The sequence below is a fragment of the Streptomyces sp. NPDC090741 genome (assembly GCF_044769045.1).
In the GTDB taxonomy this organism is placed as follows: Bacteria; Actinomycetota; Actinomycetes; order Streptomycetales; family Streptomycetaceae; genus Streptomyces.
Genome location: NZ_JBIVXF010000009.1, coordinates 112,914 through 169,754 on the forward strand (window position 1 = coordinate 112,914; position 56,841 = coordinate 169,754).

At 71.7% G+C, this 56,841-nt stretch carries 49 protein-coding genes and 2 pseudogenes (2 of these 51 running past the window's edge); 37 read left to right on the top strand and 14 right to left on the bottom strand.

Annotated elements, in window-relative coordinates:
• From ACIQU4_RS24195 to ACIQU4_RS24260, 14 genes and pseudogenes are all read left to right on the top strand, one after another.
• Window positions 1-1,592, top strand: a pseudogene (locus ACIQU4_RS24195) (peptidoglycan D,D-transpeptidase FtsI family protein) (its annotated part extends 343 nt beyond the left edge of the window); the annotation flags it as partial.
• 111 nt (window positions 1,593-1,703) lie between these two features.
• A complete protein-coding gene (locus tag ACIQU4_RS24200; protein ID WP_403734325.1) occupies window positions 1,704-3,437 on the top strand; it encodes a UDP-N-acetylmuramoyl-L-alanyl-D-glutamate--2,6-diaminopimelate ligase in 1,734 nt (577 codons plus the stop codon).
• The gene (murF, locus tag ACIQU4_RS24205; RefSeq protein WP_403734328.1) at window positions 3,434-4,858 is read left to right on the top strand and encodes a UDP-N-acetylmuramoyl-tripeptide--D-alanyl-D-alanine ligase; all 1,425 of its coding nucleotides are present in this window, start codon (window positions 3,434-3,436) and stop codon (window positions 4,856-4,858) included. Before ACIQU4_RS24200 ends, murF begins: the two co-directional genes overlap by 4 nt.
• Window positions 4,855-5,925, top strand: coding sequence for a phospho-N-acetylmuramoyl-pentapeptide-transferase (mraY, locus tag ACIQU4_RS24210; protein ID WP_030156005.1), 1,071 nt, complete (start codon window positions 4,855-4,857; stop codon window positions 5,923-5,925). Before murF ends, mraY begins: the two co-directional genes overlap by 4 nt.
• Window positions 5,907-7,490, top strand: a complete 1,584-nt coding sequence (gene murD, locus ACIQU4_RS24215) for a UDP-N-acetylmuramoyl-L-alanine--D-glutamate ligase (RefSeq protein WP_403734330.1) — start codon at window positions 5,907-5,909, stop codon at window positions 7,488-7,490. Before mraY ends, murD begins: the two co-directional genes overlap by 19 nt.
• A gap of 79 nt (window positions 7,491-7,569) precedes the next feature.
• On the top strand, window positions 7,570-8,976 hold the full coding sequence (gene ftsW, locus ACIQU4_RS24220; protein ID WP_403734334.1) for a putative lipid II flippase FtsW: 1,407 nt from the start codon (window positions 7,570-7,572) through the stop codon (window positions 8,974-8,976).
• A 6-nt stretch (window positions 8,977-8,982) separates the two neighbouring features.
• Window positions 8,983-10,077: an undecaprenyldiphospho-muramoylpentapeptide beta-N-acetylglucosaminyltransferase gene (gene murG / locus ACIQU4_RS24225; protein WP_403734336.1), complete on the top strand. Its 1,095-nt coding sequence runs from the start codon at window positions 8,983-8,985 to the stop codon at window positions 10,075-10,077.
• A 16-nt stretch (window positions 10,078-10,093) separates the two neighbouring features.
• Window positions 10,094-10,963, top strand: a complete 870-nt coding sequence (locus tag ACIQU4_RS24230) for a cell division protein FtsQ/DivIB (RefSeq protein WP_403734337.1) — start codon at window positions 10,094-10,096, stop codon at window positions 10,961-10,963.
• A gap of 280 nt (window positions 10,964-11,243) precedes the next feature.
• Window positions 11,244-12,449 (top strand): cell division protein FtsZ, encoded by a 1,206-nt coding sequence (ftsZ, locus tag ACIQU4_RS24235; RefSeq protein WP_403734340.1) that lies wholly within the window; start codon window positions 11,244-11,246, stop codon window positions 12,447-12,449.
• On the top strand, window positions 12,446-13,225 hold the full coding sequence (gene pgeF / locus ACIQU4_RS24240) for a peptidoglycan editing factor PgeF (protein WP_403734343.1): 780 nt from the start codon (window positions 12,446-12,448) through the stop codon (window positions 13,223-13,225). Before ftsZ ends, pgeF begins: the two co-directional genes overlap by 4 nt.
• Window positions 13,225-13,944: a YggS family pyridoxal phosphate-dependent enzyme gene (locus tag ACIQU4_RS24245; protein ID WP_403734345.1), complete on the top strand. Its 720-nt coding sequence runs from the start codon at window positions 13,225-13,227 to the stop codon at window positions 13,942-13,944. Before pgeF ends, ACIQU4_RS24245 begins: the two co-directional genes overlap by 1 nt.
• 151 nt (window positions 13,945-14,095) lie before the next feature.
• On the top strand, window positions 14,096-14,704 hold the full coding sequence (locus tag ACIQU4_RS24250; RefSeq protein ID WP_048480482.1) for a cell division protein SepF: 609 nt from the start codon (window positions 14,096-14,098) through the stop codon (window positions 14,702-14,704).
• Between the two features lie 60 nt (window positions 14,705-14,764).
• Complete coding sequence (locus ACIQU4_RS24255) at window positions 14,765-15,061, top strand: YggT family protein (protein ID WP_053689581.1); 297 nt, start codon at window positions 14,765-14,767, stop codon at window positions 15,059-15,061.
• An 82-nt stretch (window positions 15,062-15,143) separates the two neighbouring features.
• Entirely contained in the window at window positions 15,144-16,406 is a 1,263-nt protein-coding gene (locus ACIQU4_RS24260; RefSeq protein WP_403734349.1) for a DivIVA domain-containing protein, read from the top strand.
• Window positions 16,407-16,693: 287 nt separating this feature from the next.
• On the opposite strand, the gene ileS is transcribed toward ACIQU4_RS24260, so the two are convergent.
• A complete protein-coding gene (gene ileS, locus ACIQU4_RS24265) occupies window positions 16,694-19,840 on the bottom strand; it encodes an isoleucine--tRNA ligase (RefSeq protein WP_403734352.1) in 3,147 nt (1,048 codons plus the stop codon).
• A gap of 594 nt (window positions 19,841-20,434) precedes the next feature.
• On the opposite strand from ileS, the gene ACIQU4_RS24270 reads away from it, so the two are divergent.
• The 5 genes from ACIQU4_RS24270 (at window position 20,435) to ACIQU4_RS24290 (ending at window position 25,184) form a co-directional block, all read left to right on the top strand.
• Window positions 20,435-21,349 (top strand): TraR/DksA family transcriptional regulator, encoded by a 915-nt coding sequence (locus tag ACIQU4_RS24270; protein WP_403734354.1) that lies wholly within the window; start codon window positions 20,435-20,437, stop codon window positions 21,347-21,349.
• 130 nt (window positions 21,350-21,479) lie between these two features.
• Complete coding sequence (lspA, locus tag ACIQU4_RS24275) at window positions 21,480-22,040, top strand: signal peptidase II (RefSeq protein ID WP_403734356.1); 561 nt, start codon at window positions 21,480-21,482, stop codon at window positions 22,038-22,040.
• Between the two features lie 41 nt (window positions 22,041-22,081).
• Window positions 22,082-23,023 (top strand): RluA family pseudouridine synthase, encoded by a 942-nt coding sequence (locus ACIQU4_RS24280; protein WP_403734357.1) that lies wholly within the window; start codon window positions 22,082-22,084, stop codon window positions 23,021-23,023.
• Window positions 23,020-23,487 carry a GNAT family N-acetyltransferase gene (locus ACIQU4_RS24285; protein WP_403734360.1) on the top strand — a complete coding sequence of 156 codons (468 nt, stop codon included), beginning with the start codon at window positions 23,020-23,022 and terminating at the stop codon, window positions 23,485-23,487. The genes ACIQU4_RS24280 and ACIQU4_RS24285 overlap by 4 nt, the downstream gene beginning before the upstream one ends.
• 104 nt (window positions 23,488-23,591) lie before the next feature.
• Window positions 23,592-25,184, top strand: coding sequence for a Na+/H+ antiporter (locus ACIQU4_RS24290; RefSeq protein WP_403734362.1), 1,593 nt, complete (start codon window positions 23,592-23,594; stop codon window positions 25,182-25,184).
• 30 nt (window positions 25,185-25,214) lie between these two features.
• Here ACIQU4_RS24290 and ACIQU4_RS24295 read toward each other — a convergent pair whose 3' ends face one another.
• Both ACIQU4_RS24295 and ACIQU4_RS24300 read right to left on the bottom strand, forming a co-directional pair.
• Complete coding sequence (locus ACIQU4_RS24295; RefSeq protein WP_403734365.1) at window positions 25,215-26,231, bottom strand: GDP-mannose 4,6-dehydratase; 1,017 nt, start codon at window positions 26,229-26,231, stop codon at window positions 25,215-25,217.
• The gene (locus ACIQU4_RS24300) at window positions 26,228-27,412 is read right to left on the bottom strand and encodes a UDP-N-acetylglucosamine--N-acetylmuramyl-(pentapeptide) pyrophosphoryl-undecaprenol N-acetylglucosamine transferase (protein ID WP_403734368.1); all 1,185 of its coding nucleotides are present in this window, start codon (window positions 27,410-27,412) and stop codon (window positions 26,228-26,230) included. The genes ACIQU4_RS24295 and ACIQU4_RS24300 overlap by 4 nt, the downstream gene beginning before the upstream one ends.
• Before the next feature lie 73 nt (window positions 27,413-27,485).
• On the opposite strand from ACIQU4_RS24300, the gene ACIQU4_RS24305 reads away from it, so the two are divergent.
• Window positions 27,486-28,217, top strand: coding sequence for a response regulator transcription factor (locus ACIQU4_RS24305; RefSeq protein ID WP_403734371.1), 732 nt, complete (start codon window positions 27,486-27,488; stop codon window positions 28,215-28,217).
• The gene (locus ACIQU4_RS24310; protein ID WP_403734373.1) at window positions 28,214-29,614 is read left to right on the top strand and encodes a sensor histidine kinase; all 1,401 of its coding nucleotides are present in this window, start codon (window positions 28,214-28,216) and stop codon (window positions 29,612-29,614) included. Before ACIQU4_RS24305 ends, ACIQU4_RS24310 begins: the two co-directional genes overlap by 4 nt.
• Window positions 29,615-29,629: 15 nt before the next feature.
• On the opposite strand, the gene ACIQU4_RS24315 is transcribed toward ACIQU4_RS24310, so the two are convergent.
• On the bottom strand, window positions 29,630-30,682 hold the full coding sequence (locus ACIQU4_RS24315) for a mechanosensitive ion channel family protein (RefSeq protein WP_403734375.1): 1,053 nt from the start codon (window positions 30,680-30,682) through the stop codon (window positions 29,630-29,632).
• Between the two features lie 56 nt (window positions 30,683-30,738).
• On the opposite strand from ACIQU4_RS24315, the pseudogene ACIQU4_RS24320 reads away from it, so the two are divergent.
• Window positions 30,739-31,316, top strand: a pseudogene (locus ACIQU4_RS24320) (dienelactone hydrolase family protein).
• 81 nt (window positions 31,317-31,397) lie between these two features.
• Here the strand turns inward: ACIQU4_RS24320 and ACIQU4_RS24325 are convergent.
• The 5 genes from ACIQU4_RS24325 to ACIQU4_RS24345 all read right to left on the bottom strand — a co-directional run bounded on the left by ACIQU4_RS24325 (window position 31,398) and on the right by ACIQU4_RS24345 (window position 37,347).
• A complete protein-coding gene (locus ACIQU4_RS24325; RefSeq protein WP_403734941.1) occupies window positions 31,398-32,348 on the bottom strand; it encodes a zinc metalloprotease in 951 nt (316 codons plus the stop codon).
• A gap of 233 nt (window positions 32,349-32,581) precedes the next feature.
• Complete coding sequence (locus ACIQU4_RS24330; RefSeq protein ID WP_403734378.1) at window positions 32,582-34,246, bottom strand: alkaline phosphatase D family protein; 1,665 nt, start codon at window positions 34,244-34,246, stop codon at window positions 32,582-32,584.
• Between the two features lie 132 nt (window positions 34,247-34,378).
• Window positions 34,379-35,173 carry a DsbA family protein gene (locus tag ACIQU4_RS24335; RefSeq protein WP_403734380.1) on the bottom strand — a complete coding sequence of 265 codons (795 nt, stop codon included), beginning with the start codon at window positions 35,171-35,173 and terminating at the stop codon, window positions 34,379-34,381.
• A 56-nt stretch (window positions 35,174-35,229) separates the two neighbouring features.
• Window positions 35,230-35,919 carry a hypothetical protein gene (locus tag ACIQU4_RS24340; protein WP_403734383.1) on the bottom strand — a complete coding sequence of 230 codons (690 nt, stop codon included), beginning with the start codon at window positions 35,917-35,919 and terminating at the stop codon, window positions 35,230-35,232.
• A 102-nt stretch (window positions 35,920-36,021) separates the two neighbouring features.
• On the bottom strand, window positions 36,022-37,347 hold the full coding sequence (locus tag ACIQU4_RS24345) for a DUF2252 domain-containing protein (protein WP_403734386.1): 1,326 nt from the start codon (window positions 37,345-37,347) through the stop codon (window positions 36,022-36,024).
• Window positions 37,348-37,517: 170 nt separating this feature from the next.
• Here ACIQU4_RS24345 and dnaE point away from each other — a divergent pair, with 170 nt between their 5' ends.
• Window positions 37,518-41,060: a DNA polymerase III subunit alpha gene (gene dnaE / locus ACIQU4_RS24350; RefSeq protein ID WP_403734388.1), complete on the top strand. Its 3,543-nt coding sequence runs from the start codon at window positions 37,518-37,520 to the stop codon at window positions 41,058-41,060.
• A 106-nt stretch (window positions 41,061-41,166) separates the two neighbouring features.
• On the opposite strand, the gene ACIQU4_RS24355 is transcribed toward dnaE, so the two are convergent.
• Window positions 41,167-41,334 carry a hypothetical protein gene (locus ACIQU4_RS24355; RefSeq protein ID WP_385584298.1) on the bottom strand — a complete coding sequence of 56 codons (168 nt, stop codon included), beginning with the start codon at window positions 41,332-41,334 and terminating at the stop codon, window positions 41,167-41,169.
• A gap of 232 nt (window positions 41,335-41,566) precedes the next feature.
• Here ACIQU4_RS24355 and ACIQU4_RS24360 point away from each other — a divergent pair, with 232 nt between their 5' ends.
• The 4 genes from ACIQU4_RS24360 (at window position 41,567) to ACIQU4_RS24375 (ending at window position 45,541) form a co-directional block, all read left to right on the top strand.
• On the top strand, window positions 41,567-42,859 hold the full coding sequence (locus ACIQU4_RS24360) for an NYN domain-containing protein (RefSeq protein ID WP_403734391.1): 1,293 nt from the start codon (window positions 41,567-41,569) through the stop codon (window positions 42,857-42,859).
• 142 nt (window positions 42,860-43,001) lie between these two features.
• Window positions 43,002-44,003: an ABC transporter ATP-binding protein gene (locus tag ACIQU4_RS24365; protein WP_403734944.1), complete on the top strand. Its 1,002-nt coding sequence runs from the start codon at window positions 43,002-43,004 to the stop codon at window positions 44,001-44,003.
• Window positions 44,000-44,812, top strand: coding sequence for an ABC transporter permease (locus ACIQU4_RS24370; RefSeq protein ID WP_403734394.1), 813 nt, complete (start codon window positions 44,000-44,002; stop codon window positions 44,810-44,812). The genes ACIQU4_RS24365 and ACIQU4_RS24370 overlap by 4 nt, the downstream gene beginning before the upstream one ends.
• 66 nt (window positions 44,813-44,878) lie before the next feature.
• Window positions 44,879-45,541, top strand: a complete 663-nt coding sequence (locus ACIQU4_RS24375; RefSeq protein WP_403734397.1) for a hypothetical protein — start codon at window positions 44,879-44,881, stop codon at window positions 45,539-45,541.
• Window positions 45,542-45,555: 14 nt separating this feature from the next.
• Here the strand turns inward: ACIQU4_RS24375 and ybaK are convergent, their stop codons facing one another.
• The 3 genes from ybaK to ACIQU4_RS24390 all read right to left on the bottom strand — a co-directional run bounded on the left by ybaK (window position 45,556) and on the right by ACIQU4_RS24390 (window position 48,465).
• Window positions 45,556-46,047 (bottom strand): Cys-tRNA(Pro) deacylase, encoded by a 492-nt coding sequence (gene ybaK, locus ACIQU4_RS24380; protein WP_403734400.1) that lies wholly within the window; start codon window positions 46,045-46,047, stop codon window positions 45,556-45,558.
• A gap of 13 nt (window positions 46,048-46,060) precedes the next feature.
• Complete coding sequence (locus ACIQU4_RS24385; protein WP_403734403.1) at window positions 46,061-46,801, bottom strand: LON peptidase substrate-binding domain-containing protein; 741 nt, start codon at window positions 46,799-46,801, stop codon at window positions 46,061-46,063.
• Window positions 46,802-46,863: 62 nt separating this feature from the next.
• Window positions 46,864-48,465: an oxidoreductase gene (locus ACIQU4_RS24390; protein WP_403734405.1), complete on the bottom strand. Its 1,602-nt coding sequence runs from the start codon at window positions 48,463-48,465 to the stop codon at window positions 46,864-46,866.
• A gap of 124 nt (window positions 48,466-48,589) precedes the next feature.
• On the opposite strand from ACIQU4_RS24390, the gene hisD reads away from it, so the two are divergent.
• The 8 genes from hisD to hisF are packed head-to-tail and all read left to right on the top strand — an operon-like array spanning window position 48,590 to window position 54,300.
• Entirely contained in the window at window positions 48,590-49,912 is a 1,323-nt protein-coding gene (gene hisD / locus ACIQU4_RS24395) for a histidinol dehydrogenase (RefSeq protein ID WP_403734408.1), read from the top strand.
• Window positions 49,909-51,015, top strand: a complete 1,107-nt coding sequence (locus ACIQU4_RS24400) for a histidinol-phosphate transaminase (RefSeq protein ID WP_403734411.1) — start codon at window positions 49,909-49,911, stop codon at window positions 51,013-51,015. Before hisD ends, ACIQU4_RS24400 begins: the two co-directional genes overlap by 4 nt.
• On the top strand, window positions 51,012-51,605 hold the full coding sequence (hisB, locus tag ACIQU4_RS24405) for an imidazoleglycerol-phosphate dehydratase HisB (RefSeq protein ID WP_030155936.1): 594 nt from the start codon (window positions 51,012-51,014) through the stop codon (window positions 51,603-51,605). Before ACIQU4_RS24400 ends, hisB begins: the two co-directional genes overlap by 4 nt.
• Before the next feature lie 2 nt (window positions 51,606-51,607).
• The gene (locus ACIQU4_RS24410; protein WP_030155934.1) at window positions 51,608-51,775 is read left to right on the top strand and encodes a hypothetical protein; all 168 of its coding nucleotides are present in this window, start codon (window positions 51,608-51,610) and stop codon (window positions 51,773-51,775) included.
• Complete coding sequence (hisH, locus tag ACIQU4_RS24415) at window positions 51,772-52,422, top strand: imidazole glycerol phosphate synthase subunit HisH (RefSeq protein ID WP_403734413.1); 651 nt, start codon at window positions 51,772-51,774, stop codon at window positions 52,420-52,422. Before ACIQU4_RS24410 ends, hisH begins: the two co-directional genes overlap by 4 nt.
• Entirely contained in the window at window positions 52,422-53,153 is a 732-nt protein-coding gene (gene priA / locus ACIQU4_RS24420) for a bifunctional 1-(5-phosphoribosyl)-5-((5-phosphoribosylamino)methylideneamino)imidazole-4-carboxamide isomerase/phosphoribosylanthranilate isomerase PriA (RefSeq protein WP_134075042.1), read from the top strand. Before hisH ends, priA begins: the two co-directional genes overlap by 1 nt.
• Window positions 53,150-53,548, top strand: coding sequence for a RidA family protein (locus tag ACIQU4_RS24425; RefSeq protein ID WP_403734417.1), 399 nt, complete (start codon window positions 53,150-53,152; stop codon window positions 53,546-53,548). The genes priA and ACIQU4_RS24425 overlap by 4 nt, the downstream gene beginning before the upstream one ends.
• Window positions 53,545-54,300 (top strand): imidazole glycerol phosphate synthase subunit HisF, encoded by a 756-nt coding sequence (hisF, locus tag ACIQU4_RS24430; protein ID WP_403734419.1) that lies wholly within the window; start codon window positions 53,545-53,547, stop codon window positions 54,298-54,300. Before ACIQU4_RS24425 ends, hisF begins: the two co-directional genes overlap by 4 nt.
• A gap of 4 nt (window positions 54,301-54,304) precedes the next feature.
• Here hisF and ACIQU4_RS24435 read toward each other — a convergent pair whose 3' ends face one another.
• The gene (locus ACIQU4_RS24435; protein WP_403734422.1) at window positions 54,305-54,937 is read right to left on the bottom strand and encodes a TIGR03085 family metal-binding protein; all 633 of its coding nucleotides are present in this window, start codon (window positions 54,935-54,937) and stop codon (window positions 54,305-54,307) included.
• 84 nt (window positions 54,938-55,021) lie between these two features.
• On the opposite strand from ACIQU4_RS24435, the gene hisI reads away from it, so the two are divergent.
• Window positions 55,022-55,384 carry a phosphoribosyl-AMP cyclohydrolase gene (hisI, locus tag ACIQU4_RS24440; RefSeq protein ID WP_403734425.1) on the top strand — a complete coding sequence of 121 codons (363 nt, stop codon included), beginning with the start codon at window positions 55,022-55,024 and terminating at the stop codon, window positions 55,382-55,384.
• A 19-nt stretch (window positions 55,385-55,403) separates the two neighbouring features.
• Window positions 55,404-56,841, top strand: partial view of an anthranilate synthase component I gene (locus tag ACIQU4_RS24445; RefSeq protein WP_403734427.1) — the 5' portion only. Its footprint extends 68 nt past the window's final position; only the first 1,438 of its 1,506 coding nucleotides appear in the window; its start codon is at window positions 55,404-55,406; its stop codon lies off the right edge, out of view.

The window sequence follows — 56,841 nt, forward strand, 5'->3', positions numbered from 1 at the left end:
CCGACCCGAAGATGTTCACCCCGCAGGACAGCAAGGCCCCCGACGCCCCCGAGCAGGCCGCCGCCCTCCTCGCGCCGATCCTCGGCAAGGACGCCAAGGAGCTCACCGCCCGCCTCAAGACCAAGAACACCCGCTACGTCGTCCTGGCCCGCCGCCAGACCCCCCAGGTCTGGAACCAGATCAAGGACCTCAAGCGGGTCTTCGCCGACAAGGCGGCCGCCGACAAGAAGAACAACGGCCCCGGGGCCAACGTCCTCGCCGGCGTGTTCAACGAGGACAGCAGCAAGCGCGTGTACCCCAACGGGGACCTGGCCGCCGGGATACTGGGCTACGTCAACGCCGAGGGCAAGGGCGCCGGCGGCCTGGAGTCCTCCCTCGACAAGAAGCTGGCCGGCAAGGACGGCGCGATCACGTACGCCCAGTCCGGCGGCCGCCGCGTGCCCACCGCCGGGTCCAGCGAGAAGCCCGCCGTACCCGGCGAGGACGTCGAGCTGACCATCGACCGCGACATCCAGTGGGCGGCGCAGAGCGCCATCAGCGAGCAGGTCGCCAAGTCCGAGGCCGACCGCGGCTACGTCGTCGTCCAGGACACCCGCACCGGCGAGGTGCTGGCCATGGCCAACGCCCCCGGCTTCGACCCCAACGACCTGTCGAAGGCCAGCTCCGCCGCCATGGGCAACGCGGCCCTCCAGGACGTGTACGAGCCCGGCTCCACCGCCAAGGTGATGTCGATGGCCGCCGTGCTGGAGGAGAAGAAGGCCACCCCCGAGACCCACGTCGAGGTCCCCAACCGGCTGCACCGCGGCGACCGGCTGTTCAAGGACGACATCGACCACCCGACCTGGTACCTGACCCTCAACGGGGTCCTCGCCAAGTCCTCCAACATCGGCACCATCCTGGCCACCGGCCAGCTCGGCGCCACCCAGCCCGAGGCCAACCGGGTCCTCTTCTCCTACCTGAACAAGTTCGGCATCGGCCGGCCCACCGGCCTGAACTACCCCGGCGAGTCCCGCGGCATCCTCGCCCGGCCCGAGGCCTGGTCCACCTCCCAGCAGTACACGATCCCTTTCGGCCAGGGCCTGTCCCTCAACGCCATGCAGGCGGCCTCCGTGTACTCGACGATCGCCAACGGCGGGGTACGGATCGCACCCACCCTGGTCCGTGGCACCAAGGGCCCCGACGGCCGCTTCACCCCGGCCCCGGCGCCCGAGCAGACCCGCGTCATCAGCCAGGACACCGCCAAGTCCCTGTCCCAGATGCTGGAGTCGGTCGTCGACGACCAGGAGGGCACCGGCACCAAGGCCCGCATCCCCGGCTACCGGGTCGGCGGCAAGACCGGCACGTCCAACCGGGTGGATCCGGCCACCGGCCGCTACAAGGGCTACACCGCCTCCTTCGCCGGATTCGCGCCCGCCGACAGCCCGCGGATCACCGTGTACTGCGCCATCCAGAACCCCACCAAGGGCAGCTACTTCGGCGGCCAGATCTGCGGCCCGATCTACAAGAAGGTCATGGAGTTCGCCCTCAAGACCCTCCAGGTCGCCCCGACCGGAACCGCCCCCGCCGGGCTCCCGGTCACCTTCGACGCCGGCCCCGCACCCGCCCCCCAGCCCTCCGCAGCGCCCTCCGCACAGCCCAGCCGGCAGCCCGGCCAGTGACCCGGCGGGCCGGCCGGCCCGCCAGAAATCCGTGAGGCACCATCAGTGACAACGATCACCCCGAAACCCGGGAACCCGTCGGCCGCCGCCCACGCGGCCGGGCCCTCACTTCGCGAGCGGCCCGCCGCGCCCGGTACGCTCACCGCCGTGTCCCACGCTGATCAGCCCAGAACCGCCCAGAAAGACGCCCCGGCAACGCCGCCGGGAGCGCCCCGGCCCCAGGCCGCCCGCCCGACACCCCTGGGCGAGCTGGCCACCCTGCTGGGCATCGAAGCCCCCGGCGCGGCCGCCGCGGCGCAGCCCCCGCAGATCACCGGGATCACGCACGACTCCCGTGCCGTGCGCCCCGGCGACCTGTACGCGGCCCTGCCCGGCGCCAAGCTGCACGGCGCCGACTTCGCCGCCCAGGCGGCCGCCCTCGGCGCCGCGGCCGTGCTGACCGACCCGTCGGGCGCCGAGCGCGCGGCCGCGACCGGCCTGCCGGTCCTGGCCGTCGCCGATCCGCGCGGCCGGATGGGCGAGCTCGCCGCCACGATCTACGGCCGTCCCGGCGAGGGCCTGCTCCAGATCGGCATCACCGGCACCTCCGGCAAGACCACCACGGCGTACCTCGTCGAGGGCGGTCTGCGCGGGGCCGGACGCTCCACCGGGCTGGTCGGCACCGTCGAGATGCGCATCGGCGACGAGCGCATCAAGTCGGAGCGCACCACCCCCGAGGCCACCGACCTCCAGGCCCTCTTCGCGGTCATGCGCGAACGCGGGGTCGAGGCCGTCGCCATGGAGGTCTCCAGCCACGCCCTGGTGCTCGGCCGGGTCGACGGATGCGTCTTCGACGTCGCCGTCTTCAACAACCTGAGCCCGGAGCACATGGAGTTCCACTCGGACATGGAGGACTACTTCCAGGCCAAGGCGCAGCTCTTCACCGAGCGCCGCGCCCGCCTCGGGGTGGTCAACGTCGACGACGAGTACGGCCGCCGCCTCGCCAAGGAGGCCGCCATCCCGGTGGTCACCTTCTCCGCCGAGGGCGATGCGGCCGCCGACTGGCGCGCCGAGGACGTCGTGTTCGGGCACATGGACTCCACGCTGACCGTGGTCGGCCCGGAAGGGCAGCGCGTACGGGCCACGGCCCCGCTGCCCGGCCCGTTCAACGTCGCCAACACCGTCGCCGCGATCGTCACGCTCGCCGCCGCGGGCCTCGACCCGCAGACCGCCGCCGACGGCGTCGCCGCGGTCCCCGGGGTCCCCGGCCGGCTGGAGCGGGTGGACGCGGGCCAGCCGTACCTCGCCGTCGTCGACTACGCGCACAAGACGGACGCCGTCGAATCGGTGCTCCGCGCGCTGCGCGAAGTCACCACCGGCAAGCTGCACATCGTGCTCGGCTGCGGCGGCGACCGCGACACCACCAAGCGCGCCCCGATGGGCGCCGCGGCCGCCCGGTTCGCCGACACCGCCGTGCTGACCTCCGACAATCCGCGCTCCGAGGACCCCCTCGTGATCCTCGCCGCGATGTTCGAGGGCGCCGTCTCCGTACCCGCCGAAGAGCGCGGCACGGTCCTCGTCGACGCCGACCGGGCCGCGGCCATCGCCGCCGCCGTCGCGCGCGCCGAGGCCGGGGACACCGTGCTGGTGGCGGGCAAGGGCCACGAGCAGGGCCAGGACACGGCAGGCGTCGTACGGCCCTTCGATGACCGCGCGGTGCTCCGGGCCGCGATCGAACTCCGGCAGAACCAGCAGCACCTGCAAGGCAATGACGTCCGACAGGCCGAGGTGAACCAGTGATCGCCCTTTCCCTCGCCGAGATCGCCGACATCACCGGCGGGCGGCCCCACGACATACCGGATCCGTCCGTGCGGATCACCGGGCCCGTGGTCATCGACTCCCGCCAGGTGGAGGCCGGCAGCCTGTTCGCCGCGTTCGCCGGTGAACACGTCGACGGCCACGACTACGCCGAGCGCGCGGTCGCCTCCGGAGCCGCGGCCGTCCTCGCCGCCCGGCCCGTCGGCGTACCCGCGATCGTCGTCGCCGACGTCGAGAAGGCCCTCGGCGCCCTCGCCCGAGCCGTCGTCGAGCGCCTCGGCACCGACGTGGTGGCCCTGACCGGCTCCGCCGGCAAGACCTCCACCAAGGACCTCATCGCCCAGGTGCTCCAGGCCCACGCGCCCACCGTGTGGACCCCGGGCTCCCTCAACAACGAGATCGGCCTGCCGCTCACCGCGTTGCGCGCCACGGAGGAAACCCGGCACCTGGTGCTGGAGATGGGCGCCCGCGGCATCGGGCACATCGACTACCTCACCGGCCTGACCCCGCCGCGCATCGGACTCGTCCTCAACGTCGGGACCGCCCACATCGGCGAGTTCGGCGGCCGCGAGCAGATCGCCCAGGCCAAGGGCGAGCTCGTCGAGGCCCTGCCGGCCGAAGCCGAGGGCGGAGTCGCGGTCCTCAACGCCGACGATCCGCTGGTGCGCGCGATGTCCGCCCGGACGAAGGCCCGTACGGTGCTGTTCGGCGAGGCCGACGATGCCGACGTACGGGCCTCGGAAGTCCGTATGACACCGGCAGGACAGCCCTCCTTCACACTCCACACACCCACCGGGTGCGGCGAAGTGACCTTGCGCCTGTACGGTGAGCACCACGTGTCGAACGCGCTCGCCGCGGCCGCCGTCGCCCATGTACTGGGCATGTCCGTCGAGGAGATCGCCACCGCGCTCTCCGGGGCGGGCACCTTGTCCCGGTGGCGGATGGAGGTCACCGAGCGGGCGGACGGCGTGACGATCGTCAACGACGCCTACAACGCGAATCCCGAGTCCATGCGGGCCGCTCTGCGCGCGCTTGCCGCGATGGGCGGCGCGGCCAGGGCCGACGGGGGACGTACGTGGGCGGTGCTCGGTCCCATGGCCGAGCTCGGGGACGCATCGTTGGCCGAGCACGACGCGGTGGGACGGCTTGCCGTCCGGCTCAACGTGAGCAAGCTCGTCGCAGTCGGGGGCAGGGAAGCGTCCTGGCTGCAACTGGGCGCATATAACGAGGGTTCGTGGGGTGAGGAGTCGGTGGTCGTGTCCGACGCGCAGGCGGCGATCGACCTGTTGCGCAGTGAACTGCGCCCGGGTGACGTCGTGCTGGTGAAGGCTTCCAGGTCGGTCGGCCTGGAGCGGGTCGCTCTGGCTCTGCTGGCCGGCGAGGGCGAGGTCGCCGACCGATGAGGCAGATCCTCTTCGCCGGTGTCATCGGCATGTTCCTGACCGTGGTCGGCACCCCGCTGCTGATCAAGCTGCTGGCCCGCAAGGGTTACGGCCAGTTCATCCGCGACGACGGCCCGCGCGGCCACGCCGGGAAGAAGGGCACGCCCACCATGGGCGGCATCTCCTTCATCCTGGCGACGATCATCGCGTACGCCCTGACGAAGGTGATCACGGGCAGCCCGGCCACGTTCTCCGGCGTGCTGGTGCTCTTCCTGATGTCCGGCATGGGCCTGGTGGGCTACCTCGACGACTACATCAAGATCGTCAAGCGCCGCTCGCTCGGTCTGCGGGCCAAGGCCAAGATGGCCGGCCAGCTGATCGTCGGCATCGCCTTCGCCGTGCTCGCACTGCAGTTCAAGGACGCCCGCGGCAACGCCCCGGCCTCCACCAAGCTGTCGTTCGTCACGGACTTCGGCTGGTCGATCGGCCCGGTGCTGTTCGTGGTCTGGGCGCTGTTCATGATCCTGGCGATGTCCAACGGCGTGAACCTGACGGACGGTCTGGACGGCCTGGCCACCGGCGCCGCGGTGATGGTCTTCGGCGCGTACACCTTCATCGGCGTCTGGCAGTTCCAGGAGTCGTGCGCCAACGCGCAGACCCTGACGAACCCCAACGCCTGCTTCGAGGTACGAGATCCGCTGGACCTCGCGATCGTCGCCTCCGCGCTGATGGGCGCCTGCTTCGGCTTCCTGTGGTGGAACACCTCGCCCGCCAAGATCTTCATGGGTGACACCGGCTCGCTGGCCCTCGGCGGCGCCCTCGCCGGTCTCGCGATCTGCTCCCGCACGGAGTTCCTGATCGCCCTCCTCGGCGGCCTCTTCGTCCTCATCACCATGTCGGTCGTCATCCAGGTCGGCTCCTTCAAGCTCACCGGGAAGCGCGTCTTCCGGATGGCCCCGCTCCAGCACCACTTCGAACTGAAGGGGTGGTCCGAGGTCCTGGTGGTGGTCCGGTTCTGGATCATCCAGGGCATGTGCGTGATCGTGGGTCTCGGACTCTTCTACGCGGGATGGGCAGCCGACAAGTGAGCACCACCGACCTGGCCGGCCTGCTCGGCCCCGATGTCCTGGGCCGGTACGGTCTGCCGGGCCGGATCACCGTGGCCGGCCTCGGCATCAGCGGCATCAGCGCCGCCCGGGCGCTGGCCGGACTCGGTGCGAAGGTGACCGTCGTCGACAACGGCGACGGCGACGCGCACCGTGCGAAGGCCGCCGAACTCGCCGAGCTGGGCATCGAGGTCCGCCTGGGGCACCTGCCCGGCGGGGTCCGGGCCGGGGAAGCCCTGCCCGAGGGCACCGAACTGGTCGTCACCTCGCCCGGCTGGCAGCCCGAGAGCCCGCTCTTCCGGGCCGCCGCCGAGGCGGGCGTCGACGTCGTCGGCGACGTCGAGATCGCCTGGCGGCTGCGCGGGGCCGGCGTGGAACTGCGCGCCGCCCGCCGGGCCGCCGCGGCGGACGCAGACGGGGACACCCGCGAGGCCGCCGACGCCGAGGGGGCCCCGGCCGGGCCCGCCGAGTGGCTGGCGATCACCGGCACCAACGGCAAGACCACCACCACCCAGATGCTCGCGTCGATCCTGAAGGCCGCGGGCCTGAAGACCGCGGCCGTCGGCAACATCGGCACCCCGATCATCGACGTGGTCCTCGGCGAGGAGGCGTACGACGTCCTCGCCGTCGAGCTCTCCAGCTACCAGCTCCACTGGGCGCCCTCGCTGCGCGCCCACTCGGCGGCCGTGCTCAACCTGGCCCCCGACCACCTCGACTGGCACGGCTCCATGGAGGCGTACGCCGCCGACAAGGGCCGGATCTACGAGGGCAACACGGTCGCCTGCGTCTACAACGCCGCCGACCCGGCCACCGAGGCCCTGGTTGTCGAAGCCGACGTCGAGGAGGGCTGCCGGGCGATCGGCTTCACCCTCGGCGCCCCCGGCCCCTCCATGCTCGGCGTCGTCGACGGCATCCTCGTGGACCGCGCCTTCGTCGAGAACCGGCAGAAGAACGCCCAGGAGCTCGCCGAGGTCAAGGACGTCAACCCGCCGGCCCCGCACAACATCGCCAACGCGCTCGCCGCGGCGGCCCTGGCCCGCGCCTTCGGCGTCGCGCCGCGCGCGGTCCGCGACGGGCTGCGCGACTTCCGCCCCGACGCGCACCGCGTCGCGTACGTGGACGAGGTCGCGGGGGTCACGTACATCGACGACTCCAAGGCCACCAACACGCACGCCGCCGAGGCCTCCCTGGCGGCCTTCGAGCCCGTCGTGTGGATCGCCGGCGGCCTCGCCAAGGGCGCGACCTTCGACGAGCTCGTCCAGAAGTCGCGGAAGCGGCTGCGCGCCGTGGTGCTGATCGGCGCCGACCGGGCGCTGATCGCCGAGGCGCTGGCGCGACACGCCCCCGAGGTCCCGGTCGTCGACCTCGACCGGACCGACACTGGGGCGATGCTCGCAGCGGTCCGGGAAGCGGCCCGGCTCGCGGAGCCCGGCGACACGGTTCTGCTGGCCCCGGCCTGTGCCTCGATGGACATGTTCGCGAACTACAACAAGCGCGGGGACGCATTCGCGGACGCGGTGCGCGAGCTGGCCGCCGAGGGCGCGTAGGTCCGGCCGGCCCGCTCCCAGGCCGGCGAGCCTCCCCGACCGGCTGCTCGCCTCGTACGAGTGGAGGGGAAGGTCACACATGCCGGCCAAGCAAGTGCTGCCGGGGCGGCGGCCGTCCGCCGTGAAGGCCGCCAAGTCCGTGAACGGCGCCAAGTCCGCCCGGACGGTCAAGGCTCAGGGCCGCAGGCGTCCGGCGGGGAGCGTGCGGCCGCCCGGCGGGCGCGGGCCGCTGGAGCGGCTGCGGCGTACGCAGCGGCAGTTGCGCAAGGCCTGGGACCGACCCCTCACCGCGTATTACCTGATTTTCGGCAGCTCGCTGCTCATCACCGTGCTCGGCCTGGTGATGGTCTACTCGGCCTCGATGATCAAAGCGCTCCAGCTGGGGCTGGGTGACGCGTACTTCTTCAAGAAGCAGTTCCTCGCCGCCCTGATCGGCACCGGGCTGCTGCTGGTCGCCTCCCGGATGCCGGTCAAACTGCACCGGGCGCTGTCGTACCCCGTGCTCGCGGGAACACTGTTCCTGATGGTCCTGGTCCAGGTCCCCGGGATAGGGGTGGCGATCAACGGCAACCAGAATTGGATCTCCCTTGGTGGTCCGTTCATGCTCCAGCCCAGTGAGTTCGGCAAGCTGGCACTGATCCTCTGGGGCGCCGACCTGCTGGCCCGCAAGGGCGAGAAGGAGCTGCTGAGCCAGTGGAAGCACCTGTTGGTGCCGCTGGTCCCGGTGGCGTTCCTGCTGCTCGGGCTGATCATGCTGGGCGGGGACATGGGCACCGCGATGATCCTCGGGGCCATCCTGTTCGGCCTGCTGTGGCTGGCGGGAGCCCCGACGCGTATGTTCGTCGCGGTACTGGCGTTCGCGGGTGTGATCGTCGCACTGCTGATCAAGACCAGCCCGCACCGGATGGACCGGCTCGCCTGCATCGGCGCGACGGATCCCGGCCGGAACGACCTGTGCTGGCAGGCCGTGCACGGGATCTACGCCCTCGCATCCGGCGGATGGTTCGGTTCCGGTTTGGGTGCCAGTGTGGAAAAATGGGGGCAACTGCCCGAAGCCCACACCGACTTCATCTTCGCCATCACCGGGGAGGAACTGGGTCTGGCGGGGACGCTGTCGGTACTCGCCCTGTTCGCGGCTCTAGGCTATGCGGGTATCCGCGTGGCCGGACGCACGGAGGACTCCTTCGTACGCTATGCCGCGGGAGGCGTGACCACCTGGATCACGGCCCAGGCCGTGATCAACATCGGTGCGGTGCTCGGTCTGCTGCCGATCGCCGGAGTCCCGCTCCCGCTGTTCTCGTACGGAGGGTCCGCGCTGCTGCCGACGATGTTCGCGGTCGGACTGCTCATCGCCTTCGCGCGGGAGGAGCCGGCGGCGCGCGCGGCGCTCGCGATGCGCCAGCCGAAGACCGGCTGGAAGCGGACCGGGCAGAGATGGAAGTCGATGAGACGGAGCGTCAAGAGGCGTCCGTCCGGAGAGCGGTGAATTTCGGTGCATGTCGTACTCGCCGGTGGGGGGACCGCCGGCCACATCGAGCCGGCGCTCGCCCTCGCGGACGCCCTGCGCAGGCAGGACCCTTCCGTGGGCATCACCGCCCTCGGCACGGAGCGCGGGCTCGAAACCCGCCTCGTGCCCGAGCGCGGCTATGAGCTGGGGCTGATCCCCGCCGTCCCACTGCCCCGCAAGCCCACCCCCGAGCTCATCACCGTCCCAGGACGGCTGCGCGGGACGATCAAGGCCGCCGAGGAGATCCTGGAGCGCACCAAGGCCGACTGCGTCGTCGGCTTCGGCGGCTACGTGGCCCTGCCCGGCTACCTCGCCGCCAAGCGGCTCGGGGTGCCGATCATCGTCCACGAGGCCAACGCCCGTCCGGGACTGGCCAACAAGATCGGCTCCCGCTACGCGCACGCCGTCGCGGTCTCCACCCCCGACAGCAAGCTGCGCGGCGCCCGCTACGTGGGCATCCCGCTGCGCCGCAGCATCTCCACCCTGGACCGGGCCGCGGTCCGCCCGGAGGCGCGCGCCGCCTTCGGCCTGGACCCCAACCTGCCGACCCTGCTGGTCTCCGGCGGCTCGCAGGGCGCCCGCCGCCTCAACGAGGTGATCCAGCAGGTCGCGCCGACCCTCCAGCGCTCCGGGATCCAGATCCTGCACGCGGTCGGTCCGAAGAACGAACTGCCGCGTGTCGACAACATGCCCGGGATGCCGCCGTATGTGCCGGTACCGTACGTGGACCGGATGGATCTCGCGTACGCCGCCGCCGACATGATGCTGTGCCGCGCGGGCGCGATGACCGTCGCCGAACTCTCCGCCGTCGGGCTGCCGGCCGCGTACGTCCCGTTGCCGATCGGCAACGGCGAACAGCGGCTCAACGCCCAGCCGGTGGTCAAGGCCGGCGGCGGCCTGCTCGTCGACGACGCGGAGCTGACGCCCGAGTGGGTGCTCAGCCAGGTCCTCCCGGTGCTCGCCGACCCGCACCGCCTGTACGAGATGTCCCGCGCCGCCGCCGAGTTCGGCCGCCGCGACGCCGACGACCTGCTCGTCGCGATGGTGTACGAGGCGATCGCCGCACACAGGAACCGCTAGCGCAGGAGGCACAGGAGTGGCCGGAGCGACGACCGCACAGCGCGGCAACCCCGGGTCCGCCCGGAAGGGCAAGGGCTCCGGCTCTCCCAAGCCGCCCAAGCCGCCCAAGCCGCCCAGGTCGTCGGGGCCGTCAGGGGGGTCCGGCCCGCGGGGCCCCGGTGTTCAGCGCCTCGTCCGGCGTCTGCGCAGCCGGGGCCCCGTGCTGCTCTCCCTCCTCGCCGCCGTCCTCCTCACCGGGGGCGGCAGCTGGGTGCTCTACGGCTCCTCCTGGCTCCGCGTCGAGAAGGTGACCACGAGCGGAACCCAGGTGCTGACCCCCGAGCAGGTGCTGGCCGCCGCGGCCGTACCGGTCGGGGCGCCGCTGGTGTCCGTGGACACCGACGAGATCGCGGGCCGGGTCCGCAGCCGGCTGGCCCGCGTCGATTCGGTCGAGGTGGTGCGGGCCTGGCCGCACGGAATCGGGCTGAAAGTGACGGAGCGCAAACCCGTCCTGCTCATCAAAAAGGACGCCAAGTTCGTGGAAGTGGACGCTTCGGGTGTGCGATTCGACACGACCGCGAAAGCTCCCGCGGGCGTTCCGGTCCTCGAATTGTCCGCGGCGCAGTCGCCGAGCGGCCGCCGCTTCGACGAGGAGCGGCTGCTGCACGAGGCCGTGGGCGTCGCCGGGGACCTCCCCGAAGCGGTCGCCAAGGAGACCGTGCAGGTCAGGGTGGGCTCGTACGACTCGGTCGTACTGGAGTTGACCCGCGGCCGGACCGTGGTCTGGGGCAGCGGCGAGCAGGGCGAGGCGAAGGGCCGCGCGCTGACCGCTCTGCTGAAAGCCGCGCCCAAGGCTGACCACTTTGACGTGAGCGTCCCCACCGCCCCTGCGGTGTCCGGGAGTTGACGTCGGGTCTCACAGCGACGCACCCTGGTTGGCCACCGATACGGGTGATCACATAGGGTGAAAAGAAAAACGGGAGGTTCGGCGTGTTCGTTGAACACGCGCTACTTGTCGACTTAGTGTCCTGTTCGGAAGAGTCCAGGGAACAGGCACATACTTAACCCTAAACTTCAGGGTTAGGGTTCGGGTCGGCGCGTTCGGACCGTCCCACATTTCGGCATCAGTCGTCGCAACGCAGGCCCGCGAGGCGGCGACACGTAACTCGAGGCGAGAGGCCTTCGACGTGGCAGCACCGCAGAACTACCTCGCAGTCATCAAGGTCATCGGTGTCGGCGGCGGTGGTGTCAATGCCATCAACCGAATGATCGAGGTCGGTCTCAAGGGCGTCGAGTTCATCGCCATCAACACGGACGCCCAGGCGCTGTTGATGAGCGACGCCGACGTCAAGCTCGACGTCGGCCGTGAACTCACCCGGGGCCTCGGCGCCGGCGCCAACCCGGCAGTCGGTCGCAAGGCGGCAGAGGACCACCGCGAGGAGATCGAGGAGGTCCTCAAGGGGGCCGACATGGTCTTCGTCACCGCCGGCGAGGGCGGCGGCACCGGCACCGGCGGCGCACCCGTCGTCGCCAACATCGCGCGCTCGCTCGGCGCCCTGACGATCGGTGTGGTCACCCGGCCGTTCACCTTCGAGGGCCGGCGCCGCGCGAACCAGGCGGAGGACGGCATCGCCGAGCTCCGCGAAGAGGTCGACACCCTCATCGTCATCCCCAACGACCGGCTGCTGTCCATCTCGGACCGCCAGGTCTCGGTCCTGGACGCCTTCAAGTCGGCCGACCAGGTCCTGCTCTCGGGTGTCCAGGGCATCACCGACCTCATCACCACCCCGGGTCTGATCAACCTCGACTTCGCGGACGTCAAGTCCGTCATGTCCGAGGCCGGCTCGGCCCTCATGGGCATCGGCTCGGCCCGCGGCGACGACCGCGCGGTGGCCGCCGCCGAGATGGCGATCTCCTCGCCGCTGCTGGAGGCGTCCATCGACGGGGCGAGGGGCGTGCTCCTCTCCATCTCCGGTGGCTCGGACCTCGGCCTCTTCGAGATCAACGAGGCCGCGCAGCTGGTGAGCGAGGCCGCCCACCCCGAGGCGAACATCATCTTCGGCGCCGTCATCGACGACGCGCTCGGCGACGAGGTACGGGTCACCGTCATCGCCGCCGGCTTCGACGGCGGACAGCCCCCGGCCCGCCGGGACAACGTCATCGGTGCCGCGTCCACCAAGCGCGAGGAGCCGGCCCCGGCGCCGGTCCGCGCGGCCGAGCCGGTGCGCCCGGCCTTCGGCGGACTGGGCACGGTCACCCCGCGCGAAGAGCCCCCGGCCCCGGTCGAGGCGGCTCCGATCGAGACCGCGGCCTCCGCGCCGCAGGTCCCGACGGCCCGGCCGTACCAGGACAGCCCGGCCGAGGAACTGGATGTCCCGGACTTCTTGAAGTGACGCTGGACCAGTACGACGAGAGCGGCGCCCACTTCGCCTTCACCGACCGGTGGGGCGGGGTGAGCGCCGTTCCGTACGAGGAGCTCAATCTCGGCGGCGCGGTCGGAGACGACCCCACCGCCGTTCTCGCGAACCGGGCGGCCGCCGCCGGGGCCCTGGGCATCGAGCCGGACCAGGTGGTCTGGATGAACCAGGTGCACGGCCGTGACGTGGCGGTGGTCCCCGGCCCCTGGGGCGCCGCCGCCGACATCCCGGCGGTGGACGCGGTGGTGACCGCACGTCGGGGGCTCGCCCTCGCGGTGCTCACCGCGGACTGCACCCCGGTCCTGCTGGCCGACCCCGTCGCGGGGGTCGCGGGCGCGGCCCACGCGGGGCGGCCCGGACTGGTCGCCGGAGTGGTGCCCGCCGCCGTGGAGGCGATGGTCGCCCTCGGCGCCGAGCCCGGGCGGATCGTCGCCCGTACCGGCCCGGCGGTCTGCGGGCGCTGCTACGAGGTGCCGGCCGAGATGCGGGCCGCGGTCGCCGAGGTGGTACCGGCCGCCTACGGCGAGACGAGTTGGGGGACCCCGTCCGTCGACGTGGTCGCCGGGGTGCACGCCCAGCTCGCGGAGGCGGGGGTGGTGAACCTGCACCGATCGGCGGTCTGCACACTGGAGTCGCGGGACCACTTCTCGTACCGCCGCGACCGGGTGACCGGGCGGCTTGCCGGATATGTCTGGTTGGGCACTGTGTCTTCCCGGGGGGCAACCCCCGGATCCCCGGTAGGAAAAGACTGATGACGGACCGTAAGTCGGAGCTCGCGGAGAACCTCGCGCGGGTGGAGGAACGTATCTCGTCCGCCTGCGCGGCCGCAGGGCGGGGACGGGACGAGGTGACGCTCATCGTCGTCACCAAGACCTACCCCGCGAGTGACGTACGACTGCTGGCGGACCTGGGCGTCCGTCATGTGGCGGAGAATCGTGACCAGGACGCCGCCCCCAAGGCCGCGGCCTGCGCGGATCTGCCGCTCACCTGGCACTTCGTGGGTCAGTTGCAGACGAACAAAGTCCGTTCCGTGGCGGGATACGCGCACGTCGTGCAGTCCGTCGACCGGCCCAAGCTCGTCACGGCGCTCTCGGCGGCCGCGGAGGGGGCCGGGCGCGAACTCGGCTGCCTCGTGCAGATCGCCCTCGACGCGGAGTCGGGGGAGCGCGGCACCCGGGGCGGCGCCGCTCCGGAGCAGCTGGCCGAACTCGCGGACCTCGTGGCCGGGGCGCCGGGACTGAGGCTCGACGGTCTGATGGCCGTCGCTCCGCTGGCCGGGGCCTACGCGGGCCGCGAACAGGCCGCTTTCGAGCGGCTGGTGGAATTGTCATCCCGCCTGCGCACGGACCATCCGACTGCCACGATGGTGTCGGCCGGGATGAGTGCAGACCTGGAACAGGCCGTTGCGGCCGGTGCGACACATGTGCGCGTCGGCACTGCGGTACTCGGCGCGAGACCCCGGCTCGGGTAACGTCGCGAAGAAAGTCGGACCACAGCAGAAAATATGGTCATTACCGCTGACGGGCGGACAGACCACGTGGATCGCGGGCAGTTGGTGACTTTGGTGACACAGCGACACACCTGCGACAGGGCGATCCACCACAGAGCGGAGGATTCAGAGAATGGCCGGCGCGATGCGCAAGATGGCGGTCTACCTCGGCCTCGTGGAGGACGACCGGTACGACAACCCGGGGTACGACCCCGACGACGAGTTCGAGCCCGAGCCGGAACCGGAGCGGGACCGCCGGCGCCAGCAGGCCGTGCACCAACCGCCCGTAACGGACGAACCGGTACGAGTTGCCCAGCCTCCGGCGCAACGGGAACCCATCCCATTGCCGGTGGAAAACGGACGTCCTGCGCGAATTGCCCCCGTGGCATCCATCACACCTGAACGCTCGAACCTGGAGAAGAACGCCCCCGTGATCATGCCCAAGGTCGTCTCCGAGCGGGAGCCGTACCGCATCACGACGCTGCACCCCCGGACCTACAACGAGGCCCGTACCATCGGGGAACACTTCCGTGAGGGCACTCCGGTGATCATGAACCTCACGGAGATGGACGACACGGATGCGAAGCGACTTGTCGACTTTGCCGCCGGCCTCGTCTTCGGCCTGCACGGCAGCATTGAACGCGTGACACAGAAGGTGTTCCTGCTGTCGCCTGCTAACGTCGATGTCACGGCGGAGGACAAGGCCCGCATCGCGGAGGGCGGGTTCTTCAACCAAAGCTAGACCGATCCGTCAGACACGGGGCCGGGGACAGAGCGAGAGCAGGGGAGAGGGAAGCGCGGGATGGGCGTCGCACTGCAGGTGGTCTACATCGTGCTGATGTGCTTCCTTATCGTGCTGATCTTCCGACTGGTGATGGACTACGTCTTCCAGTTCGCACGTTCATGGACACCCGGCAAGGCGATGGTGGTCGTCCTTGAGGCCACCTACACTGTCACCGATCCACCGCTCAAGCTTCTCCGGCGTTTCATTCCGCCGTTGCGTCTCGGGGGCGTGGCACTCGACCTGTCCTTCTTCGTTCTGATGATCATCGTTTACATCCTCATCAGTTTCGTGAGCACCGCTGCGAGAAGCGTGTGAACGATGAGCTTCCCCGTGAGCGCGGGGACAGTCCCGATACGGTCTTGCCGACTGCCGACGACTACGTAGAGGTGAAGAAGACATGCCGCTGACTCCCGAGGACGTGCGGAACAAGCAGTTCACGACCGTCCGCCTCCGAGAAGGCTATGACGAGGACGAGGTCGATGCCTTCCTCGACGAGGTCGAGTCCGAACTGACGCGCCTGCTGCGCGAGAACGAGGACCTGCGCGCCAAGCTGGCCGCCGCCACGCGTGCCGCCGCGCAGAACCAGCAGCAGCAGGGCATGCGCAAGCCCGAGCCCCAGGACCAGCGCGGCCCCGGAGGCCCCGGCGCCCCCGTGCCCGCCGCCATATCCGGCCCGCCGGCGCAGCAGGGCCCGCCGCAGATGGGCCCGCCGCAGCTGCCGGGCGGCCCGCCGCAGCTTCCGGCCGGCCCCGGCGGACACGGACCGCAGGGTCCGGGCGGCCCGGGTCCGATGGGCGGCCCCATGCACACCATGGGTGGCCAGCAGCAGATGGGCCAGCAGGGCATGGGCCAGCAAGGCATGGGCCAGCAGGGTATGGGCCAGCAGGGTATGGGCCAGCAGTCCATGGGCGGCCAGAACCCGCTCGGCCAGCAGATGCAGCCCATGGGCCAGCAGATGCAGCCGATGGGGCAGCAGATGCAGCCCATGGGTCAGCAGATGCAGCAGATGCAGCAGCAGCCGCAGCTCCCGCAGCAGGGCCCCGGTGGCGACAGCGCCGCCCGCGTCCTGTCGCTGGCGCAGCAGACCGCCGACCAGGCGATCGCGGAGGCCCGCTCCGAGGCCAACAAGATCGTCGGCGAGGCACGCAGCCGCGCCGAGGGCCTGGAGCGGGACGCCCGTGCCAAGGCCGACGCGCTGGAGCGGGACGCCCAGGAGAAGCACCGCGTCGCGATGGGCTCCCTGGAGTCCGCCCGCGCCACGCTGGAGCGCAAGGTCGAGGACCTGCGGGGCTTCGAGCGTGAGTACCGTACGCGTCTGAAGTCCTACCTGGAGTCGCAGCTGCGCCAGCTGGAGACCCAGGCGGACGACTCCCTGGCCCCGCCGCGCAACCCGGCCGGCCCGGCGCTGCCGCCGTCGCCGACCCCGTCGATGGCTCCGGCCGGAGCGATGGGCCACTCGATGGGCGCTCCGTCGCCCATGGGCGGTCCCTCGCCGATGGGTGGCCCGTCCCCGATGGGTGGCCCCTCGTATGGTGGTCAGCAGCAGATGTCTCCCGCGATGACCCAGCCGATGGCTCCGGTGCGGCCGGCTGCGCCGCAGCCGATGCAGCAGGCGCCGTCGCCGATGCGCGGCTTCCTGATCGACGAGGACGACAACTAGGCGCCGCCAGTAGGTCGGCAGTCACGGGCCGGGCCCGGTTCCCCTTCGGGGGCACCGGGCCCGGCCCGTTGGCGTCCCGCCGGCCGGTGCTGCCGCTGCGCGGGGCCTGCCCCTCCCCGCCCTTCTCCCGTTCGCCGGGGCTGAGTCCCGGACCCCGTTGCGGGGGCCGCCCCGCACCTCCCGAGGACTGGCTCCGGGCAGCGCACGGGAAACGGTGAAAGGGCGGGGCGGGGAGAAGAAACGACTGTGGCCCGGACCGAGCAGGGTCCGGGCCACAGGGGCGATGACTACGCCTTGCGGAGGCGGAACGTCAGGCCGAGGGGCTCGTCCGTGAACGGGGTGCCGTACGTGGCGTCGGCCTCGCCCGTGGCGTAGTCCGTCGACAGGACCTCGTCCGCGATCAGCGCCGCGTGGTCCGTCAGGGCCGTCACGACCTCCGGGTCCGACGAGGACCAGCGCAGGGCGATCCGGTCCGCCACGTCCAGGCCGGAGTTCTTCCGGGCCTCCTGGATCAGGCGGATCGCGTCACGTGCCAGACCCGCCAGCCGCAGCTCCGGGGTGATCTCCAGGTCCAGGGCGACGGTCGCGCCGGAGTCGGACGCCACCGACCAGCCCTCGCGCGGGGTCTCCGTGATGATGACCTCCTCGGGGGTGAGGGCGATCGACTCGCCGTTCACCTCCACCACGGCCTCGCCCGAGCGCAGGGCCAGGGACAGCTCCGCCGCGTCGGCCGCCGCCACCGCCTTCGCCACGTCCTGGACGCCCTTGCCGAAGCGCTTGCCCAGCGCCCGGAAGTTCGCCTTCGCCGTGGTGTCGACCAGCGAGCCGCCGACCTCGGACAGGGAGGCCAGCGAGGAGACGTTCAGCTCCTCCGTGATCTGGGCCTGGAGCTCGGGGGACAGGGCGTCGAAGCCCACCGCGCCGACCAGGGCCCGGGACAGCGGCTGGCGGGTCTTCACGCCCGACTCGGCACGTGTGGCCCGGCCCAGCTCCACCAGGCGGCGGACCAGCAGCATCTGCTGGGAGAGGGTCGGGTCGATCGCCGAGGTGTCCGCCGTCGGCCACGTGGACAGGTGGACCGACTCCGGCGCGTCCGGGGTGACCGGGACGATCATGTCCTGCCAGACCCGCTCCGTGATGAAGGGGGTCAGCGGGGCCATGAGGCGGGTCACCGTCTCGACCACGTCGTGCAGGGTGCGCAGTGCCGAGGCGTCGCCCTGCCAGAAGCGGCGGCGCGAGCGGCGCACGTACCAGTTGGACAGGTCGTCCACGAACGAGGAGAGCAGCTTGCCGGCGCGCTGGGTGTCGTACGACTCCATCGCCTCGGTGACCTCGGACGTGAGGGTGTGGAGTTCCGAGAGGAGCCAGCGGTCCAGGACCGTGCGGTCCGCAGGGGCCGGGTCGGACGCCGACGGGGCCCAGTTCGACGTACGGGCGTACAGCGCCTGGAAGGCGACCGTGTTCCAGTACGTGAGGAGGGTCTTGCGGACCACTTCCTGGATCGTGCCGTGGCCGACCCGGCGGGCCGCCCACGGGGAGCCGCCGGCCGCCATGAACCAGCGCACCGCGTCCGCGCCGTGCTGGTCCATGAGCTGGATCGGCTCAAGGGTGTTGCCCAGGTGCTTGGACATCTTGCGGCCGTCCTCGGCGAGGATGTGGCCCAGGCAGACCACGTTCTCGTAGGAGGACTTGTCGAAGACGAGGGTGCCGACCGCCATCAGCGTGTAGAACCACCCGCGCGTCTGGTCGATGGCCTCCGAGATGAACTGCGCCGGATAGCGCTTCTCGAAGATCTCCTTGTTCTTGTGCGGGTAGCCCCACTGCGCGAACGGCATCGAGCCCGAGTCGTACCAGGCGTCGATGACCTCCGGCACGCGGACGGCCTCCAGCGAGCAGCCGTCGGCGGTGCAGGTGAAGGTGACGTCGTCGATGTACGGGCGGTGCGGGTCCAGGGCGGAGAGGTCCTGACCGGACAGCTCGGAGAGCTCCGCGCGGGAGCCGACGCAGGTGAGGTGGTTCTCCTCGCAGCGCCAGATCGGCAGCGGGGTGCCCCAGTAGCGGTTGCGGGAGAGCGCCCAGTCGATGTTGTTGTTCAGCCAGTCGCCGAAGCGGCCCTGCTTGACCGAGTCCGGGAACCAGTTCGTCTTCTCGTTCTCCCGCAGCATCGCGTCCTTGACGGCGGTGGTGCGGATGTACCAGGACGGCTGTGCGTAGTAGAGCAGGGCCGTGTGGCAGCGCCAGCAGTGCGGGTAGCTGTGCTCGTAGGCGATGTGCTTGAAGAGCAGGCCGCGCGCGTCGAGGTCGGCGGTCAGCTTCTCGTCGGCCTTCTTGAAGAAGACGCCGCCGACCAGCGGGACCTCCTCCTCGAAGGTGCCGTCGGGGCGGACCGGGTTCACGACGGGCAGGCCGTACGCGCGGCAGACCGCGAGGTCGTCGGCGCCGAAGGCGGGGGACTGGTGGACCAGACCGGTGCCGTCCTCGGTCGTGACGTACTCGGCGTTCACGACGTAGTGGGCCGGAGCCGGGAACTCCACGAGGGAGAACGGACGCTCGTACGTCCAGCGCTCCATCTCCTTGCCCGTGAAGGTCCGGCCGGTGGCCTCCCAGCCCTCGCCCAGGGACTTCTCCAGCAGCGGCTGGGCGACGACCAGCTTCTCCTCACCGTTCGTGGCGACCACGTAGGTGACCTCGGGGTGCGCGGCGACCGCGGTGTTGGACACCAGGGTCCACGGGGTCGTCGTCCACACCAGCAGTGCGGCCTCGCCGGCCAGCGGGCCGGAGGTGAGCGGGAAGCGGACGTAGACGGAGGGGTCGACGACCGTCTCGTAGCCCTGGGCCAGCTCGTGGTCCGAGAGGCCGGTGCCGCAGCGCGGGCACCAGGGGGCCACGCGGTGGTCCTGGGTGAGCAGGCCCTTGTTGAAGATCTCCTTCAGCGACCACCACACGGACTCGACGTACTCGGGGTCCATGGTCCGGTACGCGTCGTCCAGGTCGACCCAGTAGCCCATCCGGGTGGTGAGGTCGGCGAACGCGTCGGTGTGGCGGGTCACGGACTCGCGGCACTTGGCGTTGAACTCGGCGATGCCGTACGCCTCGATGTCCTGCTTGCCGTTGAAGCCGAGCTCCTTCTCGACGGCGAGCTCGACGGGCAGGCCGTGGCAGTCCCAGCCGGCCTTGCGGGCCACGTGGTAGCCGCGCATGGTGCGGAACCGGGGGAAGACGTCCTTGAAGACGCGGGCCTCGATGTGGTGCGCGCCGGGCATGCCGTTGGCGGTGGGCGGCCCCTCGTAGAAGACCCACTCGGGGCGGCCCTCGGACTGCTCCAGGGTCTTGGCGAAGGTCTTGCTCTCGCGCCAGAAGTCGAGAACGGCGTGTTCGAGGGCGGGCAGGTCGACCTGGGCGGGTACCGGGCGGTACTGCGGCGGTGTGGTCATGAGGCTGAACTCTTCCTCCGGCGGGGTGTCACTTCCGTCCGGAGGGACGAGAGCCGCCCTCGTCTTCAAGGACCTGCTGCTCCCGCGGTACCACCCTCCTTGGCCGCCGGACGGATCCGGTGGCCCCCTCATTGGGGTGCGAAGCCGGTTCTACTGGCCCCACGGGAATCCGTACGGGCTTTCTTCCGGCGGCTCAGGGGTGATCCTTCGCATCGCGCTCGCCCCCGGGCTCTCACCGTCCCCGGGTCGCTCATGGCTGCGTCCGACGCTACTCGTCCCCGTCCATGCCTTTCGCTGGGCCCAGTGTACGGGTCGGGGGCTCGCTCGGCAGACCGGTTTACGGGGGGTCGGGGCGGGGGTTTCGGCCGGGCTCGGGGGGCGGGGCCGGGCGGGTTGCGGCGTGACCCGAATGGGCCGATGCGCCGGTCCGGGCTCCGGTGGGACGGGAGTGGCGGATTACCGGGCTCCCTGCTGGGCACAACGGATGCAGGTTGGCATCGATGGACGCGTGCCCCGTTGCCGCGAGGCTGGAGTCGATTTATCGTTCCGGCACGATTCGCGAGCAAGATCACAGTATGTGAAGGGGCCGCGGCCATGGTGGCGAAGAAGACCGCCGGGAGAACTGCCGAGAAGGCTGTCGGAAGGGCCGCCGGGAAGGCTGCGGCGGCCGAGGACGCGGCTCCGGCCCGGAAGAAGGCGGTCGTGAACTCCACGGCCGGGACGGCGGCCAAATCGGTGACGAAGCAGGCGGCCAAGAAGGTGCCCGCCAAGAAGGCGGATGCCAAGGAGGTGCCGGCCCGGAAAGCGGTGACCGGGAAGACGGCTGCGAAGAAGACCGCCGCCAAGAAGACCGCCGCCAAGAAGACCCCGGCCGAGAAGGCCTCGGCCGCGGCGAAGGCGGCCACCGAGAAGGCGACCGGCGTCGGGAAGACGACCGCGAGGAAGGCCACGGTCAAGGCGGCCGCGGCCGAGGGGGCGGCGCAGGCCGCGCAACAGACGGGAGCCCGGAAAGTGGTTGCCAAGAAGAGCACCGGCACGGCCAGGAAGACGGCTGCGGCCGCCACCAGCGGACTGCCGAAGGCCAGGGCCACCGCAGCAGCGGCCCTGGCGCCGGGTGAGCTGGCCGTACGGCCCGGCGAGGACCCCTGGACCCCGGCGGAGGTGGCCGAGGCCCGTGCCGAGCTCCAGAGCGAGGTGCTGCGGCTGCGCGACGAGCTCCAGGCCTCCGACGAGGCCATCACGGGCCTGATGCGGGACTCCGGCGACGGAGCGGGCGACGACCAGGCCGACACGGGCACCAAGAACATCACCCGGGAGTCCGAGCTGGCCCTCGCCGCGAACGCCCGCGAGATGCTCGAACAGACCGAGCGGGCCCTGGAACGGCTGGACGCCGGCACGTACGGACTCTGCGAGAACTGCGGCCGGCCCATCGGCAAGGCCAGGATGCAGGCCTTCCCGCGGGCGACCCTCTGCGTGGACTGCAAGCAGAAGCAGGAGCGCAGGCACTGAGGGGCACGGGCCGGGCTGCCGCCACGGGCGGACCCTGACGTACTCTCGTGTCTCGTCGGGGTCCAGGGGCCCGGCAGGGCCGCAGAGCCGTGTCGTCGGCAACCTGGTTCGAGCTAGTCGAGGGACTCACGTGGCAGAGGCGGAGAGCATCATCGGTACGCCGGAGGTCGGGGACGACACCCAGCCGGAGTCCGCCGCGCCCAAGGGGCGCCGGCGGATCGTCGCGCTGCTCGTCGTCGCGCTGCTCGCCTACCTGCTCGACTTCGGCAGCAAGATGCTCGTCGTCGCGAAGCTGGAGCACCAGCCGCCGATCCGGATCATCGGCGACCTGCTGAAGTTCGAGGCGATCCGCAATCCGGGCGCCGCGTTCGGCTTCGGCGAGGCCTTCACCATCATCTTCACGTGCATCGCGGCCACCGTGATCGTCGTGATCGTGCGGCTGGCCCGCAAGCTCTACAGCCTGCCGTGGGCGATCGCGCTGGGCCTGCTGCTGGGCGGTGCGCTGGGCAACCTCACCGACCGGATCTTCCGTTCGCCGGGGGTGTTCCGGGGTGCCGTGGTCGACTTCATCGCGCCCGCCCACTTCGCCGTCTTCAACCTCGCGGACTCGGCGATCGTGTGCGGCGGCATCCTGATCGTGCTGCTTTCGTTCAGGGGTCTGGACCCGGACGGTACGGTCCACAAGGACTGATCGCGGGACGGGTGCGCCGTCGAGTCCTGCATACTCGACAGGTGAGTACGATTCCCGAGATCCGCACCCTGCCCGTTCCCGATGGCCTCGAAGGCGAGCGCGTCGACGCCGTCATCGCCCGTATGTTCGGTTTTTCCCGGACGAAGGCGGCCGAGCTCGCCGCCGCGGGGAAGGTGTCGGTCGACGGCAGCGTCGTCGGGAAGTCCGAGCGCGTGCACGGCGGCGCCTGGCTCGAAGTCGAGATGCCCGCGCCGCCGCGGCCGGTCGAGCTCGTCGCCGAGCCGGTCCCGGGCATGGAGATCGTCCATGACGACGACGACATCGTCGTCATCATGAAGCCGGTGGGCGTCGCCGCCCACCCGAGCCCCGGCTGGACCGGCACCACCGTCATCGGTGGCCTCGCCGCCGCCGGCTACCGGATCTCCACCTCCGGCGCGTCCGAGCGCCAGGGCATCGTGCACCGCCTCGACGTCGGCACGTCCGGCCTGATGGCCGTCGCCAAGTCGGAGCGTGCGTACACCTCGCTGAAGAACCAGTTCCGCGAGCGGGTCGTGGACAAGCGCTACCACGCGCTCGTACAGGGCCACCCGGACCCGATGAGCGGCACGATCGACGCGCCGATCGGCCGGCACCCCAGCGCGGACTACAAGTGGGCCGTGACCCAGGAGGGCAAGCCCTCCGTCACCCACTACGACCTGATCGAGGCCTTCCGCGCGGCCTCGCTGCTCGACATCAAGCTGGAGACCGGGCGCACGCACCAGATCCGCGTGCACATGTCCGCGCACCGGCACCCGTGCGTCGGCGACCTCACGTACGGCGCCGACCCGACGGTGGCGAAGCGGCTGGGCCTGACCCGGCAGTGGCTGCACGCCGTGCGGCTCGGCTTCGAGCACCCGGCGGACGGGCAGTGGGTGGAGTTCGAGAGCACGTACCCGGCGGACCTGCAGCACGCGCTGGACGTGATCCGGGCCGAGAGCGAGTGACGGCCTTCACCGTCCGGGTGGCCGAGGGGGAGGCCGACCTGGCGGCGTGCTTCGCCGTGCGGACCGAGGTGTTCGTGGTCGAGCAGTCCGTGCCGGAGTCGATCGAGTACGACGCGTACGACGCGGTCGCGGTGCACGTGCTGGCCGTGGCGCCGGACGGGGAGCCGCTGGGCACCGGCCGGCTGCTGCACGGGCCGGCGGCGCTGGGCAAGACGGGCGGTGACCCGACGGTCGGCTCGCTGGGGCGGCTGGCCGTACGCAAGGCCGCGCGCGGGCTGGGCGTCGGGGTGGCGCTGGTGCGGGCCATCGAGGCGGAGGCCGGCCGGCTGGGCCTGTCCGCCGTGGACCTGGGCGCGCAGACGCATGCGCTCGGCTTTTACGAGCGGCTCGGGTACGTGGCCTACGGCCCGGAGTTCGAAGACGCGGGGATCCCGCACCGCTCGATGCGGCGCGCCCTGCCGTAGCAGATCCAGCCCCGCCTGCGTTCGAGGCCCGGCGGAGCCGCCAGGTGGGCGAGGCTTCGTCGGGGCAGGGTCGTCCGCGGCCGGCGGTGCGGCAGGGTGGGGGAGTGGATCAGCTTGCTCTGCTGTTCGTACTGCTGCTCGGGGCCGTGGTCAGCGTGCCGTTCGGGGATCGGCTCGGGCTGCCCGCGCCCGTCCTGATGACCATCGGCGGGGTCGTGCTCGCGCTGGTTCCGGCCGTGCCGAACGTCGACATCCCGCCCGAGTACATCCTGCCGGTCGTCCTGCCCCCGCTGCTCTACGCCTCGGCGCAGCGCACCTCCTGGCGGCAGTTCGCCGCCAACGTCCGGCCCATCTTCCTGCTCGCCGTGGCGCTCGTCTTCGTCACGACCGCCGCGGTCGCCGCCGTCGCGAACGCCGTCGTCCCCGGGCTGCCGCTCGCCGCCGCGGTCGCGCTCGGCGCACTCGTGGCCCCGCCCGACCCCGTCGCCGCGACGGCCGTCGCCGGAGCGCTCGGGCTGCCGCGCCGCATGGTGTCGATCCTGGAGGGCGAGGGCCTGTTCAACGACGTCACCGCGATCGTGCTCTACCACGTGGCCATCTCCGCCGCCGTCAGCGGCAGCTTCTCCTGGCCGGACGCGCTGGGGGAGTTCGTGCTCTCCGCCGTGGTCGCCGTAGCCGTCGGGCTCGGTCTGGGCTGGGTCACCAACGCGCTCATGGGGCTGCTCGGCGATGCCACGCTCCAGATCGGGCTGACGCTGCTCGTGCCGTTCGTGTCGTACGTGGTGGCCGAGGAGTTCCAGGGGTCGGGGGTGCTGGCCGTGCTGACGACGGCCCTGTTCCTCGCGGAGTACGCCTCCGACGCGGACGACGTGCTGGGACGGCTCGCCGGGCACACGTTCTGGGAGGTCGTGGACATGCTGGTCACGGGCGCGGCGTTCGGGCTGATCGGGCTGGAGCTGCACAACGTGTTCGGCGTCGCGGCCGGCCGCGAGTGGGAGATGGCGGGGTGGGCGGCCGCCGTGACCGCGGTGGTGGTCGGCGTACGGCTGCTGTGGCTGCTGCCGGCCGGCTGGCTGGCCAAGCGGCTGCACACGCGGCGCGACTACGACGAGGAGATCCCGCTGAGCTGGCGGGAGAGCGTGGTGATGTGGTGGGCCGGAATGCGCGGGGTGGCCTCGGTGGCGCTGGCGCTGGCCATCCCGCTGAAGGTGGAGGGCGGGGCGCCGTTTCCGGCGCGGGACCAGATCATCTTCATCGCCTTCGCCGTGATCATGGTGACGCTGATCTGCCAGGGGCTGACGCTGCCGTGGCTGGTGCGGCTGCTGGGGGTCGAGGCCGACGAGGACGCCGAGCGGGAGACGGAGCGGCAGCTGGCGATCCGCGCGGCGAGGGCCGCGAAGCGGCGGCTGAAGGAGATCGAGGAGGTGGAGGACCTGCCGGAGGATCTGGTGGAGGTGCTGTACCGGCGGGCGTACGACGTGGGGGCCAGGATCAGTCCCGAGATGGTGGACGAGGAGCGGCGGGAGGCGTACGCGAAGCGGGTGGAGCGGATCCGGGACGTCCAGCGGATCCAGCGCGAGATGATGTCGGCGGCCCGGCACGAGGTGCTGGCCGCGCGCAGCGAGCCGGGCGCGGACCCGGAGATCGTGGACCGGGTCCTGCGCCACCTGGACGTCCGCAGCCTCCGCAGCAGCTAGGAGGCGTGCGCAGAGTCCGTGCCCGGTCGGTCAGACCTGGTAGCGGGACGGGGCGAAGAGGTCCAGGTTCGAGGCGATCCAGTCCGATGTGCGCGACAGCCCCTCCGTCAGCGGGACCTGCGGCTTCCAGCCCGCCCAGTCCCGGGCGCGGGAGTTGTCCGACAGCAGGCGCAGGACCTCGCTGCCCGCCGGGCGGAGGCGGGAGGCGTCCACCACCACCTCGGCGTCCCGGCCCGAAGCCTTGATCAGGGCCTGCGCCAGATCGCCGATCGAGATCTCCTCGCCCGTGCCGAGGTTGACCACCTCGCCCAGTGCCCGGTCGCATTCCGCCACCGCGAGGAAGCCCTCGGCCGTGTCCGTCACGTACGTGAAGTCCCGGGTCGGGGAGAGCGAGCCCAGACGGATCTCCCGCGCGCCCGCGTGCAGCTGCGCCAGGATCGTCGGGATCACGGCCCGCGCCGACTGGCGGGGGCCGTACGTGTTGAACGGCCGGACCACCGTCACCGGCAGCTCGAACGCGTGGTGGAACGACAGCGCCATCATGTCCGCGCCGATCTTCGACGCCGAGTACGGGGACTGCGGCTGGAGCGGATGCGATTCCGGGATCGGGGCCGTCAGGGCCGTGCCGTAGACCTCGCTCGTGGACGTGTGCACCAGCCGCCGCACCCCGTGCCGGCGGCAGGCCTCCGCCATGTTCTCCGTACCGGTCACGTTCGTCTGCACGTACGCGCCCGGCGAGGCGTAGCTGTACGGGATCCCGATCAGTGCCGCCAGGTGGAACACGGTGTCGCAGCCCGCCACCGCGTCGCTGACCCGGCCCGCGTCGCGGATGTCGCCCGCCCACATCTCCACCGGGCCGTCGGGGTCGGCGAGGTACCGCGCCAGGTGGCCCTTCTCCGCGTACGGCTTGTAGTGGACGAAGGCGCGGACCCGGGCGCCCCGCGCCACCAGCAGGTCGACCAGGGTGGACCCGATGAACCCCTCGGCTCCGGTGACCAGGACCAGGCGGCCGGCCCAGGGGTTCACGGCGTTCGTCTGCGTGTTCATATGCGCTCCAGGGTGGGGAGGGGGACGCCGGCCACGCGGAGGACCTCCGCGGCCAGCAGTTCGGCGGCCCGGGCGTGCGGGCCGGGGTCGGCGGCGCCGGCCATCGCGGCCAGCCGGGCCGGGTCGGCCAGCAGCGGGCCGAGCAGCACTGCCAGCCGGTCGGCGGTGGTCGCGGCGTCCGGCAGCAGCAGGCCCGCGCCCGCGTCGACGAGGACCCGGGCGTTGTGGGTCTGGTGGTCGCCGGGGGCGTGGGGGTACGGGACGAGCACGGCCGGGACCCCGGTCGCCGCCAGCTCCGCGACCGTCGCGGACCCGGCCCGGCACACCACCAGGTCGGCGGCCGCGTACACGAGGTCCATCCGGTCCAGGTACGGCACGGCCCGGGCGATCCGGTGCCCGCCGCAGGCGGCGAGATCGGCGGCGGTGTCCGGCAGCGCCCGCGGACCCGTCTTGATCAGCAGCTGTACGTCGTCCCGCCCCTGCCAGAGGCCGGCCAGCCCGACGGCGGCCGCGGTGAGGCGGGCGGCGCCCAGGCTGCCGCCGTTGAAGACGACCAGGCGGCGCCCGTCGGGGATGTGCAGGGCCCGCCGGGCCTCGGCGCGCAGGGCCGCGCGCTCCGGCCGGGACAGGCCGGCCAGCCGCGCGAGGGCCGCCGAGATCGGCATTCCGGTGGTCAGCGCGTGCGCGCCGCCCGCCAGATGGGCCCGGCTGCGGTCGAAGGCCACCGCGATGTGCGCGGTGAGCCGGGCGGCGAACTGGTTGGCACGGCCCGGTACCGCGTTGGACTCGTGGATGACGGCCGGCAGCCCGGCCATCCGGGCCCCCAACACGGCCGGCGCGCTCGGGTAGCCGCCCATGCCCACGACGGCGTGCGCGCCCTGGGCACGGATCACCGAGCGCGCCTGCCCGGCGGAGCGCAGCAGCGCGGCGGGCAGCAGGTAGCGCTTCGCGCCGAGCGAGGGGTCGAACGGGATCATGTCGACGGTGTGCAGGCGGTACCCGGCGGCCGGGATCAGCTCGGTCTCCAGGCCCCGCTCGGTCCCGATGAACGAGACCACGGCACCCGGGACGGCCGCGCGCAGCGCCTCGGCGAGGGCGAGTCCGGGATAGATGTGGCCGCCGGTGCCGCCCGCGCCGATCACGACGGACAGGGGTGGGAGGGAAGTGCCTCGTGTGGTCATGGGCGCAGCCTTCCGGTGCGCCCTAAGAACGTTCTAAGAGGTTCTCTCAGAACTGTTTGGCAGGCTTTGCCCCATGAGCAGCACGAGCAGTATGGGCGGCACGAGTGGCACGAGTGGCACGAGCGCGCAGCGGATCCTGGTCGTGGACGACGAGCCCGAGGTACGGGCCGCCGTCCAGGACGGGCTGGCCGTCGAGGGGTACGAGGTACGGGGAGCCGGCGATGGGCTGGCCGCATTGTCGGAGGTGGCGGGCTGGCAGCCCGACGCGGTGGTGCTCGACGTGATGATGCCCGTGCTCGACGGGCTCGGGGTCTGCCGGCGGCTTCGGGCCCTGGGTGACCGTACGCCCGTACTCGTCCTGACCGCGCTGGACTCGGTGAGCGAGCGGGTCGACGGACTGGAGGCGGGCGCCGACGACTACCTGGTCAAGCCGTTCGCGCTGGACGAGCTGGTGGCCCGGGTCCGGGCCCTGCTGCGGCGGGCCGCGCCCGATCCCGCCGGTACGGCCGTACTCGGGTTCGCGGACCTCGTACTGGACCCCGAGACGCGCACCGGAAGGCGCGGCGGGCGGGCGCTGGAGTTCAGCCGGACCGAGGCGGCGCTGCTGGAGCTGCTGCTGCGCCACCCCGGGCAGGTGCTGCCCCGGGAGCTGATCCTGGAGCTGGTCTGGGGGCGGGACTTCGGACCGGACTCCAATTCCCTCGCCGTGTACGTCGGCTACCTGCGGCGGAAGCTGGAGGCGGCCGGCGAGCCGCGGCTGGTGCACACCGTCCACGGGGTCGGGTACCGGCTGGGCCCGGCGTGAGCGCCGCCGGGCGGGGCCGGCGCCGGCTCGGGGCGCCCTGGCGCAGACGCCGGCCGCTGCGGACCCGGCTGGCGCTGGCGGCCACCGCGGCGGTGGCGCTGGTCGCGGTCGGGGTGTGCACGGCCGCGTTCTTCGTCGTACGGAGCGCCCTGTACGAGCAGCTGAACCTGAGCCTGACCCAGTCCGCGCGGCTCGCGGCGCAGCGCAACCCGGACTCCGGGCCGGACACCCTGGCCGGGGAGTGCCGGTTCCTGGCGGCGCCCGCCTGCGCGGAGGTGGTGCCCGCCGACCCGGCGGACGACCCGGCGGCCCGGTACCTGCTGCCGGTGGACGCGGCGACGCGGGCGGTGGCGGCCGGGCGGCACGCGCCGTTCTACACGGACATCGTGCACGCGGGGCACCCGGCGCGGATGCTCACCACCGACTACGCGAAGGGGCGGGCGCTCCAGGTGGCGCTGCGGGCCGACACCGTCGAGGACGGGATCGAGGAGGCGGCGTGGTGGCTGGCGCTGATCGGCGCGGCCGGGGTACTGGTCGCGGCCGGGCTCGGGTACTGGGTGTCGCGGACCGGTCTGGCCCCGGTGACCCGGCTCACGGCCACCGCCGAGCGGATCGCGGCGACGCGGGATCCGCGGCACCGGATCGAACTGCCGCCGCCCGGGAGGGAGGACGAGATCACGCGGCTGGCCGGGAGCTTCAACACCATGCTGGGCGAGCTGGAGCAGTCGGTGACGGCGCAGCGGCGGCTGGTCGCCGATGCCTCGCACGAGCTGCGGACCCCGCTGACGGCCCTGCGGACCAACGCGGAGCTGCTGGCGCGGGGGGAGCGGCTGACGGCGGAGCAGCGCGAGCGGGCTTCGCTCGCGCTGGGGCGGCAGCTGAGGGAGGTGACGGGGCTGGTGAACGACCTGATCGAGCTGGCCCGGGACGAGGAGCCGCAGCCGCTGGTGGAACAGGTACGGCTGGCTCCGCTGGTGGAGCACTGCGCGGAGGCGGCCCGGGCGCACTGGCCGTCGGTCCCGGTGCGGGTGCGCGTCCGCGGGGCGGAGGCGGTGGTGGTGCCGGGGGTGCCGGCGCGGCTGACCCGGCTGGTGTCGAACCTGCTGGACAACGCGGCGAAGTTCAGCCCCGCGGGGGCTGCGGTGGAGGTGGAGCTGGTGTCGCCGGGCGGCGCCGGCGGCCGGGCGGAGCTGACGGTACGGGACCACGGGCCCGGCATCGCGGCCGAGGACCTGCCGTACGTCTTCGACCGCTTCTACCGGGCCGGGGCGGCGCGCGCCCTGCCGGGCTCGGGGCTGGGCCTCGCGATGGCCCGCCAGATCGCCCGGGCACACGCCGCGGAGCTCGTGGCCGAGCCGGCCCCGGGCGGCGGAGCCCTGTTCCGCCTGACGTTCTGACCCGGGCTCCGGCCGTCAGGACGGGTCCGGGCGCGGGTCCGCCGGGGAGGTGGCGATGCGGGGAAGGGCGTACGGGTGGTGGGCCAGGAGCCAGGTGATCAGGCGTTCGCGGACCTGGCAGCGGACCGTCCAGATGTCCGTCGCGTCCTTCGCCGTGACCACCGCCCGGACCTGGATGGTGTGCGGGGTCGTGTCCGTGACCGCGAGGCTGCCGGTGCGGCCGTCCCATTCCGGGATCTCCTTCAGGATCCCCTGGAGCCGCTCCCGCATCAGGTCCAGCGGTGCGCTGTGGTCCAGGTGCCAGAAGACCGTTCCGGTCATCTGCGCGCCGCCGCGCGACCAGTTCTCGTACGGCTTGCCTGTGAAATACGACACAGGCATCGTGATCCGGCGCTCGTCCCAGGTGCGGACGACCAGGAAGGTCAGGGTGATCTCCTCGACCGTCCCCCACTCCTTGTCCACGACCACCGTGTCCCCGATCCGCACCGTGTCGCCGAAGGCGATCTGCAGTCCGGCGAAGAGGTTGCCCAGCGAGGACTGGGCCGCGATGCCCGCCACGATGCCGAGCACGCCCGCCGACGCCAGCATCGAGGCGCCGACCGCCCGCATCGGCGGGAAGGTGAGCAGCATCGCCGCCACCGCGACCACCACGACCACCGCCGTGACCACCCGGTGGATCAGCGTCACCTGGGTGCGGACCCGCCGCACCCGGGCGTCGTCCGGGTGCTGGGCCGCGAAACGGGCGTACGAGGAGTCCACGACCGCCGTCGCGATGCGTACCAGCAGCCATGCCGCCGAGCCGATCAGTACGAGGGTCAGCGCGCGGCCGACGGCGAAGACGTACTCCGGCGGAAGGCTCATCCGCCGGTGGGATCCGTACAGCAGAGTCGTGCACAGCACGAACTGGAACGGCAGGCGGCAGTGGCGCAGCAGCCCCCACAGCGGGGTCTCGCTGTGCCGGGCGTCGGCGCGGCGCAGCAGCAGGTCCAGGAGCCATCCGGCGAGCAGGGTGACGACCAGGGCGCCGGCGACGACGGCGATCGGGCGCAGAACGGTGTCCGTGTCCATGCACGTCAACGTAACCGGAACGAGCCCTCGGCCCCTCCCATTCAACGAATGGCACGATGGGGTGCATGAACATCGTGCTCTTCCATTCGACGTACGGGCTGCGGCCCGCGGTGCACGCGGCGGCCGACCGGCTGCGCGCGGCCGGTCACCAGGTCCAGGTGCCGGATCTCTTCGACGGGCGCACCTTCGAGACCGTCGAGGAGGGCATGGCACACCGGGACGAGATCGGCCGCGACGAGCTGCTCAAGCGCGCGGTGCTGGCCTCCGCCCCTACTCCGACCAGGGTCTGGTCTACGCGGGCTTCTCCTTCGGCGGCTCCGTCGCCCAGCACCTGGCCCTCGCCGACGAGAAGGCGCGCGGGCTGCTGCTCCTGCACGGGACGGCGGACCTGGAGGAGGACACCGCCGTCGACGAACTGCCGGTGCAGCTGCACATCGCGGATCCGGACCCGTTCGAGCCGCACGACTGGCTGACGGCCTGGTACCTGCGGATGCAGCGCGCGGGTGCGGACGTGGAGGTGCACCGCTACCCGGGTGCCGGGCACCTGTTCACGGACCCGGACCTCGACGACTACGACGCGGAGGCCGCGGAGCAGACCTGGAAGGCCGCGCTCGCCTTCCTCGACTCCCTGTAGGAGCAGGCGCAGGCCCGGGAGAAAACGGTGAGGGGCAGGGCACGAACCGCGTGCCCTGCCCCTCGACGCTTCACGCGGTGACTAGCCGCGGTACGCGCTCCACATGCTCTTCATACGGGACACCTGGCCCGCGGTGAACTGGTACATGCAGGAGTCGTACGTGTAGTCCATGAAGTTGTGGATCGGGTCGACGCCCGTCTTGTTGGTGCAGCTGTCACGGCCGGTCGGGCACTCGAACGCGGCGCTCTTCTCGGCCGGGGTGTCGGAGACGGAGTCACCGCTGCCCGAGCAGCCGCCCTGGAAGGTGTGGTAGAGGCCCATCCAGTGGCCGACCTCGTGGGTGCCGGTGTCGCCCTCGTTGTAGTTGGCGGCGGAGCCGCCCGGCAGCGAGGTGTTGAGGATGACCACGCCGTCCATCTTGGGCTGCGAGGCGTAGGAGCTCGGGAAGGTCGCCCAGCCGAGCAGGCCGCCGCCGAGGTTGGCGGTGTAGAGGTTGAGCGCGTTGGCGCCGCCCTTGCGCAGGGCGTTCTTCATGTCCTTCTCGGCCTGGGTGCCGTCCGAGACGCTGTACCAGGCGGCGTTGTCGGTGTAGTCGGTGGAGACCAGCGAGAACTGGTAGCCCGAGTCGACGTTGCCGGTGCCCTGGCCGCTGTAGGCGGCGTTGAGGACCGCGATCTGGTTGTTGATGTCCGTGGCGGTCAGCTTGCCGGCGGAGCCGGACGTGATGACGTGGACGTACACCGGGATGCTGGTCGCGGCGGTGACCTCGGCGGCGCGCATCTGGCGCTGCGGGCCGAGCTCGGCGCTCTTCTTGGCCAGGTCGGCGTCCATGGCCTTGACCTGGACGTCCGTCACCTCGTTGGGGTCGGCCGCGTGCTGGTCCTTCGGGCGGGCGACACGGGCGTTGGCGGAGGCGGAGGCGGTGCCGGCGTCGGCACAGGCCTCGGCGCCGGTCTTGGGCGCCGCGGCCACGGTCGTGGGGGCCGTGAGCGGGGCGAACGCCAGGGTTCCGGCCAGAACGGCCGTACCCATGAGGCGGCGGCGGAGCATGGGGGATATGCGGGCGGAAGCGCGCACGTTGACTCCTCGCGAAGCGTGGTGGGGGGTGAGGGATTTCCTCACGCTGGCGCGAAGCTTATGTGTCCATGTCATGCACTGAGCAAGCCCTTTACGTAAAAGATTTGTTGCTTCTGATGCCGAAGGGCCGTCTGGTCTGCACCAGACGCCCCTCGGCGCAATAGAATTGACAGACAGTCAGAAGATCGTCAGTCCACGGGCTGGTACGCCCGCTCCACCTTCTGCGTGCCGTTCGGCGTGCGGTACGAACGGGCCCACGCGGTGGTGGCGGCCGGATTCCGCTTGTCGGACACCACGTAGTAGTCCATCTGCGAACGCTCGGCCGTCACGTCCAGCACCCCGTAGCCGTGTGCGTCCATGTCCAGCCACTTCACGTGCCAGTTGGCGGCCTTGACCGCCGCCTCCGCTACGAGCGACGCGGTGTCCGCGGGCACGTGCAGGAGGTCGTCGATGTTGTCGGAGGTCACCGACGTCACGACGAACTCGGTGGCGGCCGTACCCGAGCCCGGGTACGTCGCCATGTTCATCGGCACCTCGTTCGCCCACGCCATGTGGATGTCGCCCGTGAGGAAGACCGTGTTCTTGATCTTCTGGTCCTTGAGGTGGGTCAGCAGCTCCTTGCGGTCGTCCGTGTAGCCGTCCCACTGGTCCACGTTGACCGCGAGTCCGCCCTCGGGCAGGCCCAGCAGCTTCGCCAGCGGCGCCAGCAGGTGTGCGGGCAGCGAGCCGAAGGCCACCGGCGAGATCATCACCGAGGTCCCGACCAGCTTCCAGGTCGCGTTCGAGTTCGCGAGGCCCGACTTGAGCCAGTCCAGCTGGGCCCGCCCGGTGATGGTGCGCTCGGGGTCGTCGACCGCGCCGCTGCCTGTCTTGGCCTGCTGGGAGCGGAAGGTGCGCAGGTCCAGCAGGTGTAGGTCGGCGAGGTTGCCGAAGCGCAGCCGCCGGTAGACGGTGCCGGCCGTGGAGGTGCGGACCGGCATCCACTCGAAGTACGCCTGCTTGGCGGCGGCCGCGCGGGCCGCCCAGTCGCCCTCGGCACCCGGGGTGTGGTTCTCCGCGCCGCCCGACCAGGCGTCGTTGGCGAACTCGTGGTCGTCCCATATCGCGACGATGGCGTGCGCGGCGTGCAGCGCCTGGAGGTCGGCGTCGGTCTTGTACTTGCCGTGCCGGGTCCGGTAGTCGGCGAGGGTGAGGATCTCGTGCCGCGGCTCGTGCGCGCGTACGACGTACTTCGCCTCGGGGTAGGCGCCGTTCGCGTACTCGTAGATGTAGTCGCCGAGGTGCAGGATCGCGTGCAGGTCGCTGCGGGCGGCCAGGTGGCGGTACGCCGAGAAGTAGCCGGCCTCCCAGTTGGCGCAGGAGACGACGCCGAAACGGACCCCGGGGGTCGTCGCGTCGTGGCCCGGGGCGGTCAGGGTGCGCCCGACCGGGGAGACGGCGCCGCCGGCGGTGAACCGGTAGAAGTACGGGGTCTGCGGCCGCAGTCCGCGGACGTCCGCCTTGACCGTGTGGTCGGTGGCGGCGGTCGCCGTGACGGAGCCGCTCAGCACGATCCGGGAGAAGGCCTTGTCCTCGGAGACCTCCCAGGTCACCTGGGTGGCCGGGCCGGCGCCGGAGCCGGGCACGGCCTCGGGGGTCGGGGTGACGCGGGTCCACAGCAGGATCCCGTCGGGCAGCGGGTCGCCGGAGGCGACACCGTGCAGGAAGGCGGGCCCGTTCGAGGCCGCGGACGCGGGGGAGATGCCCAGAGCGGCCGTCGCGAAGGGCGCGAGGGCGGCGGTGGCCGCAGCGGCCTTGACGACCGTACGGCGGCGCGGAGTTGCCGCAGTGGGGGAGGGGAGATGACTGGTCACGGACCGGCATATTACTGACGGGTACAACCGCTGGTACACCCCTGGGAAGGCAACAGGCAGACGAACTCTCGGAGTTCGCCTGCCTGTTACCCCTGCCTGTTGCCCCTGGCTGGTATGTCCCGGTTGGGTCGATCAGCCCGCGAGAGCCTTGTCGACCTCGGCCGTGAACTCCTCCGGCGTCATCTTGATCTCGATCTTCTTGCCGCCCATCTTCAGCGACGGGGTGCCCTGCACGCCGCTCTTGTCGAAGACCTTCGACATCTCGATCGCCCAGCGGTTGTACGTGCCGTCCTCGACGGCCTTCTTGAACTCGGCGTTGCCCTTGAGCGCCGGCACCTGGTCCGCGATCTTCAGCAGGTAGTCGTCCTTGCCGAACTTGTCGTCGCGCTCCTCCGGGTGGTTCTCCTTGGTGTACAGGGCGCTCTTGTACTCCAGGAACGCCTCGGGGCTCACGTTCAGGGCCGCGCCCAGCGCGCTCAGCGCGTTCTTCGAACCGCTGCCGCCGAAGCCCTTGTCGAGGAAGGTGGCGCCGATGTACTGGATCTTGTACTTGCCGCCGTCGATGTCCTTCTTGATCTGCGGGCCCACGGCCTGCTCGAACTCGGAGCAGATCGGGCAGCGCGCGTCCTCGTACAGTTCGAGGGTCTTCTTGGCGTCGGCCTTGCCTATGACGACCGTGGTGCCGTTGTCGCCCGTCGTGTTCTTCGGGGCGACCAGCGTCGCGTCGGCGGCCTTGTCCCACTCGCCCGGCTGGTTGGCCTGCACGACCGCGTAGCCGACGCCGCCGACCAGCGCCAGGGCGGCGACGACGGCGCCGGCCACCAGCACCTGGCGGCGCGCCTTGTCCTTCTTGGCCTGCTTCTCACGCTCGGCGCGCAGCCGCTCGCGAGCCGCCGCCTTGTTCGCCTGGCTGTTGCGTGAACTCATGGTGATCTCCGTGGGGTGTGACTTGAGGAAAGGGGGACTGCCGCACGCGGGGTGGGTCAGGCGCAGACGAGCGCGCCGCGTACGGGAGGTCCCCGGCGTCCCACGGAATGGGCGGGGAAGCGGGTACGGGCCCCCGCGCCCGCAAGGGCCGGGCGCGGCATCCGCCGCACCGGGCCGAAAGCGGCCGTCGCCGAGGCCGCGGCCAGCAGCAGCGGCCGGAAGGCGAAGGCGGCCACCGCGCGCAGCAGCCGGCCCAGCGCCCGCTCCCCGTGCCGCAGCCAGGCCGCGGCGAGCAGCCCGACCGAGACGTGGGCGCCGAGCAGGAGCCACGGGGTCCAGGGTCCGGGCGCGGCCGGCAGGGCCACCGCCTCGGGGACGGCTCCGGGCACCTCGGTCAGCGGCCCGCCCAGCGGCGGTCCGCCGCACAGCGCGTCGAGGCCCAGCGCCCGCAGCGGCCCGGCGACGGGCCCGCCGGCCGGGCCGTAGCAGACGTGCTGCCCGGCGGTGAAGACCGTGTCGGCGGCCAGTTCCAGCGGAACCAGCAGAGCGGCGATGGGGCCGAAGCCCCGCTCGCGCCCGGCCAGCGCGTACGTGAGCAGGAACACGCCGGCGAAGGCCCCGGCCACGAGGGCGGGGGGCAGCGGGACGCGGGACATCAGGACGTGCGAGCCCGCCGAGAGCAGCACGACGAGGGCGCTGAACAGCGCGGCCCGCAGCCCTCTCAGCCCTGCCCCTGATATGTCCATCGCCGCGAGTCTGCCACGAGTCCCTGTGAATACGGGTCCCAGGCCCCGGAACGGCCGGTTCCCGGGGCCCCGCCCCCGCACCGCTCAGTCCACCCGGTCCACTCAGTGCATGATGCGGCCGTTGCGGAACAGGTCCACGAAGATCTGGTGGTCCGCGCGCGCCCGGGCCCCGTACGCGTGCGCGAAGTCGACCAGGAGCTCCGAGAAGCCCTCCTCGTCGGCGGCGATCGCCGCGTCGATGGCCCGCTCGGTGGAGAACGGCACCAGGGAGTGCCCGCTCTCGGCCTCGTCGGCCGACGCGTGCATGGTCGCCGTCGCCCGGCCCAGGTCCGCGACGACGGCCGCGATCTCCTCCGGGTCGTCCAGGTCCGACCAGTCCAGGTCCACCGCGTACGGCGAGACCTCGGCCACCAGCTGGCCGGAGCCGTCCAGCTCGGTCCAGCCCAGCCACGGGTCGGCGTGCGCCTGCAGGGCGCGCTGGGAGATCACCGTGCGGTGGCCCTCGTGCTGGAAGTAGTCCCGTACGGCCCGGTCGGTGATGTGCCGGGACACCGCGGGGGTCTGCGCCTGCTTGAGGTAGATCACGACGTCGTTCTCCAGGGCGTCGCTGTGCCCCTCCAGCAGGATGTTGTACGAGGGCAGGCCGGCCGAGCCGATCCCGACGCCGCGGCGGCCCACCACGTCCTTGACCCGGTAGGAGTCGGGCCGGACCAGGGACTCGTCGGGGAGGGTCTCCAGGTACCCGTCGAAGGCGGCGAGCACCTTGTAGCGGGTGGCCGCGTCCAGCTCGATCGAGCCACCGCCGGAGGTGAAGCGCCGCTCGTAGTCCCGGATCTCGGTCATCGAGTCCAGCAGGGAGAAGCGAGTACGGGAGCGGGCCGAGCGCAGGGCGCCCAGCAGCGGCCCCTCGGCGGTGTCCAGGGTGAAGGAGGGCACCTCTTCGTTCTTGGCGCCGGTGGCCAGGCGGTGGATCCGCTCCCGGTAGGCGCCCGTGTAGGTCCGCACCAGCTCGCTTATCTGCTCGTCGCTGAGCGCCTTGGTGTAGCCGATCAGGGCGACGGAGGCCGCGAACCGCTTGAGGTCCCAGGTGAAGGGGCCGACGTACGCCTCGTCGAAGTCGTTGACGTTGAAGATCAGGCGGCCGTTGGCGTCCATGTACGTGCCGAAGTTCTCGGCGTGCAGATCGCCGTGGATCCAGACCCGGCCGGTCCGCTCGTCCAGGTAGGGGCCGCCGTGCCGGTCCCGCTCCAGGTCGGCGTAGAAGAGGCAGGCCGTGCCGCGGTAGAAGGCGAAGGCCGAGGCCGCCATCTTGCGGAATTTGACCTGGAAGGCCGCGGGGTCGGCGGCGAGCAGCTCACCGAATGCGGTGTCGAACACATCGAGTATCTGCTCGGCGCGCTGCTCGTTCGTCGTCTCGGGGACCGCCATGGCGGGTGCCTCCTGGTGCACGGGCTGGTACAGGTTCTGACCGACTGGACGCCGGGTGGGGCGTCCTGGTTCTGCAACGCCCGACCGTACCCCGCAGTGCCCGTGATCTGTCATTCCCGGGACGTAGGATTCATAGCTGCCGCCGCCCCCACCGTCAGGAGCCTCCCGCCGTGACCAAGCCGCCGTTCACGCACCTGCACGTTCACACCCAGTACTCACTGCTGGACGGTGCCGCGCGGCTGAAGGACATGTTCAACGCGTGCAATGAGATGGGCATGACGCACATCGCCATGTCCGACCACGGCAACCTGCACGGTGCGTACGACTTCTTCCACACCGCCCAGAAGGCCGGGGTCACGCCGATCATCGGCATCGAGGCCTACGTGGCTCCCGAGTCCCGGCGCAACAAGCGGCGCATCCAGTGGGGCCAGCCCCACCAGAAGCGCGACGACGTGTCCGGTTCCGGTGGCTACACCCACAAGACGATCTGGGCGGCGAACGCCACCGGGCTGAACAACCTCTTCCGGCTGTCCTCCGACGCCTACGCCGAGGGCTGGCTCACGAAGTGGCCCCGTATGGACAAGGAGACCATCTCCAAGTGGTCCGAGGGGCTCATCGCCTCCACCGGCTGCCCGTCCGGCGAGCTGCAGACGCGCCTTCGTCTGGGCCAGTTCGACGAGGCCCTGAAGTCGGCCGCCGAGTACCAGGACATCTTCGGCAAGGGCCGGTACTTCCTGGAGCTGATGGACCACGGCATCGAGATCGAGCGCCGGGTGCGCGACGGGCTGCTGGAGATCGGCAAGAAGCTCGGCATCCCGCCGCTGGTCACGAACGACTCGCACTACACGTACGCCAGCGAGGCCGGCGCCCACGACGCCCTGCTCTGCATCCAGACCGGCAAGAACCTCTCGGACCCGGACCGTTTCCGCTTCGACGGCACCGGCTACTACCTGAAGTCCACGGACGAGATGTACGCCATCGACTCCTCGGACGCCTGGCAGGAGGGCTGCGCCAACACGAAGCTGGTCGCGGACCAGATCGACACCGAGGGCATGTTCCAGTTCCGGAACCTGATGCCGAAGTTCGACATCCCGGACGGCTACACCGAGGTCACCTGGTTCCGCGAGGAAACCATGCGCGGCATGCAGCGCCGCTATCCCGGAGGCATCCCGGACGACCGGATGAAGCAGGCCGAGTACGAGATGGACACGATCATCTCGATGGGCTTCCCCGGCTACTTCCTCGTGGTCGCCGACTTCATCATGTGGGCCAAGAACCAGGGCATCGCGGTGGGCCCGGGCCGAGGCTCCGCGGCCGGCTCGATCGTGGCGTACGCCATGGGCATCACCGACCTCGACCCGATCACCCACGGTCTGATCTTCGAGCGGTTCCTGAACCCCGAGCGCGTCTCCATGCCCGATGTCGACATCGACTTCGACGAGCGCAGGCGCGTCGAGGTGATCCGGTACGTGACCGAGAAGTACGGCGCCGACAAGGTCGCCATGATCGGCACGTACGGCACCATCAAGGCCAAGAACGCGATCAAGGACTCGGCGCGCGTCCTGGGCTACCCGTACGCCATGGGCGACCGCCTCACCAAGGCCATGCCCGCCGACGTCCTCGGCAAGGGCATCCCGCTCTCCGGCATCCTCGACCCGCAGCACCCCCGCTACGGCGAGGCCGGCGAGATCCGCGGGATGTACGAGAACGAGCCGGACGTCAAGAAGGTCATCGACACCGCCCGCGGCGTGGAGGGCCTGGTCCGCCAGATGGGCGTGCACGCGGCCGGCGTGATCATGTCCAGCGAGACCATCACCGACCACGTACCGGTCTGGGTCCGCCACTCCGACGGCGTCACCATCACCCAGTGGGACTACCCGAGCTGCGAGTCGCTCGGCCTGCTGAAGATGGACTTCCTGGGCCTGCGCAACCTCACGATCATGGACGACGCCGTCAAGATGGTGAAGGCCAACAAGGGGATCGACATCGATCTCCTGGGCCTCCCGCTCGACGACCCCAAGACCTTCGAACTGCTCGGCCGCGGCGACACCCTCGGCGTCTTCCAGTTCGACGGCGGGCCCATGCGCTCCCTGCTGCGCCTGATGAAGCCCGACAACTTCGAGGACATCTCCGCCGTCTCGGCCCTGTACCGGCCGGGCCCGATGGGCATGAACTCGCACACGAACTACGCCCTGCGCAAGAACAAGCAGCAGGAGATCACCCCCATCCACCCGGAGCTGGAGGGGCCGCTCGAAGAGGTGCTCGCGGTCACCTACGGCCTCATCGTCTACCAGGAGCAGGTCCAGAAGGCCGCCCAGATCATCGCCGGGTACTCGCTCGGCGAGGCCGACATCCTGCGCCGCGTGATGGGAAAGAAGAAGCCGGAGGAGCTGGCGAAGAACTTCGTCATCTTCGAGGAGGGCGCCAAGAAGAAGGGCTTCAGCGACCAGGCGATCAAGGCCCTCTGGGACGTCCTGGTCCCCTTCGCCGGCTACGCCTTCAACAAGGCCCACTCGGCCGCGTACGGCCTGGTCTCCTACTGGACCGCCTACCTCAAGGCGAACTTCCCGGCCGAGTACATGGCCGGCCTCCTCACCTCGGTCAAGGACGACAAGGACAAGTCCGCGATCTACCTGAACGAGTGCCGGCGCATGGGCATCAAGGTGCTCCCGCCGAACGTCAACGAGTCCGAGCCGAACTTCGCGGCCCAGGGCGACGACGTGATCCTCTTCGGCCTCACCGCGGTGCGCAACGTCGGCCAGAACGTCGTCGAATCGATCATCAAGACCAGGAAGGCGAAGGGGAAGTACTCCACCTTCCCCGACTTCCTGGACAAGGTCGAGGCCGTCGTCTGCAACAAGCGCACCGTCGAGTCGCTGATCAAGGCCGGCGCCTTCGACGAGATGGGCCACACCCGCAAGGGCCTGGTCGCCCACCACGAGCCGATGATCGACAACGTGGTCGCGGTCAAGCGCAAGGAGGCCGAGGGCCAGTTCGACCTCTTCGGCGGAATGGGTGACGAGGGCGCGAGCGACGAGCCCGGCTTCGGCCTCGACGTCGAGTTCTCCGACGTGGAGTGGGAGAAGTCCTACCTGCTCGCCCAGGAGCGCGAGATGCTCGGCCTGTACGTCTCCGACCACCCGCTCTTCGGCCTGGAGCACGTCCTCTCCGACAAGACGGACGCCGGCATCTCCCAGCTGACCGGCGGCGAGCACTCCGACGGCGCCGTCGTCACCATCGGCGGCATCATCTCGGGCCTCCAGCGCAAGATGACCAAGCAGGGCAACGCCTGGGCCATCGCCACCGTCGAGGACCTCGCCGGATCCATCGAGTGCATGTTCTTCCCCGCGACGTACCAGCTCGTCTCCACCCAGCTGGTCGAGGACACCGTCGTCTTCGTCAAGGGCCGCCTCGACAAGCGCGAGGACGTCCCCCGGCTCGTCGCCATGGAGATGATGGTTCCCGACCTCTCCTCGGCCGGGACGAACGCCCCCGTCGTCCTCACCATCCCGACGGTCAAGGTCACTCCTCCGATGGTCACCCGGTTGGGCGAGATCCTTCGGCACCACAAGGGCAACACCGAGGTCCGGATCAAGCTCCAGGGGCCGCGGTCCACCACCGTGCTGCGCCTCGACAAGCACCGGGTGCAGCCCGACCCGGCGCTCTTCGGCGACCTCAAGGTGCTCCTCGGGCCGTCCTGCCTGGCCGGATGACGCCGGTCGCGGGGGCCCTCGTACCGGCCCCCGCCCGCAGCCGAACGTGAAGAGGGGCGCGCCCAGAGCTCTGGGCGCGCCCTCGTGCGTGGTGCTCGCGGAGGCGTCAGTTGTGGCCGAACTTCTTCTGCTTGCCCTTGCGAGCCATGTCCATCGGACTCGGGGAGCCGCTGGAGGGCTCGGACACCGATTCCGTCGAGCTCTTCGACGGATCCTGCGCCGACGAGCGGGGTTGCTGCTTCTGTTCGTGCTGGCGGTTCTTGTTCTTGGCCATGGTGGAGCCTCCGTGAGGGTCTAGGGGCCAGGACCGCCTTCACCCTCACACGGCTCCACAAACGGCGCATTTTGGATCTTTACTGCGTGTAGTCGGCCGGCCCTCCCCTCGGTGCGGGTGAAAGATCCGCCACGCCGATGATCGAGTTCCGGCCGTCAACCCCCTTGCGGTCGGGCAGACTCGGGGAACCCGCGACACACACAGAGGATCCCCAGGGAAGAGGGTGGTACGCGTGGACCGCTGCGTCGTCCTGGTGGACGCCGGCTATCTGCTGGGCGCCGCCGCCAGTCTTCTCGCCGGGGAGCCCTCCCGCTCCCGCATCACCGTCGACCATGCGGCCCTCATCCAGGGCCTGCGCGAGCGCGCCGAGGCCGACACCGAGCAGCCCCTGCTGCGCATCTACTGGTTCGACGGCGCACCCGACCGGGTGCCCCAGCCCGAGCACCGGCGGCTGCGCGTCATGCCCCGCGTCACCGTCCGCCTCGGCGCCCTGACCCGCAGCGACGGCCGCTGGGCGCAGAAGGGCGTGGACGCCGCCATGCACGCCGAGCTCACCGAGCTGGCCCGCAACCGCGCCTGCTCCGACGTCGTACTCGTCACGGGCGACGGGGACCTGCTGCCCGGCCTGATGTCCGCCAAGGAGCACGGGGTCGCCGTCCACCTGTGGGCCGTCCAGGCCGCCGACGGCGACTACAACCAGTCCGAGGACCTCGTCGCCGAGGCCGACGAGCGCCGCGTCCTGGACCGGACCTGGATCACCCGGGCCGTCCGCGCCAAGGACCTCGCCGGACTGTGCGCGCCGCCGCCCGCGCCGCGCCCCGAGATCGCCGCCATCCTCTCCGCCCCGCTGCCCGAGGCGGCCCTCGCCGAGGCCGCCCGCAGCGCCGGCGCCAACGGAGCCGCGGCCCCCGCCCCCGCCGAGCCCGCCGGCGGCGCCCCCGTGCCCGCCCCCGCCGCCGGCGGCAAGACCGTACCCACGCCCAAGGACCTCGCCGGCTCGCTGCGCGCACCCGGCCAGCAGCCCGGCCCCGCGGGCGCCCACGGCAGCATCCAGCCCCCGGCCGGCAGCGCCCTGCGCTGGTCCTCCGACAAGGGCTGGATCGACCGGGCCGGACCGCTGGGCGAGCCCGCCGAGACCGCCTCGCTGCCCACCCTCGCCCAGCTCACCAGCGCGGAGCAGCGCTGGGCGGACCGAGAGGAGGACATCACCACCGTCGGCGGCGACCCCTTCGAGGTCGGCCAGGTGTTCGCCCGGCGCTGGATGGAACGCCTCCCGGAAACCGTCCACCTGCAGAAACTCGCCACGATGTACCCGCGGATCCCGCACCGCATCGACGGTGAGCTGCTGCGCTACGCCGCCCGCTTCGGGCTGCTCGCGCACAAGGACGACCAGATCGACGAGCACGACCGCTACGCCATCCGGGCCGGGTTCTGGCGGGAGATCGACGTCCGCGCGGCCGCCGAACACGTCGCCGGAACCCCCTCCGCCGTGCCCGCGGGACCGACGGGGCCGGCGGCCGAGTAGGGCGCGAGCAGGGCACGGGCAGGGCGCGCGCATCCACGCCGGCCGGGGCGTCGGGGGCACCTCCCGGCGGTGGCCGGACCAAAGCCGCGTAGGCTGCTCCCTCGTGAGTACGGGCACAGCATCAGCACAACCGAACACGGCAGTGGCCGCGGACGCGGCCTCGGACGTGGTCTGCGCGGTGCGTGACCTGGTCAAGACCTATCCCGCGGTACGGGGCCGGCGCGGGGCTCCCGCCCTGCCCGAGACCCGGGCCACCGACGGGGTCTGCCTGGACGTCCGGCGCGGCGAGATCTTCGGCCTGCTCGGCCCCAACGGTGCGGGCAAGTCCACCCTGGTCCGCCAGCTCACCGGCCTGATGCGGCCCGACTCCGGCTCCGTGACCCTGCTCGGCCACGACCTCGTACGCCACCCCGAGCGGTCGGCCCGGCTGCTCGCCTACCTGGGGCAGGAGTCCACCGCCCTCGACGAGCTCACGGTGGCGCTGGCCGCCGAGACCACGGGACGGCTGCGCGGGCTCGACGTACGGGCGGCGCGGGCCGAGCGGGACGCCGTACTGGAGGAACTCGGGCTGACCGCGATCGCCGGGCGGCCCCTGAAGAAGCTCTCCGGCGGGCAGCGGCGCCTCGCCTGCTTCGCCGCCGCGCTGGTCGGGGAGCGGCCGGTGCTGGTCCTCGACGAGCCCACCACCGGCATGGACCCCGTGGCCCGGCGGGCCGTCTGGGCGGCCGTGGACCGGCGGCGCGCCCAGCACGGGGCCACCGTCCTGCTCGTCACGCACAACGTCATCGAGGCCGAGACCGTCCTGGACCGGGTCGCCGTCATCGACCAGGGCCGGGTCATCGCCTGCGACTCCCCGGCCGGGCTGAAGGCCCGGGTCTCCGGCGAGGTCCGGCTGGAGCTGGTGTGGCGCACCGCGCCGCCGCTGGAGGTACCGGAGGTCGCGGCGCTCGCGCCGGCGGCCGCCGAGGCCGGGCGCCGCTGGGTGCTGCGGCTGGCGCCCGACGAAGCGCGCGCGGCGGTGGCGGCGGTGACCGGCGGGCCGGCCTTCGCCGCCCTCGACGACTTCACGCTGGCGACCCCGAGCCTGGAGGACGTCTACCTCGCGCTGGGCGGGCGTGCCTCGAAGGGTCTGGTGAAGTCGTGAGCACGACTGCCGTCGTCGCTGCTGCCGGTACCACTGCTGCCGGTACCACTGCTGTAGGGGTGCTCGCACCGCAGGCGCGACTGTTCCCCGCGCTGGCCGCCGTGTACCGGGCGCAGCTGTCCCGGGCCCGGGTGTCCCGTATCCCGCTGCTGTTCGTGGCCACCTTCCAGTCCGTCGGGATCATGATCCTGATGCGGGGCGTGGTGGACGGGGGCTCGGAGGCGCGGGCCGTCGTCGCGGGCTCGTCCGTGCTGGTCGTCGCCTTCGTCGCGCTGAACCTGCTCGCCCAGTACTTCGGGCAGCTGCGGGCCAGTGGCGGGCTCGACCACTACGCCACGCTGCCCGTGCCGCCCGCCTCGGTGGTGCTCGGCGCGGCCGCCGCGTACGCCTCCTTCACGCTGCCGGGCACGCTGGTCACGGCGGTGTTCGGATGCCTGCTGTTCGGGCTGCCGATGGGCGGGCTGTGGATCCTGGTCGCCGTGGTGCCGCTGGCCGGTGCCGCGCTGGCCGGGCTGGGGGCGGCGCTCGGGCTGCTGGCGCCGCGGCAGGAGCTGGCCACGCTGGCCGGGCAGCTCGGCATGTCGGCGGCGCTGCTGCTGGGCGTGCTGCCGCCGGAGCGGATGCCGGAGGTGATCGTGTGGGCGCGGGACCTGCTGCCGTCCACGTACGGGGTGGAGGCGTTCGCGCGGACCTTCGCCCCGCATCCGGACTGGGCGGCGGTCGGGCTGGACCTCGGGGTGTGCGGGGTGGTGGGGGTGCTCTCGCTCGCCGTCGCGACGTGGGCGTACCGGCGGGCGGCCGTTCGCTGAAGCGGCCGGTCGCCGCAGGGCGGTCCTGCTGATGTCGACGCCGTCGGCACCTGGCACGATGTGGGGGTGACCGAAGCCGTGACCACACCCTCCCCGCACGAACCGCCGCTGCCGCCCGAGAAGCCGGGCGTCTCCGCCGGGGGCATCACCCCGGCGGACATCCGCGACGGGGCCGCCGCGGCCCTGCTGATCGGGGTGGCCGGCGTGCTGCTCGGAGTGCTGTGGGCGTGGCTGGCGCCGAAGGCGCAGTACGTCTCGAACGGCGAGGCCGTCTTCCTGCGGAACTCCGAGAGCGAGGCCCGGATCGGGGCCGACGGGATGTTCTTCCTGCTGTCGCTGGGATTCGGCGTGCTGAGCGCGGTGCTCGTGTTCCTGTGGCGGCGCCGGGGCGGTGTCCCGCTGGTCGTCGGACTGGCGCTCGGATCCTGCTTCGCCGCGCTGGTGGGATGGCGGGTGGGGCTGTGGCTGGGGCCGTCCTCGGACGTGGCCGCCACCGCGGTGAAGGCGGGCAAGGGGGTGCCGTTCGATGCGCCGCTGCAGTTGCTGGCGCAGGGGGTGCTGCTGGTGTGGCCGATGGTCGCCGTCGCCCTCCACCTCGGCCTGACGGCCCTGTGGACCCCGCACGACCCGGACCCGTCCGCGGATTCGGACTGGGCGCCCTACCCCCCGCCCCACGTCCACGCGACCCCGTCGGACGACCCGTCCGCGCCGGAGCCCCCGCGAGGCTGACCGTCGGACACCCCCTAGGGGCGGCCGATGCGGGCCAGGGTGGCTGCCGTCAAGGCCGTCAGGGTGGCGGGTGCAAGTTCCACCTCCAGGCCCCGGCGGCCGGCCGAGACGCAGATCGTGGTGTGCGCCGTCGCCGACTCGTCCACCACCGTGCGGAGCCGTTTGCGCTGGCCCAGCGGGGAGATCCCGCCCCGCACGTAGCCCGTCGTGCGTTCCGCCAGTGCCGGGTCGGCCATCGCCGCCCGCTTCCCGGCGACGGCGGTCGCCAGCGCCTTCAGGTCCAGGGTTCCCGACACCGGGACCACCGCCACCGTCAGCACGCCGTCCACCTCCGCGACCAGCGTCTTGAAGACGCGGTCCGGGGAGACCCCCATGGCCTGCGCCGCCTCCTCGCCGTACGAGGGGTGCGCCGGGTCGTGCTCGTACGCGTGCACCGTGAACTCCGCCTGCGCGGAGGTCAGGGCCGCGATCGCCGGCGTCCCCGCCGGGGCCTTCTTCTTCGCCATCGGTCCTTCGCCGTCAGTTCGGGCTCGTCGGCGCGCGCGTCAGGTCCACCGCCGGCAGCGAAGGCAGGTGGCGGATGACCGCCGTCTCCGCGCGCAGCAGTTTCAGTTCCTCCGCGAGCCGCGTCGCGGTGTCCGGCGCCTGGAGCAGCCGCTGCTTCGCCGGGATGTCCAGTACGGCCGCCGCCGCCACCAGGTACGAGACCACCGACGGCTCGTCCGGCAGGTCCGCGCCCGAGGCCAGGGACCGCTCCCGGGCTCCGGCCAGCCGCTTCTGGTAGTTCCGGAAGGCCCGCAGGACCCCCTCCGCCAGAGCGCCCGCCCCGTCGCCCGAGTCCTCCGGGAGCTCCTCCAGCTCCGCGACCAGGTACGGGCCCGAGGAGTCCACCGACAGCAGGCGCACCCGCGCCGTACCGGTGGCCAGGACCTCGAAGCTGCCGTCCTCCCGCTCCCGGATCGTCGCCGCGTCCGCGATGCAGCCCACCCGGTGGAAGGCCTGGATGGGGTCCGGGCCGAAGCCCGCCGTCGGGCCCCGCTCGGGCAGCGCCGTCTGGTCCGGCAGGCCCGGCGCGGTCGGCGCCACCTCCCGGCCGTCGCGGATCGCGACGACCGCGAAGCGGCGCGGCTCGTCCTCGCCCGTCTTCAGCAGCTCGCGCATCATGGCGCGATAACGCTCCTCGAAGACGTTCAGCGGGAGGACGAGTCCCGGGAACAGCACCGAGTTCAGCGGGAAGAGGGGCAGGCGAACGGAGGTCACGAGGCACAGGGTAGTGGCCGGGGGCCAGGGCCTGTCACCTCCATTGTTCCCGCTCTTCCCGGTCACCCCCGCCGCAGCAGCCGCGAGGCTCCCGCCGCCACCGTCGTCGCGAGGGTCCAGCCCAGCAGGACCAGCGCCGCCGAGCCCCACTGCCAGCCGCCCTCCACCTTCCACTGGCCGTCCTGGCCGAGATCGATCACCGGGAGCAACAGGTCCAGCGCGTAGAGCGACGCGTCCCAGTGCGGGTGCTCGTCCGCCTTGATCGGCGGCGGCTGGTGCCGGGAGAAGAGCAGGGCGCCCGCCGCCCACAGCACCGCCATCCACAGCGCGGCCCGGCCGGGGCGGTACCCGTAGGCCACCGTCCAGTCCTGGAGGTACCCCCAGGCCTTGAGCGCCGGCGGCAGGGTGGCCCGGCGCCGCCGCTGCTTGGCCAGCAGCACCTCGCGGGCGTCCGCGTCCTCGCCGCTGGCGCGCAGTACGGAGGCCAGCCGCTCGTACGGCTCCGGCGAGTACTCGGGGGTGGCCGCGGCCACCCAGTCCAGCCGGCGCGCCAGCGGGAAGTGGCCGCGGGGCGCGAGGTTCTCGTACGCGAACCCCTCCATCGACACCCCGCCCGCGCCGGGCCAGCTGGTGGAGGTGTCGACCAGCTTGACCACCTTCGCCCCCGACAGCACCACCCGCCCCCGCTCCGGCCGCTCCCCGACGAACCGCAGCTCCGGCGTCTGGATCCGGCGCAGCGAGACCTCCTGCTCCTCGGTGAGGACGAACCGGGCGCCGTAGAAGTCGACCGCGTCGCCGAAGCGGCCGTCGTCCAGGCGCAGCCCGCCCCGGCACTCGAAGCGCTGGGCCCGCTGCCCGCGCGTGGGCGTCTGGCCGAGCCCGTACGGGGGAGTGGAGGAGCCGGAGTCGCCGAGGACGTAGTCGAGGGCGATCGAGGTCAGGTACAGGGTCCGCTCGACGGTCAGCTGCGGGGCGTTCAGCGCGCGCCGTCCGTGGGGGTTGCGCAGCCGGGCCCCGCGCAGGTTCATCGACACGCCGACCTTCGCGCCGCGCAGGCTCACCTCCCCGTCCGTCTCCAGCAGCTCGCCCTGGAAGTCCTGCGCGACCGACATCCCGTCCGCGGCGATGGCCCGGCCCTTGTTGTCCCGCCGCACCACGGCCTGGCTGATCAGCAGGTCGGTGCCGATCTGGGCGTCGGTCAGCCGGATCCCGCGGGCCACGCGGCAGCGCGGCAGGTGCAGATCGCCCTCGGTGTGCAGCCGGGAGGCGTCCAGCCGGGGTATCGCGCAGTTGATCATGCGCAGGGTGATGAACCGGGTCTCGGACAACTGGATCTCACTGTCGAAGCGACAGGACTGGAGTTCGACGTACGGCTGTACGGTCCCGCCGGACAGGTCGAGCCGCCCCGTGATCCGTACGCCGCGCAGCTTCAGCGAGGCCACCCGGCCCGGGACCGGCGGCGGCCCGTGGAGCAGCAGCAGCGCCACCACCTGGGCGCGGACGCTGCGCCCGGAGCCCCAGGTCCGCCCGCTGTCGTGCGGATCGTCCTCGTTGGCGGCGCGGGCGCTGAGATCGCAGACATTGCCCGTCCGGTACGCCTGCCACATGCGGCGTTCGGGATCGGTGAGATCCGCGGGCTCCTCGCCCGCCCGTGGCTCCGCCATGGCGGCCCCCCTCCGCTGTGCATACGTGTAGGGGAACGCTAGTGGGCGGCAGTGACATCCGGGGCGTGTATCAGCCAGTGATACGGGCGAACGGTGGCGGGAGACGGTCTGAGAGAATTGGCAGGTGATCTCTCGTATCGACCTGCGCGGTGACGCCCTCCCCGAGGGTGGCGCCCTGCGCGATCTGCTGCCCCGTGCCGAGTTCGACGTAGAAGCTGCCCTGGAGAAGGTGCGGCCCATCTGCGAGGACGTCCATCATCGCGGCACGGCGGCGTTGATCGAGTACGCGCAGAAGTTCGACGGCGTCACGCTGGAGCAGGTCAGGGTCCCCGCCGAGGCCCTCAAGACCGCGCTCGCCGAGCTCGACCCGGCCGTCCGCGCCGCGCTGGAGGAGTCGATCCGGCGTGCCCGGATCGTCCACCGCGAGCAGCGCCGCAGCGACCACACCACCCAGGTGGTCCCCGGCGGAACCGTGACCGAGAAGTGGGTTCCGGTCGAGCGCGTCGGCCTGTACGCCCCGGGCGGCCGCTCCGTGTACCCGTCCTCCGTCGTCATGAACGTCGTGCCGGCACAGGAGGCGGGCGTCGAGTCGATCGCGCTCGCGTCCCCGCCGCAGAAGGAGTTCGGTGGGCTGCCGCACCCGACGATCCTCGCCGCGTGCGCGCTGCTCGGCGTGGACGAGGTGTACGCGGCCGGCGGCGCCCAGGCCGTCGCGATGTTCGCGTACGGCACCGAAGAGTGCGCCCCCGCGAACATGGTGACCGGCCCCGGCAACATCTGGGTCGCCGCCGCCAAGCGCTACTTCACCGGGAAGATCGGCATCGACACCGAGGCCGGCCCGACCGAGATCGCGGTCCTCGCGGACTCCACGGCGGACCCGGTGCACGTCGCCGCCGACCTGATCAGCCAGGCCGAGCACGACCCGCTGGCCGCCGCCGTGCTCGTCACGGACTCCGCGGAGCTCGCGGACGCCGTCGAGCGGGAGCTGGAGCCGCAGGTCGCTGCCACCAAGCACGTCGAGGACCGGATCAAGCCCGCGCTCGCCGGCAAGCAGTCCGCGATCGTGCTGGTCGACAGCCTGGAGGACGGCCTCAAGGTCGTCGACGCGTACGGCGCCGAGCACCTGGAGATCCAGACCGCCGACGCCGCGGCCTGGGCCGCCCGCGTACGGAACGCCGGCGCGATCTTCGTCGGTCCCTGGGCGCCGGTCTCCCTCGGCGACTACTGCGCCGGGTCGAACCACGTGCTGCCCACCGGCGGCTGCGCCTGCCACTCCTCCGGACTGTCCGTGCAGTCCTTCCTGCGCGGCATCCACATCGTCGACTACACGCGCGACGCCCTCGCCGAGGTCACCCACCACGTGGTGACGCTGGCCGAGGCCGAGGACCTGCCGGCGCACGGCGCGGCCCTGAAGGCGCGCTTCGGCTGGAAGGTCCCGCAGGCATGACGGGCATCGACGACCTTCCCATCCGGGACGAGCTGCGCGGCAAGACCCCGTACGGCGCCCCGCAGCTCGACGTGCCCGTCCAGCTGAACACCAACGAGAACCCGTACGAGCTCCCCGAGGAGCTGGTCCGGCGCATCGCCGAGCGCGTCGCCGCGGCCGCCCGCACGCTCAACCGCTACCCCGACCGGGACGCGGTCGAGCTGCGGACCGAGCTGGCCGCGTACCTCACCCGCACCGGCAAGCACCCGGTCGCGCGGGAGAACGTATGGGCCGCCAACGGCTCCAACGAGGTCATCCAGCAGCTGCTGCAGACCTTCGGCGGGCCCGGGCGCACGGCCATCGGCTTCGAGCCCTCCTACTCCATGCACGCGCTGATCGCACGCGGCACCGGCACGGGCTGGATCTCCGGCCCGCGCCGCGAGGACTTCACGATCGACGTGGAGGCGGCCGAGCAGGCCATCGCCGAGAACGCGCCCGACGTCGTCTTCATCACCTCGCCCAACAACCCCACGGGTACCGCGGTCGAGGCGGAGACCGTCCTCGCGCTCTACGAGGCCGCGCAGGCGGCCAAGCCCTCCCTGGTCGTCGTGGACGAGGCGTACGTGGAGTTCAGCCACCGGGACTCGCTCCTGCCGCTGATCGAGGGCCGGCCGAACCTGGTGGTCTCCCGGACCATGTCCAAGGCCTTCGGCGCCGCCGGACTGCGCCTGGGCTACCTGGCCGCGCACCCGGCCGTGGTCGACGCCGTCCAGCTCGTACGCCTGCCGTACCACCTGTCGGCCGTCACCCAGGCGACCGCGCTGGCCGCCCTGGAGCACACCGACACCCTGCTCGGCTACGTCGAACAGCTCAAGGCCGAGCGGGACCGCCTGGTGACCGAGCTGCGGGCCGTCGGCTACGAGGTCACCGAGTCCGACGCGAACTTCATCCAGTTCGGGAAGTTCGAGGACTCGCACACCGCCTGGCAGAAGATCCTCGACCAGGGTGTCCTGGTCAGGGACAACGGCGTACCGGGCTGGCTGCGGGTCACCGCCGGCACCCCGGCCGAGAACGACGCGTTCCTGGAAGCGGTTCGCGCACTGAAGAAGGAGCAGCACGCATGAGCCGCATCGGACGGGTCGAACGGACCACGAAGGAGACCTCGGTCCTCGTCGAGATAAACCTCGACGGCACCGGCAAGGTCGACGTCTCGACGGGCGTGGGCTTCTACGACCACATGCTCGACCAGCTCGGCCGCCACGGCCTCTTCGACCTCACGGTCAAGACGGACGGCGACCTGCACATCGACAGCCACCACACCATCGAGGACACCGCGCTCGCGCTCGGCGCCGCCTTCAAGCAGGCCCTCGGCGACAAGGTCGGCATCTACCGCTTCGGCAACTGCACCGTGCCGCTCGACGAGTCCCTCGCCCAGGTGACCGTCGACCTGTCCGGCCGCCCGTACCTCGTGCACACCGAGCCCGAGAACATGGCGCCGATGATCGGCGAGTACGACACGACGATGACCCGGCACATCTTCGAGTCCTTCGTCGCTCAGGCCCAGATCGCCCTGCACATCCACGTCCCGTACGGCCGCAACGCCCACCACATCGTGGAGTGCCAGTTCAAGGCCCTGGCCCGGGCCCTGCGCTACGCCGCCGAGTTCGACCCGCGCGCCGCCGGAATCCTGCCCTCCACGAAGGGCGCCCTCTAGCCGTGAACGGCCTGAACACCATCCTGATCGTCGTCGGCCTCTTCCTGGCCGGCGGCGTCTACTCCTTCCAGAAGCAGAAGATGCCCGCATCGGTCGTCATCCTGCTCGCCATCGGCTCCGCGATGTGCCTCGCCGCCGGAGTCCTGCGGATCCAGGGGATTTGGGAATGAGCGCAGCCCGTCCGACCAAGACGGTCGTGGTCTTCGACTACGGCTTCGGAAACGTACGTTCCGCCGAGCGCGCGCTGGCGCGGGTCGGGGCGGACGTCGAGATCACCCGCGACTACGACAAGGCCATGGACGCCGACGGGCTGCTCGTGCCCGGTGTCGGGGCCTTCTCGGCCTGCATGCAGGGGCTCAAGGACGCCCGCGGCGACTGGATCGTCGGCCGCCGGCTCTCCGGCGGGCGGCCCGTCATGGGTATCTGCGTCGGCATGCAGATCCTCTTCGAGCGCGGCATCGAGCACGGCGTGGAGACGGAGGGCCTCGACGAGTGGCCCGGCACCGTCGAGCCGCTGCGCGCCCCGATCGTGCCCCACATGGGCTGGAACACCGTGGACGCCCCCGCCGACAGCCAGGCCTTCAAGGGCCTGGACGACGAGGCCCGCTTCTACTTCGTGCACTCGTACGCGGTGCGCGACTGGAGCCTGGAGGTCACCAACCCCGCGATCCGCGCCCCCAAGGTCACCTGGGCCACGCACGGCGAGCCGTTCGTCGCGGCGGTGGAGAACCGGGCCCTGTGGGCGACCCAGTTCCACCCCGAGAAGTCCGGCGACGCCGGCGCCCAGCTCCTCACCAACTGGATCGAGACCCTCTGATGACCGCCAGCAAGCTCGAACTGCTGCCTGCCGTCGACGTCCGCGACGGCCAGGCCGTCCGCCTCGTGCACGGCGTGTCCGGCAGCGAGACCTCCTACGGGTCCCCGCTCCAGGCCGCCCTCGCCTGGCAGGCCTCCGGCGCCGAGTGGCTCCACCTCGTCGACCTCGATGCCGCCTTCGGCACCGGCGACAACCGCGCGCTCGTCGCCGAGATCACCGGCGCCATGGACATCAAGGTCGAGCTGTCCGGCGGCATCCGCGACGACGCCTCGCTCGCCGCGGCCCTCGCCACCGGCTGCACCCGCGTCAACCTCGGCACCGCCGCCCTGGAGACCCCCGAGTGGGCCGCCAAGGCCATCGCCGAGCACGGCGACAAGATCGCGGTCGGGCTCGACGTACGCGGTACGACGCTCAAGGGCCGCGGCTGGACCAGCGAGGGCGGGGACCTCTACGAGACCCTCGCACGTCTGGACTCCGAGGGCTGCGCCCGGTACGTCGTCACCGACATCGGTAAGGACGGCACGCTGACCGGGCCCAACCTGGAGCTGCTGAAGAACGTCTGCGCCGCCACCGACCGGCCGGTCGTGGCCTCCGGCGGCATCTCCTCGCTGGACGACCTGCGGGCGCTGGCCGGGCTGGTGCCGCTGGGCGTCGAGGGCGCGATCGTCGGGAAGGCCCTGTACGCGAAGGCCTTCACCCTGGAAGAAGCCCTGAAGGTGGTCTCCGCATGAGCAACTCCTCCGACGTACGCCGCATCTCCTCCGGTGGCGCCTACGAGGACGTCATCGGCTACTCGCGCGCCGTGCAGCTCCCGAACGGCCTGGTCCTGGTCTCCGGCTGCACCGCCGCCGACGCCAACGGCCCGTACGACCAGGCCATGGGCGCCTTCGGCGTCGCCTTCAAGGCCCTCGCCCAGGCCGGTCTCGGCCCCGAGCACGTGGTCCGCACCCGGATGTACCTCACGCACGCCCGGGACGTGGAGGACGTGGGCCGTGCCCACAAGGAGCTGTTCGACGCCGTCCGCCCCGCCGCATCGATGATCATCGTCTCCGGATTCGTCGATCCCAGCATGGTCGTCGAGGTCGAGGTCGAGGCGTACGGCCCGGTCCAGGAGGCGTCCGCATGACCCTCGCCGTACGCGTGATCCCCTGCCTCGACGTGGACAACGGCCGTGTCGTCAAGGGCGTCAACTTCCAGAACCTGCGGGACGCCGGCGACCCGGTGGAGATGGCCAAGCTGTACGACGCCGAGGGCGCCGACGAGCTGACCTTCCTCGACATCACCGCGTCGTCCGGGAACCGCGAGACCACGTACGACGTGGTGCGGCGGACCGCCGAGCAGGTGTTCATCCCGCTGACCGTGGGCGGCGGCGTCCGCACCGCGGAGGACGTGGACAAGCTGCTGCGGGCCGGTGCGGACAAGGTCGGCGTGAGCACCGCCGCCATCGCCCGGCCCGAGCTGATCCGGGAGATCGCGGAGCGCTTCGGGCGGCAGGTGCTCGTGCTGTCCGTGGACGCCCGGCGCACCGCCACCGGCTCCTTCGAGGTCACCACGCACGGCGGCCGCCAGGGCACCGGCATGGACGCGATCGAGTGGGCGCACCGGGCGGCCGAGCTGGGCGCCGGGGAGATCCTGCTGAACTCGATGGACGCGGACGGCACGAAGGACGGGTACGACACCGAGATGATCGCGGCCGTCCGCAAGCACGTGACCGTCCCGGTGATCGCCTCGGGCGGCGCCGGGCGGCTGGAGCACTTCGCCCCGGCGATCGAGGCCGGCGCCGACGCGGTGCTCGCCGCCTCGGTGTTCCACTTCGGCGACCTGCGGATCGGCCAGGTCAAGGGCGCCCTGCGCGAGGCGGGCCACCCGGTCCGCTGACGGCCTAAATGCCGAGCTTGGCCGTCGTCAGTTTGGCGACGGCCTCCTTCGGGCCGTCCAGTTCCACCGCGGCCGCCTCCTGGCGGCCGAAGCAGAAGAGGGTCAGCTCGCCCGGCTCGCCGGTGACCGTCACCACCGGGGTGCCCTTGTGCGCCACCGCCGTCTGACCGTTCGGGCGGCGCAGCACCAGGCCCACCGGTGAGCGGCGGCCCGTCAGCCGGGCCAGCTTCTCCAGGCGCGCCCACAGCGCGTCCGAGAACACCGGGTCCGGCGTGCGCGGCGACCAGTCGGGCTGGGCGCGGCGTACGTCCTCGGCGTGGACGTAGAACTCCACCGCGTTGGCCGCCTCGTCGATCTGCTTCACCGAGTAGAGGGACATCTTCGGCGGGCCGGTCCGGATCAGCTGGATCAGTTCCTCGTACGGCTTGGCCGTGTACTCGGCCATCGCCTTGGCCAGCCGGTCCTTCAGGACGTTCAGCAGCAGGCCGCCCGCCGCGTCCGGGCGGCGCTCCCGCACCACCACGTGCGCCGCCAGTTCCCGGGCCCGCCAGCCGTCGCACAGCGTCGGCGCCTCCGGCCCCGCCGCCTCCAACAGGTCCGCCAGCAGCAGGCGTTCGCGCTTCGCATGGGTAGACATGGGGGCCACCCTACGACCGCGAGCCGTGCTTTGCCCGCTCATCAGGCGGACGGTGATCGGTCACGGCCGTCTCGGCGCGGCACAATGTCCCCCATGAGTACGTCCTCCCTCGATCCCGCCATCGCCGCCCGGCTCAAGCGCTCCGCAGACGGTCTGGTCCCGGCCATCGCCCAGCAGTACGACACCGGTGAGGTGCTCATGCTCGGCTGGATGGACGACGAGGCCTTGCACCGCACCCTGACCACCGGCCGCTGCACGTACTGGTCCCGCAGCCGCCAGGAGTACTGGGTGAAGGGGGATACGTCCGGCCACTTCCAGCACGTGAAGTCCGTCGCCCTCGACTGCGACGCCGACACCCTCCTCGTCAAGGTCGACCAGGTCGGCGCCGCCTGCCACACGGGCGCCCGTACGTGCTTCGACGCCGATGTCCTTCCGCTGACCGAATAGGTAGGTAGGGTCCCACCCCATGGATCTTGAGACGTTCCGCAAGCTCGCGGCGGACCGCCGCGTCATTCCCGTGAGCCGCAAGCTGCTGGCCGACGGTGACACCCCCGTCGGGCTCTACCGCAAGCTGGCCGCCGAACGCCCGGGCACCTTCCTCCTGGAGTCCGCGGAGAACGGCCGCTCCTGGTCCCGCTACTCCTTCGTCGGCGTCCGCAGCGCCTCCACGCTGACCGTGCGCGACGGCCGCGCGCACTGGATCGGGACCCCGCCCGTCGGCGTCCCCACCGACGGCGACCCGCTCGACGCCCTGCGCGCCACCGTCCAGGCCCTGCACACCCCCCGTGACCTCGCCGCCGGGATGCCGCCCTTCACCGGCGGCATGGTCGGCTACCTCGGCTACGACATCGTGCGCCGCCTGGAGCGCATCGGCGAGCGAACCGACGACGACCTGCAGCTGCCCGAGCTGACCATGCTGCTCACCTCCGACCTGGCGGTCATGGACCACTGGGACGGCACGGTCCAGCTCATCGCCAACGCCATCAACCACAACGACCTCGACACCGGCGTGGACGAGGCGTACGCGGACGCGGTGGCCCGGCTCGACGCGATGGAGGCCGATCTCGCGCGGCCCGCCCCGTACACACCCGCCCCGCTGCCCGCCTCCGAACCGCCGAATTTCGAAGACGGCACGGTCTCGGCGCTGTGGGGCGGGGAGCAGTACCAGGAGGCCGTCGAGGACATCAAGGAGCGGATCCGGGCCGGCGAGGCCTTCCAGGTGGTGCCCTCGCAGCGGTTCGAGACCCCCTGCGCCGCCTCCGCGCTGGACGTCTACCGGGTGCTGCGGGCCACCAACCCGTCCCCGTACATGTACCTGTTCCGCTTCGAGAACGGCTTCGACGTCGTCGGGTCCAGCCCCGAGGCCCTGGTCAAGGTCGAGGACGGGCGGGCCATGGTCCACCCGATCGCCGGCACCCGCCACCGCGGGGCCACCCCGCAGGAGGACCACGAGCTCGCCGAGGAGCTGCTGGCCGACCCCAAGGAGCGCGCCGAGCACCTGATGCTCGTCGACCTGGGCCGCAACGACCTGGGCCGGGTCTGCGAGCCGGGATCGGTCGAGGTCGTCGACTTCATGTCGATCGAGCGGTACTCGCACGTCATGCACATCGTCTCGACCGTCACCGGCCGGGTCGCCGAGGGCCGGACCGCCTTCGACGTGCTGACCGCCTGCTTCCCGGCGGGCACCCTCTCGGGCGCGCCCAAGCCGCGCGCCATGCAGATCATCGAGGAGCTGGAGCCCACCCGGCGCGGCCTGTACGGCGGCTGCGTGGGCTACCTCGACTTCGCCGGGGACTCCGACACGGCCATCGCCATCCGCACCGCGCTGCTGCGCGACGGCACGGCGTACGTCCAGGCGGGGGCCGGAGTCGTCGCGGATTCGGTGCCCGAGCTGGAGGACCGGG

Bases quoted from the DNA above. Each gene is read 5' to 3' on its own strand.
- ACIQU4_RS24355 (WP_385584298.1), bottom strand. From the start codon at position 41,334: ATGGCCAAGAACAAGAACCGCCAGCACGAACAGAAGCAGCAACCCCGC.
- hisI (WP_403734425.1), top strand. From the start codon at position 55,022: ATGTCCCCCATGAGTACGTCCTCCCTCGATCCCGCCATCGCCGCCCGG.
- ACIQU4_RS24295 (WP_403734365.1), bottom strand. From the start codon at position 26,231: ATGAACACGCAGACGAACGCCGTGAACCCCTGGGCCGGCCGCCTGGTC.
- ACIQU4_RS24390 (WP_403734405.1), bottom strand. From the start codon at position 48,465: ATGGCGGAGCCACGGGCGGGCGAGGAGCCCGCGGATCTCACCGATCCC.
- ACIQU4_RS24245 (WP_403734345.1), top strand. From the start codon at position 13,225: ATGACGGACCGTAAGTCGGAGCTCGCGGAGAACCTCGCGCGGGTGGAG.
- ACIQU4_RS24255 (WP_053689581.1), top strand. From the start codon at position 14,765: ATGGGCGTCGCACTGCAGGTGGTCTACATCGTGCTGATGTGCTTCCTT.
- ACIQU4_RS24305 (WP_403734371.1), top strand. From the start codon at position 27,486: ATGAGCAGCACGAGCAGTATGGGCGGCACGAGTGGCACGAGTGGCACG.
- ACIQU4_RS24260 (WP_403734349.1), top strand. From the start codon at position 15,144: ATGCCGCTGACTCCCGAGGACGTGCGGAACAAGCAGTTCACGACCGTC.
- ACIQU4_RS24345 (WP_403734386.1), bottom strand. From the start codon at position 37,347: ATGGCGGTCCCCGAGACGACGAACGAGCAGCGCGCCGAGCAGATACTC.
- priA (WP_134075042.1), top strand. From the start codon at position 52,422: ATGACCGCCAGCAAGCTCGAACTGCTGCCTGCCGTCGACGTCCGCGAC.
- ACIQU4_RS24300 (WP_403734368.1), bottom strand. From the start codon at position 27,412: ATGACCACACGAGGCACTTCCCTCCCACCCCTGTCCGTCGTGATCGGC.
- ACIQU4_RS24270 (WP_403734354.1), top strand. From the start codon at position 20,435: ATGGTGGCGAAGAAGACCGCCGGGAGAACTGCCGAGAAGGCTGTCGGA.
- ybaK (WP_403734400.1), bottom strand. From the start codon at position 46,047: ATGGCGAAGAAGAAGGCCCCGGCGGGGACGCCGGCGATCGCGGCCCTG.
- hisB (WP_030155936.1), top strand. From the start codon at position 51,012: ATGAGCCGCATCGGACGGGTCGAACGGACCACGAAGGAGACCTCGGTC.
- ACIQU4_RS24315 (WP_403734375.1), bottom strand. From the start codon at position 30,682: ATGGACACGGACACCGTTCTGCGCCCGATCGCCGTCGTCGCCGGCGCC.
- ACIQU4_RS24435 (WP_403734422.1), bottom strand. From the start codon at position 54,937: ATGTCTACCCATGCGAAGCGCGAACGCCTGCTGCTGGCGGACCTGTTG.
- ACIQU4_RS24400 (WP_403734411.1), top strand. From the start codon at position 49,909: ATGACGGGCATCGACGACCTTCCCATCCGGGACGAGCTGCGCGGCAAG.
- hisH (WP_403734413.1), top strand. From the start codon at position 51,772: ATGAGCGCAGCCCGTCCGACCAAGACGGTCGTGGTCTTCGACTACGGC.
- ileS (WP_403734352.1), bottom strand. From the start codon at position 19,840: ATGACCACACCGCCGCAGTACCGCCCGGTACCCGCCCAGGTCGACCTG.
- mraY (WP_030156005.1), top strand. From the start codon at position 4,855: ATGAGGCAGATCCTCTTCGCCGGTGTCATCGGCATGTTCCTGACCGTG.
- ACIQU4_RS24250 (WP_048480482.1), top strand. From the start codon at position 14,096: ATGGCCGGCGCGATGCGCAAGATGGCGGTCTACCTCGGCCTCGTGGAG.
- ACIQU4_RS24325 (WP_403734941.1), bottom strand. From the start codon at position 32,348: ATGGGTACGGCCGTTCTGGCCGGAACCCTGGCGTTCGCCCCGCTCACG.
- hisF (WP_403734419.1), top strand. From the start codon at position 53,545: ATGACCCTCGCCGTACGCGTGATCCCCTGCCTCGACGTGGACAACGGC.
- ACIQU4_RS24340 (WP_403734383.1), bottom strand. From the start codon at position 35,919: ATGGACATATCAGGGGCAGGGCTGAGAGGGCTGCGGGCCGCGCTGTTC.
- ACIQU4_RS24425 (WP_403734417.1), top strand. From the start codon at position 53,150: ATGAGCAACTCCTCCGACGTACGCCGCATCTCCTCCGGTGGCGCCTAC.
- murD (WP_403734330.1), top strand. From the start codon at position 5,907: ATGGGCAGCCGACAAGTGAGCACCACCGACCTGGCCGGCCTGCTCGGC.
- ftsW (WP_403734334.1), top strand. From the start codon at position 7,570: ATGCCGGCCAAGCAAGTGCTGCCGGGGCGGCGGCCGTCCGCCGTGAAG.
- ACIQU4_RS24335 (WP_403734380.1), bottom strand. From the start codon at position 35,173: ATGAGTTCACGCAACAGCCAGGCGAACAAGGCGGCGGCTCGCGAGCGG.